The 41,335-nt window shown below is 42.2% G+C and carries 61 protein-coding genes and 2 pseudogenes; 54 read left to right on the top strand and 9 right to left on the bottom strand.

Features of this window, described 5'->3' with window-relative positions; genetic code table 11:
* Positions 1–225 precede the first annotated feature (225 nt).
* The 3 genes from ACSC97_RS09935 (at position 226) to ACSC97_RS09925 (ending at position 2,965) form a co-directional block, all read left to right on the top strand.
* On the top strand, positions 226–1,236 hold the full coding sequence (locus ACSC97_RS09935) for a tyrosine-type recombinase/integrase (RefSeq protein WP_436660734.1): 1,011 nt from the start codon (positions 226–228) through the stop codon (positions 1,234–1,236).
* Positions 1,237–1,452: 216 nt separating this feature from the next.
* Complete coding sequence (locus ACSC97_RS09930; RefSeq protein WP_120402422.1) at positions 1,453–1,971, top strand: Panacea domain-containing protein; 519 nt, start codon at positions 1,453–1,455, stop codon at positions 1,969–1,971.
* A 4-nt stretch (positions 1,972–1,975) separates the two neighbouring features.
* Positions 1,976–2,965, top strand: coding sequence for a hypothetical protein (locus ACSC97_RS09925; protein ID WP_120402423.1), 990 nt, complete (start codon positions 1,976–1,978; stop codon positions 2,963–2,965).
* Between the two features lie 34 nt (positions 2,966–2,999).
* On the opposite strand, the gene ACSC97_RS09920 is transcribed toward ACSC97_RS09925, so the two are convergent.
* The 8 genes from ACSC97_RS09920 to ACSC97_RS09885 all read right to left on the bottom strand — a co-directional run bounded on the left by ACSC97_RS09920 (position 3,000) and on the right by ACSC97_RS09885 (position 6,302).
* Entirely contained in the window at positions 3,000–3,281 is a 282-nt protein-coding gene (locus ACSC97_RS09920) for a hypothetical protein (protein WP_436660731.1), read from the bottom strand.
* Positions 3,282–3,446: a hypothetical protein gene (locus ACSC97_RS09915; protein WP_436660729.1), complete on the bottom strand. Its 165-nt coding sequence runs from the start codon at positions 3,444–3,446 to the stop codon at positions 3,282–3,284. It abuts the gene before it with no gap.
* A gap of 2 nt (positions 3,447–3,448) precedes the next feature.
* Positions 3,449–3,856: a hypothetical protein gene (locus ACSC97_RS09910; RefSeq protein ID WP_436660727.1), complete on the bottom strand. Its 408-nt coding sequence runs from the start codon at positions 3,854–3,856 to the stop codon at positions 3,449–3,451.
* A complete protein-coding gene (locus tag ACSC97_RS09905) occupies positions 3,856–4,239 on the bottom strand; it encodes a hypothetical protein (protein WP_436660725.1) in 384 nt (127 codons plus the stop codon). The genes ACSC97_RS09910 and ACSC97_RS09905 overlap by 1 nt, the downstream gene beginning before the upstream one ends.
* Positions 4,239–4,700: a hypothetical protein gene (locus tag ACSC97_RS09900; protein ID WP_436660723.1), complete on the bottom strand. Its 462-nt coding sequence runs from the start codon at positions 4,698–4,700 to the stop codon at positions 4,239–4,241. The genes ACSC97_RS09905 and ACSC97_RS09900 overlap by 1 nt, the downstream gene beginning before the upstream one ends.
* A 71-nt stretch (positions 4,701–4,771) precedes the next feature.
* Positions 4,772–5,032 (bottom strand): hypothetical protein, encoded by a 261-nt coding sequence (locus tag ACSC97_RS09895; RefSeq protein ID WP_436660721.1) that lies wholly within the window; start codon positions 5,030–5,032, stop codon positions 4,772–4,774.
* A gap of 260 nt (positions 5,033–5,292) precedes the next feature.
* Positions 5,293–5,601: a hypothetical protein gene (locus ACSC97_RS09890; protein ID WP_224466548.1), complete on the bottom strand. Its 309-nt coding sequence runs from the start codon at positions 5,599–5,601 to the stop codon at positions 5,293–5,295.
* Positions 5,602–5,612: 11 nt separating this feature from the next.
* Complete coding sequence (locus ACSC97_RS09885; protein ID WP_436660719.1) at positions 5,613–6,302, bottom strand: LexA family protein; 690 nt, start codon at positions 6,300–6,302, stop codon at positions 5,613–5,615.
* 116 nt (positions 6,303–6,418) lie between these two features.
* Between ACSC97_RS09885 and ACSC97_RS09880 the strand changes: the two genes are divergently transcribed.
* The 30 genes and pseudogenes from ACSC97_RS09880 (at position 6,419) to ACSC97_RS09735 (ending at position 22,611) form a co-directional block, all read left to right on the top strand.
* Positions 6,419–6,613 (top strand): helix-turn-helix domain-containing protein, encoded by a 195-nt coding sequence (locus ACSC97_RS09880; RefSeq protein WP_063454636.1) that lies wholly within the window; start codon positions 6,419–6,421, stop codon positions 6,611–6,613.
* Between the two features lie 58 nt (positions 6,614–6,671).
* The gene (locus tag ACSC97_RS09875) at positions 6,672–7,172 is read left to right on the top strand and encodes a phage regulatory CII family protein (RefSeq protein WP_062034564.1); all 501 of its coding nucleotides are present in this window, start codon (positions 6,672–6,674) and stop codon (positions 7,170–7,172) included.
* Between the two features lie 48 nt (positions 7,173–7,220).
* On the top strand, positions 7,221–7,958 hold the full coding sequence (locus ACSC97_RS09870) for a phage antirepressor KilAC domain-containing protein (protein WP_436660716.1): 738 nt from the start codon (positions 7,221–7,223) through the stop codon (positions 7,956–7,958).
* Complete coding sequence (locus tag ACSC97_RS09865; protein ID WP_436660714.1) at positions 7,955–8,833, top strand: hypothetical protein; 879 nt, start codon at positions 7,955–7,957, stop codon at positions 8,831–8,833. The genes ACSC97_RS09870 and ACSC97_RS09865 overlap by 4 nt, the downstream gene beginning before the upstream one ends.
* Entirely contained in the window at positions 8,830–9,438 is a 609-nt protein-coding gene (locus ACSC97_RS09860) for a restriction endonuclease (protein ID WP_436660712.1), read from the top strand. Before ACSC97_RS09865 ends, ACSC97_RS09860 begins: the two co-directional genes overlap by 4 nt.
* The gene (locus tag ACSC97_RS09855; protein WP_078388967.1) at positions 9,435–9,698 is read left to right on the top strand and encodes a hypothetical protein; all 264 of its coding nucleotides are present in this window, start codon (positions 9,435–9,437) and stop codon (positions 9,696–9,698) included. The genes ACSC97_RS09860 and ACSC97_RS09855 overlap by 4 nt, the downstream gene beginning before the upstream one ends.
* The gene (locus tag ACSC97_RS09850) at positions 9,695–10,057 is read left to right on the top strand and encodes a hypothetical protein (RefSeq protein WP_436660709.1); all 363 of its coding nucleotides are present in this window, start codon (positions 9,695–9,697) and stop codon (positions 10,055–10,057) included. Before ACSC97_RS09855 ends, ACSC97_RS09850 begins: the two co-directional genes overlap by 4 nt.
* On the top strand, positions 10,050–10,484 hold the full coding sequence (locus ACSC97_RS09845; protein ID WP_436660707.1) for a hypothetical protein: 435 nt from the start codon (positions 10,050–10,052) through the stop codon (positions 10,482–10,484). The genes ACSC97_RS09850 and ACSC97_RS09845 overlap by 8 nt, the downstream gene beginning before the upstream one ends.
* Before the next feature lie 10 nt (positions 10,485–10,494).
* Positions 10,495–10,908: an antiterminator Q family protein gene (locus ACSC97_RS09840; protein WP_078390420.1), complete on the top strand. Its 414-nt coding sequence runs from the start codon at positions 10,495–10,497 to the stop codon at positions 10,906–10,908.
* Positions 10,909–11,113: 205 nt separating this feature from the next.
* Positions 11,114–11,224 (top strand): annotated as a pseudogene (locus ACSC97_RS09835).
* A gap of 215 nt (positions 11,225–11,439) precedes the next feature.
* Positions 11,440–11,829, top strand: coding sequence for a hypothetical protein (locus ACSC97_RS09830; protein WP_436660705.1), 390 nt, complete (start codon positions 11,440–11,442; stop codon positions 11,827–11,829).
* A 115-nt stretch (positions 11,830–11,944) separates the two neighbouring features.
* Positions 11,945–12,343, top strand: coding sequence for a hypothetical protein (locus ACSC97_RS09825; protein ID WP_436660703.1), 399 nt, complete (start codon positions 11,945–11,947; stop codon positions 12,341–12,343).
* 58 nt (positions 12,344–12,401) lie between these two features.
* Positions 12,402–12,575 carry a hypothetical protein gene (locus ACSC97_RS09820; protein ID WP_436660701.1) on the top strand — a complete coding sequence of 58 codons (174 nt, stop codon included), beginning with the start codon at positions 12,402–12,404 and terminating at the stop codon, positions 12,573–12,575.
* A gap of 34 nt (positions 12,576–12,609) precedes the next feature.
* On the top strand, positions 12,610–12,807 hold the full coding sequence (locus ACSC97_RS09815) for a hypothetical protein (RefSeq protein ID WP_436660740.1): 198 nt from the start codon (positions 12,610–12,612) through the stop codon (positions 12,805–12,807).
* A gap of 5 nt (positions 12,808–12,812) precedes the next feature.
* Positions 12,813–13,172, top strand: coding sequence for an HNH endonuclease (locus tag ACSC97_RS09810; protein WP_436660699.1), 360 nt, complete (start codon positions 12,813–12,815; stop codon positions 13,170–13,172).
* A complete protein-coding gene (locus tag ACSC97_RS09805) occupies positions 13,165–13,467 on the top strand; it encodes an Acb2/Tad1 domain-containing protein (RefSeq protein WP_436660697.1) in 303 nt (100 codons plus the stop codon). Before ACSC97_RS09810 ends, ACSC97_RS09805 begins: the two co-directional genes overlap by 8 nt.
* A 100-nt stretch (positions 13,468–13,567) precedes the next feature.
* Complete coding sequence (locus tag ACSC97_RS09800) at positions 13,568–14,014, top strand: phage terminase small subunit P27 family (RefSeq protein WP_436660695.1); 447 nt, start codon at positions 13,568–13,570, stop codon at positions 14,012–14,014.
* Positions 14,015–14,026: 12 nt separating this feature from the next.
* Positions 14,027–15,748, top strand: coding sequence for a terminase large subunit (locus ACSC97_RS09795; RefSeq protein WP_436660693.1), 1,722 nt, complete (start codon positions 14,027–14,029; stop codon positions 15,746–15,748).
* Positions 15,748–16,977 (top strand): phage portal protein, encoded by a 1,230-nt coding sequence (locus ACSC97_RS09790; protein ID WP_436660691.1) that lies wholly within the window; start codon positions 15,748–15,750, stop codon positions 16,975–16,977. Before ACSC97_RS09795 ends, ACSC97_RS09790 begins: the two co-directional genes overlap by 1 nt.
* Positions 16,955–17,620: an HK97 family phage prohead protease gene (locus ACSC97_RS09785; protein WP_171509107.1), complete on the top strand. Its 666-nt coding sequence runs from the start codon at positions 16,955–16,957 to the stop codon at positions 17,618–17,620. The genes ACSC97_RS09790 and ACSC97_RS09785 overlap by 23 nt, the downstream gene beginning before the upstream one ends.
* A 6-nt stretch (positions 17,621–17,626) precedes the next feature.
* Positions 17,627–18,823 (top strand): phage major capsid protein, encoded by a 1,197-nt coding sequence (locus ACSC97_RS09780; RefSeq protein ID WP_436660689.1) that lies wholly within the window; start codon positions 17,627–17,629, stop codon positions 18,821–18,823.
* A gap of 58 nt (positions 18,824–18,881) precedes the next feature.
* Positions 18,882–19,184, top strand: a complete 303-nt coding sequence (locus ACSC97_RS09775) for a hypothetical protein (protein ID WP_436660687.1) — start codon at positions 18,882–18,884, stop codon at positions 19,182–19,184.
* A complete protein-coding gene (locus ACSC97_RS09770; RefSeq protein ID WP_436660685.1) occupies positions 19,135–19,452 on the top strand; it encodes a head-tail connector protein in 318 nt (105 codons plus the stop codon). The genes ACSC97_RS09775 and ACSC97_RS09770 overlap by 50 nt, the downstream gene beginning before the upstream one ends.
* Entirely contained in the window at positions 19,449–19,778 is a 330-nt protein-coding gene (locus ACSC97_RS09765; protein WP_436660683.1) for a phage head closure protein, read from the top strand. The genes ACSC97_RS09770 and ACSC97_RS09765 overlap by 4 nt, the downstream gene beginning before the upstream one ends.
* 3 nt (positions 19,779–19,781) lie before the next feature.
* The gene (locus ACSC97_RS09760) at positions 19,782–20,240 is read left to right on the top strand and encodes an HK97-gp10 family putative phage morphogenesis protein (RefSeq protein ID WP_436660681.1); all 459 of its coding nucleotides are present in this window, start codon (positions 19,782–19,784) and stop codon (positions 20,238–20,240) included.
* Positions 20,237–20,605, top strand: a pseudogene (gene gp17 / locus ACSC97_RS09755) (tail completion protein gp17); the annotation flags it as partial. The gene ACSC97_RS09760 and the pseudogene gp17, both read left to right, overlap by 4 nt.
* A 254-nt stretch (positions 20,606–20,859) precedes the next feature.
* The gene (locus ACSC97_RS09750; protein WP_436660680.1) at positions 20,860–21,384 is read left to right on the top strand and encodes a Rha family transcriptional regulator; all 525 of its coding nucleotides are present in this window, start codon (positions 20,860–20,862) and stop codon (positions 21,382–21,384) included.
* A 78-nt stretch (positions 21,385–21,462) separates the two neighbouring features.
* Complete coding sequence (locus tag ACSC97_RS09745) at positions 21,463–21,948, top strand: phage tail tube protein (RefSeq protein WP_436660678.1); 486 nt, start codon at positions 21,463–21,465, stop codon at positions 21,946–21,948.
* Positions 21,941–22,363, top strand: a complete 423-nt coding sequence (locus ACSC97_RS09740; protein ID WP_436660676.1) for a phage tail assembly chaperone family protein, TAC — start codon at positions 21,941–21,943, stop codon at positions 22,361–22,363. The genes ACSC97_RS09745 and ACSC97_RS09740 overlap by 8 nt, the downstream gene beginning before the upstream one ends.
* Before the next feature lie 35 nt (positions 22,364–22,398).
* Positions 22,399–22,611 (top strand): hypothetical protein, encoded by a 213-nt coding sequence (locus ACSC97_RS09735; protein WP_436660674.1) that lies wholly within the window; start codon positions 22,399–22,401, stop codon positions 22,609–22,611.
* Here the strand turns inward: ACSC97_RS09735 and ACSC97_RS09730 are convergent.
* On the bottom strand, positions 22,608–22,916 hold the full coding sequence (locus tag ACSC97_RS09730) for an Arc family DNA-binding protein (protein ID WP_436660672.1): 309 nt from the start codon (positions 22,914–22,916) through the stop codon (positions 22,608–22,610). The genes ACSC97_RS09735 and ACSC97_RS09730 overlap by 4 nt on opposite strands.
* A gap of 134 nt (positions 22,917–23,050) precedes the next feature.
* On the opposite strand from ACSC97_RS09730, the gene ACSC97_RS09725 reads away from it, so the two are divergent.
* The 21 genes from ACSC97_RS09725 to ACSC97_RS09625 all read left to right on the top strand — a co-directional run bounded on the left by ACSC97_RS09725 (position 23,051) and on the right by ACSC97_RS09625 (position 40,966).
* Entirely contained in the window at positions 23,051–23,230 is a 180-nt protein-coding gene (locus ACSC97_RS09725) for a hypothetical protein (protein ID WP_004784370.1), read from the top strand.
* Between the two features lie 79 nt (positions 23,231–23,309).
* Positions 23,310–24,143 carry a BRO-N domain-containing protein gene (locus ACSC97_RS09720; protein WP_436660670.1) on the top strand — a complete coding sequence of 278 codons (834 nt, stop codon included), beginning with the start codon at positions 23,310–23,312 and terminating at the stop codon, positions 24,141–24,143.
* A gap of 74 nt (positions 24,144–24,217) precedes the next feature.
* Positions 24,218–24,613 (top strand): hypothetical protein, encoded by a 396-nt coding sequence (locus ACSC97_RS09715; protein ID WP_436660668.1) that lies wholly within the window; start codon positions 24,218–24,220, stop codon positions 24,611–24,613.
* A 58-nt stretch (positions 24,614–24,671) separates the two neighbouring features.
* Entirely contained in the window at positions 24,672–27,305 is a 2,634-nt protein-coding gene (locus ACSC97_RS09710; RefSeq protein WP_436660666.1) for a hypothetical protein, read from the top strand.
* Between the two features lie 2 nt (positions 27,306–27,307).
* Complete coding sequence (locus ACSC97_RS09705; RefSeq protein WP_436660664.1) at positions 27,308–27,517, top strand: hypothetical protein; 210 nt, start codon at positions 27,308–27,310, stop codon at positions 27,515–27,517.
* 51 nt (positions 27,518–27,568) lie between these two features.
* Positions 27,569–27,910 carry a phage tail protein gene (locus ACSC97_RS09700; RefSeq protein ID WP_436660662.1) on the top strand — a complete coding sequence of 114 codons (342 nt, stop codon included), beginning with the start codon at positions 27,569–27,571 and terminating at the stop codon, positions 27,908–27,910.
* A gap of 121 nt (positions 27,911–28,031) precedes the next feature.
* A complete protein-coding gene (locus ACSC97_RS09695) occupies positions 28,032–28,196 on the top strand; it encodes a hypothetical protein (protein ID WP_436660660.1) in 165 nt (54 codons plus the stop codon).
* A 13-nt stretch (positions 28,197–28,209) separates the two neighbouring features.
* Complete coding sequence (locus ACSC97_RS09690) at positions 28,210–28,374, top strand: hypothetical protein (RefSeq protein WP_436660658.1); 165 nt, start codon at positions 28,210–28,212, stop codon at positions 28,372–28,374.
* Positions 28,375–28,394: 20 nt separating this feature from the next.
* Positions 28,395–29,645: an SUMF1/EgtB/PvdO family nonheme iron enzyme gene (locus ACSC97_RS09685; protein ID WP_436660655.1), complete on the top strand. Its 1,251-nt coding sequence runs from the start codon at positions 28,395–28,397 to the stop codon at positions 29,643–29,645.
* 70 nt (positions 29,646–29,715) lie between these two features.
* Positions 29,716–30,063 carry a diversity-generating retroelement protein Avd gene (gene avd / locus ACSC97_RS09680; protein ID WP_166166834.1) on the top strand — a complete coding sequence of 116 codons (348 nt, stop codon included), beginning with the start codon at positions 29,716–29,718 and terminating at the stop codon, positions 30,061–30,063.
* Between the two features lie 283 nt (positions 30,064–30,346).
* Positions 30,347–31,441: a reverse transcriptase domain-containing protein gene (locus tag ACSC97_RS09675; RefSeq protein WP_436660653.1), complete on the top strand. Its 1,095-nt coding sequence runs from the start codon at positions 30,347–30,349 to the stop codon at positions 31,439–31,441.
* Positions 31,435–31,875, top strand: a complete 441-nt coding sequence (locus ACSC97_RS09670; protein WP_436660651.1) for a hypothetical protein — start codon at positions 31,435–31,437, stop codon at positions 31,873–31,875. The genes ACSC97_RS09675 and ACSC97_RS09670 overlap by 7 nt, the downstream gene beginning before the upstream one ends.
* 14 nt (positions 31,876–31,889) lie before the next feature.
* Positions 31,890–32,687, top strand: coding sequence for a phage minor tail protein L (locus ACSC97_RS09665; RefSeq protein WP_436660649.1), 798 nt, complete (start codon positions 31,890–31,892; stop codon positions 32,685–32,687).
* Positions 32,687–33,436, top strand: coding sequence for a C40 family peptidase (locus ACSC97_RS09660; RefSeq protein ID WP_436660738.1), 750 nt, complete (start codon positions 32,687–32,689; stop codon positions 33,434–33,436). The genes ACSC97_RS09665 and ACSC97_RS09660 overlap by 1 nt, the downstream gene beginning before the upstream one ends.
* The gene (locus ACSC97_RS09655; RefSeq protein WP_436660736.1) at positions 33,420–34,001 is read left to right on the top strand and encodes a tail assembly protein; all 582 of its coding nucleotides are present in this window, start codon (positions 33,420–33,422) and stop codon (positions 33,999–34,001) included. Before ACSC97_RS09660 ends, ACSC97_RS09655 begins: the two co-directional genes overlap by 17 nt.
* A gap of 54 nt (positions 34,002–34,055) precedes the next feature.
* A complete protein-coding gene (gene gpJ, locus ACSC97_RS09650) occupies positions 34,056–38,801 on the top strand; it encodes a TipJ family phage tail tip protein (protein ID WP_436660647.1) in 4,746 nt (1,581 codons plus the stop codon).
* Complete coding sequence (locus ACSC97_RS09645; RefSeq protein WP_436660645.1) at positions 38,798–39,340, top strand: DUF4376 domain-containing protein; 543 nt, start codon at positions 38,798–38,800, stop codon at positions 39,338–39,340. The genes gpJ and ACSC97_RS09645 overlap by 4 nt, the downstream gene beginning before the upstream one ends.
* 42 nt (positions 39,341–39,382) lie before the next feature.
* Entirely contained in the window at positions 39,383–39,664 is a 282-nt protein-coding gene (locus tag ACSC97_RS09640; RefSeq protein WP_058869409.1) for a holin, read from the top strand.
* Positions 39,654–40,160 carry a glycoside hydrolase family protein gene (locus ACSC97_RS09635; RefSeq protein ID WP_317455369.1) on the top strand — a complete coding sequence of 169 codons (507 nt, stop codon included), beginning with the start codon at positions 39,654–39,656 and terminating at the stop codon, positions 40,158–40,160. Before ACSC97_RS09640 ends, ACSC97_RS09635 begins: the two co-directional genes overlap by 11 nt.
* Positions 40,161–40,457, top strand: a complete 297-nt coding sequence (locus ACSC97_RS09630; protein ID WP_063454743.1) for a DUF6527 family protein — start codon at positions 40,161–40,163, stop codon at positions 40,455–40,457.
* Complete coding sequence (locus ACSC97_RS09625; protein WP_436660642.1) at positions 40,457–40,966, top strand: hypothetical protein; 510 nt, start codon at positions 40,457–40,459, stop codon at positions 40,964–40,966. The genes ACSC97_RS09630 and ACSC97_RS09625 overlap by 1 nt, the downstream gene beginning before the upstream one ends.
* Positions 40,967–41,335: the final 369 nt, after the last annotated feature.

The raw sequence follows: 41,335 nt of genomic DNA, 5'->3' as shown, positions 1-41,335 counted from the left end.
CTACGTTGACATCGTAGAGGTCAGCAGTTCGAGTCTGCTTATACCTACCAATATTCTAAACGTTATGTTATAAGGGTTTTAAGCGAAAACAGTAGCTTAAAGCCCTTTTTTGTTGTCTTAAATAAAGTCTACCATTAACAGCACTATCTTTATAATCGCTACTTTTTGCCGATAATGCAGTTTAATTTAGACCAAGATTAGACCAAGATTTTTGAGTTTAGACCAATGAAATTACCTAAGCCGATCAAGCGCGGTGAAAGCTATCGAATAAAAATTATGATTGCGGGGAAAACATATTCTGCAACCAGAGATACCGTAAAAGAATGTGAGCAGTGGGCGGCACAAAAATTACTTGAATCAAAGGCAAATCAGCTGGCTGAAGATCAGGGCATAAAACAACACTACCCATTCAAAACACTTTTTCATAAATACTATGATGAGCAGGGCCGGAAGCTTCGCGGATCCAAATACGTCAAAGAACAGTTAGGTCCGTTTGATGAGAAATTTGGTGCGCTTGCAGAAATGTCCATCCATGACATTACACCGAAGCATTTAACAGCCTGGCGTAATAAGCGATTAAAAGAAGTTGGTGCAAATACAGTGCTGCGTGAAATTGCGCTGTACTCATCAGTTTTTAGCTATGCAGTCAAAGAGCTATTTCTATTGGATAACAATCCATGGATGGGGATTAAGAAGCCTGCCAAGCCTAAGGCACGTAATCGCCGTATCCGGGATGATGAGATTGATTTAATTATTGAAGGGTTAGGGTATAGGCATGGCCAGGTGCCCACACTTCCCGAACATTATGTTGCCTGGGCATTTTTATTTGCATTGGAAACAGCGATGCGCCGTGGTGAAATCCTTGGCATTAAAATGTCTGAAATTTATGATCGGCATGTGCATTTACCAAAAACCAAAAACGGTGATGCTCGTAATGTGCCATTGACGAAAAAGGCTTTAGCTTTACTGGATCTGATCGATCATGAAGGTGATAAGTTGATTCCACAGTCTGAGAATGCCTTTCGGTTAATGTGGGAGCGTAGAAAGGAGAGGGTAGGGTTGGCAGATATTCATTTCCATGACACACGCCATGAAGCCATTACTCGCTTTGTGAATAACCAGAAATTACCGGTAGAAGTTCTGGCCAAGGTGACAGGTCATAAAAATATTAAAGTCCTGGTGAATACTTACTACAACCCGGATGTTGAAGATATTGCAGATATGATGGATGCGTAATAAAAAATAAGCTCAAGTGTGGAACTTTTATGTTTCACGCTATTGTTTAATTATAGCAAATGCTATAATTTGGCTATGGGCAAGGTTGATCTTGTCTTTTGCTGTACCCGAAATAAGGAATTTAAAATGCATACCGCCACTGATTTTCGACAATGTTAATCCTTAGTTTTTTCCTGCTAAGTTCTGTTGAGTTAAGTATTTTATGTGAGGTGTGATATGGATAATAAAAAATATATAGCGATGGATATTGCTAACTATATTATTTGGTATGTTAACAAAGATCAGGAATCCCCATTAGGAGGATTAACTCCTCTAAAACTTCAAAAAATTTTATACTATGTTGCTGCTAATTATTTAAAAAAGCACGAAGTATTGTTGTTTGATGAGCCATTTCAAAAATGGCAATATGGACCAGTGGTTAAAGAAGTGTATAGAGAGTTCAAATCGGCAAATATTTATCATATAAGTAAACCTAAGTCTCTTATTGAAGAGTCATCAGATGCTCCGTTTGGTATACATAAACGAGATTTTAAAGAGGGGTTATTTTTATCTGATAAAAAATTTGTTGAAATTGCAGACCCTATAATTGAAAAATTAATTTCTAGAAAGGCTTTTGATCTAGTTGAAATGACTCATGAGGAAAATGCCTGGAGTAGATATGAGCCTGAAATTAATTCAGGAACTCAAAACCTAACTTATTCAATGTCTGAGCTAAAACAAGCGAAGGATATTTGAATAAATGAACTTTGAACAAGCTAAGATTATACTAATAGATTTGCACTTGGATTCTGCCTCATTCCATAAGAATGATATCGTTGATAAAGCTGCATATCTATTTAGTTTATTTGAAGCAGACTTTGTTCAAAAAACAAATCGTGAAACATTTTATAATCTACCTTATAAAGAAATATCAGTAAGAATATTTGAAAGTAATATTAATGAAATTCAGTCTAATACCTTAGATAGCTTCGCTAACACGGTTAAAGAGGTATTAGTTGATAAATACAAGAACAGTAGTAATGATTTCGAACATCTTCTTAAATGCTACGAAAAATTCACACATCATATTGAATTAGCATTTATACAAAAGCAATTTATTCAAAAAGCTTCAAAAGATGCTTTAGATATTGCTAAAAAAGCCGAAGATTTAGCAAATGAAGCAGATGCACAAGCCAAATCAACGATTGCAAACTATATTTCTATTCTAGGTATCTTTGCTTCGATCATTTTTACTTTATTTGGTGGTGTAAACTTAATAGGGTCTACAGTAAAACTCTTAGAAGTTAACTCCAGGTGGCCATACTTAACCTTTATCATTGCTCTCCTAATGATTTGTCTGCTGACACTATTAAATATGATGGTGAAGTGGATTAACTCGATGAGTAATTTAAAAAGGGTTTTAGAGAAGCATAATAAAGAAGACAATGTGACTGCTGTAGAATGCTATTGGTATAAGCCTTGGACATGGGACTTTTATACAAAAGCAGTGTCTTTCTTTCTCTTAATTTTACTTATTAGTATGTGTGGTATGTACAGCGTTAATAAGGAAAGCTTATTTACTATTACGAAGGAAACCACCACTAAAAATCTACCAATGGCTGCAGAAAATAATAAACCAGCCGATAAATCAAAGCTTGAAAGCCAAAACAAAGAAGTTACTGTTGTAGAAAAAATTACTGTATCTAATCATGCAAATGATAAAAATGCAGATAAAGATAAAAGTGAATAAAGTTAAAGCCCCAATAGGGGCTTAGTTATCAATATCAGTTCTTCCTTGCTCGCCCACGTTTGGCCACAGGCTTAGCAGTCAAAATCAAGTTTGCCTGCTCTGGATCATAAAGACATTTACCGCGAGTACCTTTGTTGATCTCAGCACAGCGGTCACGGACGGCATCCACACTAACGCCATAATATTGAGCCAGTTCAGCAGCTGATACCAGTTTTGGGCTTACATCCTTGATCGATACGATCTTTGCACCGCCAACCTCAGAACCTACAAATAATTGAGGTGCTTCACCTTGTACGGTGATTTGAAAAATTCCCATTTAAGACACCTCCTTTAAGCTTTGGACTACTGATTCAGGTAACCCGAAAAAATCATTTAGAGTTTTATTGAATTCACCGCTTTCAATGAATTGGTCCATCAGGTTTACTTGCTGATCGATATCGCCGTCTTCATAAGGCTCAAGTGGTTTTTGAATATCACTCAATTTTATTCTCCCGATTCACTTACCATAGCTTGATAAACTTGAAGAGCAGGGTGTCGGAATAATCTCTCTCCCAGTGGTGCATTTTCATTAAGGCATTCAGAATTGGCTTTAGTGCCTCTTTGGATCATTGCCTCAGTTGGTTCTTTCGGTACTAAAACAAAACCTTCCGGTACCGCTTGGGCTTTGGCATCACGTTTTGCACGTAACCACATAACCCAACCAGTATTTAAAGCTTCGTAAGCAACTTTTCGATCCTCATCATCAGTGTTGTTTACACACTCACTTTTGATTTCATAATCACCCGTATTTTCATTAAAGTTGAAAAACGGGAGAAGGTGAGAGTGAATGAACTCAGCTTCAAATAAAGTTTTTTGTTCACGCCATACAGCTTGTTTTTCTGAAATATCCATCACGCCACCTCATAGAAGCGCTTAGCTTCATCAAAATCAGAAGTAATTAACTCAACACCATCTTTGTAGCAGTGCACGATTTCACCGTACTTGAATGCTTGTTCAGCCTGCTGCATGTTTTTGCACTGGTACATCGGTTCTTTAAACCAGTCTTCTGTATAAAACATTTGTTTCTGGTGTTCTTCGGCTGTACCTTCCCACTCTTGAACCTGAAAATACTCATCAAATGACTCAATCATGAACTCATTACCTTCAGCTTTAGTCATTGCTCTGTAGCGAGCCAAAGCACGTTCAGCAATTTCTTTTGATGCAGCAGGTGATTGCTCATGAGTACTATCATCTTCAGGACAGATTCCTATGCACCACAATTTATTATTTTCCATCAGATCGCCTCCGCCAATTTATTCTTTTCAATGTATGCAGCTAGTTGAGCATTGATGTTTCGATGATCATCGTAGATCGTGAAGTCTTTATAGTTGTTGCCATTGGCATCAGTGATTTGACCAATTTCAAGATTGATTATTTCAACTGCGGTGAATTCCGAACCAGGTACGTCGTAGCTATCAGGATGTTTATCAAATACGAATTTCACTGGTACACGAAAGCCGTCAAGATTGATAACAGCTTCACCAGTAATGTCAGATGTAAGTTTGAGTGTCATAACGCCGTAGTAGCTTGGAGTTACGTTCGCAATTGAAGGTTGGCTTGAGTGAGCTGTTTGGTAATCACAAGATGAAACTGCCCATGCTATTCCAACAACTAAAAGGCTAGCTGCTGTCCATGATGCAAAAACAACTTTGCCGAAATGCAGAGCTGAATTGCTTTGAATTGTGTTTTGTTCCATAATCTACCTCATGTAAGTGAGAAGCCCTGATCGCCGTGCAAAGTAATCAGGGCTTTTTAATGTCTGTGGATTTAATTAAATTTCACGCCACCTTCCTCGATAGCTTTGCGCATACAACAAATAAAACAGCCGCAATCTTCATCACGATTGCCTTCATTTGCTTCTACAGTATGCGTTTCAGCATGAACGGTTGATTCGCCTAATACGTAGTTTTCCATTTCTTTCGCGGCTTTTACATTGCCATTAGCGATGTGGAGAAGTTGAAGGCGTAAGTTTTGGATTTCCATTTTTGGTTTACTCACATTGGGTTGGTGTGTGAATAAATTATGCATATTTGCATTATTTAATGCAATACCAAATTATGCAAATGTGCATTATTTTTTTAATCATGGTTTAATAGACAAAAGAAAACCCCGCGCATGCGAGGTTAGTATGGCTCTACTTTGTTATTACAGGCCATCCTTCGATGTGACCTTGATTCAATAGTAATAAAGGTATGTTACAGAAATGAGAAACCCACCGCAGGGGTGGAAGTAGGTACACAATGAACAAATTTCTAACGTTAATGCTAGTTATTCAATCTGGCATATTTCTATTGATTTACAGGTTTGTTGATTGGGGCACTAGCCTCTCTATTTTCAGTCTTTGGATATGTGGAATATTGTTCGGAATCAGTGTGGGTGAAATACTTCAAAATCATAAAAATAAAAGTGATAAATGCCAATGCTGCCAAGAAGGCTGATCTTCTTTCTGGATTGGTAAAAAGAGAAACAATCCAGTGAAGCAAGGATGATGTCCAGTGTTTTTTATTACTCCAACCAATAAAAATTACAGGATCACTGGGTTTATTTTCATGAAAAATATCTTTCCCATTCCACCACTTTTTTATCTTTTCAATCATTTGTAACCCAATTAGATTTTTCTATATAAACCAACAACCTTACCAACCAATCGGCAGTCTTCACTGAGTTTAATAATCTGCTCTGGCCAATTAGGGTTTAATGGCTGTAAGTACTTGTTATCACCTTCAATAATTAATTTCTTAAAAGTTGCTTCAGTTTCTCCATAGCAAGCAATGATGACTAGATCGCCAGTTTGCAAATCAAAAGTTTGTACCTCTGGATTCACATAAATACGGTCATCTGGAAGAAAGTAAGGTGACATTGACATGCCAGTAACTTTTAAGCCGTAACCACTTTTTCCACAGTCTTTATTTGGTGGAAGCCATTCATCAATTTCAGTGTCTTTTAAAACGGTCTCAATTGAAGAAAGTGAGCCTGCCGCAACCCATGAAATAACAGGAATAGGGCGACCTTCTAATGGGATTTTTTGCGATAGATCAACATTGTTATCAAATCCTGTGGAGCTACCTAATTGACGAAAATCTTTTTCAAATAGGTCGCTTACAGAAACTCCTGCCCACTCAGCAAATGGTTCAAGCGTAGACCTGCGCGGATCTTTTGTAGCCCCGCTTTGAATTCGGAAAAGCGTAGATTGTTTAATCCTTGGATTCTTTTGCTCAAGATCATTTGGATTTGTTCTGTGCTTATCAAGGAAGTAATCGATATTGGATCTTATATAGCTCATAGCAATGTCAACCATCATTTAACCCCTATTTTATGCGGAAAAGCATAATTAAAAAGAAATAACTCACTTATGCATTGACAGTTATGCAAACATGCATAAAATAATGAAAATGAAGTTACAGGTAATTAGTAATGACTCTTAAAGAGAAAATTCAGTTTCTACACGCGCACGGCTACACACAGCAAAAAATTAGTGATGAAACTGGAATCAATCAAAGTTCAGTTTCACGAATTTTAAAAGACACCCAGCAAAGTGTGCAGTACGAAAAAGGCAAGGCTCTCGACTTGGTGATTGAGAAACTTTCTGCACAGCCATTAGCACAATAACCTCATTTTCACGAATTCCAACAAATAGGTAAACGTGAATAAATTCAAGGATTCACATATGAGCGAACTAACGCTAAGCCGTGAAGCAAAAAATGCTTTACACACAATGATTCATAACACAGCAGGCATCGAGCCTAAAGACATTGCTCAGGTGCTCGGGGTTTCTCATAAAACTGTTCTGAATTATGCAAACACGAATATGGATCAGCATTTACCAACAGTGAAAGCCATCGAATCAATGATGACATTTACTCGCAATCCAGCATTAGTGAAAGCATGGGCGCATAAATTGGGATTGATGTGTGTACCGGCAAACCAAGCTGAAGAAAAAGAACATCAGGTGAGTGTTTTAGAGCGTCTTCTTCAAATCAATATCAATAACGGTCATGTGAATCAGCATATTGCAGATGTTATGGCGGATGGTGTTGTAACGCCGTCGGAATTGGCAGACACAGTTCAAATCTTGGAAGAGATGGAAGCAAACCTGCGCGGTTTACGTGTGGCTTTAGAAAAAGAGGCTGGAAAATATTTGTCAGCTTTAAAAAGAGAAAAAGCCTGAGAGTTGAGATCAGGCTTTTTCAGTATTCAATTCAGAGGGTAAATCTTTATGAATATGCCAATTATACCACATACGATTGCTGGTTCAATCAATCACATTGAAATTGCTCAGATTGTTCATACAGAACCTCGCAATGTGAAGCTTTCTATTGAGCGATTAGCCAATAAGGATGTAATTCAACTACCGCCAATGGCGAAAGTTGAAAACAAACAGTCACTTAGCCCTAACCGCTTCTCTGATGCATACGTTTTTAGCGGTGAGCAAGGGAAATTAGACAGCATTACCGTGGTTGCACAGCTTTGCCCTCAATTCACGGCGCTCCTGGTAAAGCGTTGGTATGAGTTGGAAAGCCAAGCTGCAAAGCCTGTCGAACTCAGTCGAATGGAACTAATCCAGTTGGCCTTGGCTGCTGAACAAGAAAACCAAGCGCTTAAGGACCATGTCGCCGTGTTAGCACCTAAAGCGCAGGCTTTAGACACGATTGCTGATACAAGCAATACATATTGCATTCGTGAATGTGCAAAAACGATTGGCATTAAGGAATCAGAGCTTATTCAGTTGCTCATTGATAAGAAATGGGTGTACCGAGATGCATCCAAAAAATTACAGCCAATGGCTCAGTACGCGTTAAATGGTGTGTTTTCAAATCGCACATCACCAGTTATCAAAAATCATCACGACGGCCAAGAGCGCGTGTTTTTGCATATGCGTGTTACTGCTTTTGGTTTAACACGAATCACAGGTCTTGTAGAGAAATCACGCATGAAGGGAGATTTTGTAGCATGAGTCACTATTCAACACTAAAAGGGCTGGGTAGAGCGATTGCATACTTCCCGCAGCTCGGCATTTACCTGGGTAATCCGTTGGCGGGTATATTCCTAAGCCAGCTTGTATATTGGCACGACAAAACCGATTGTGAATTGGGTGTATATAAGACATCTGAAGAATGGCATAAAGAAACTGGTCTTACTTACAGTCACCAAAAAACTGCCCGTAAATTGCTTAAAGATTTGGGTATTTTGAGCGAAACAGAGAAGCGCTTAGAGCATAAGCTGTACTTCAAATTAAACATTGATGCATTCGATGAATGGTTTGAAAAGTGTATTAATTCTGACCAAAACAGCGAAAGTGAAACAGCAAATTCCCGAACTCGAAATCCTACATTCGGGGGTGAAGTAAAACAACATTCTGGGGTGGAGGAATCATTTACCCGCGGTGAAGCTAAAAGCACATCCGTTATACACAATATTACTTCAGAGATTACAACAGAGATTACTTCAAAAGATTTAAGTACTGGTGCAAGCAAGAAACCAAACAAATTTGATTTCAAATCTACGTTGATCGAAAACGGTGTATCTGAAAAAACTGCAACTGAATTTATGCAGGTTCGTAAGGCAAAAGGCGGGGTGAATACCGAACGTGCATTCAAACTTCTTGAAAGCCAAATTGCAAAAGCAAATTTAACGTTTGCTCAAGGCATCGAGTATTGCTTAAACCGTCAAAAACCTTGGGCAGCATTTGAGGCACAGTGGTATTTCAACGATCAAAACCGCACTTCGCAACCACAAGCACCAGCTCAACAACCTTTGGAGCGCCGTCGTTTTGGCAGCCAAGCAAATCAACCAGCGCCAATGCGTGATGTTCAAGGAGAGTGCGCATGAGCAATATCCAATTATTTGAGCAAGCATTTGCGATTGATTTCCCAGTTGAAGTAGCGGACATGGTTCTTCAGCGCATGAGTGATCTTTACGGATCAGCATTCACGAAAAACTTTGAAGTTTATGCGGATGAAGAACTTCGCCAATTGGCATGCACAGTCCTAAATGGCCTAACCCCAGCAGATATCGCACGCGGTTTGACGCGGATGAACTCTGAAGAGTGGTGCCCGAAGAATTTACCGACATTCCGCAGCTGGTGTGAACAGGGCGGTGATTGGTGGACTGCTGATATGGCGTGGGCAAAGGCCATGCAGTTTGAATCAGATCCACAAACGAAGATCACAACGCTGACCAAGCGTGTACTTGATGAGGTTCGCCATGTACTGACAGCAGAAGGGCAAAAATCAGCTCATTTCGCTTTCAAAGATATTTATATGGATTACCTACGCCGTGCTAAGGCGAGTGGCAAGACTCAAGAAATGTGGGTGAAGCCTAAGGCTCCAAAGCAGCTCGATAACCATGATCGAAATCGTAGTTGTGTTCCTTGCCCACCTGAATTATTGGCGACATTGGGGAAGACTTATAATCGTGTTGGGGGTGAAGTGTGAATCAAGCATTTTCAAAGCTCAATAGCGCCGCCGTGCTAGAGCGTGGAATCGATGTTCTTTTAGTTGTTAAAAACACATCAGTAGCAACAGCATCAGAAATACAGCTACAGGTAATGCCGCAGGTGACGAAACGTGCTGTACAGCGCTATTTAAAAAATTTGGTTCAGATGGGGCTTCTGTATGCAAAACACAGTGAAGGCCTAGAAAATCGATATTACCTGAGTGGTAAAGCTAAACAGTTATTTGAGGTGAAGGGATGAATAAAGGCGATCGCGTAAAAGTAGATTTCGTAAGTGAATCAGCAACAATTTATTCAGGCAAACGCTTCACTGGGTACGGTGTATTGGATCGTGTTGAAGATGGTCGTGTATATGGGCGTTTGGATGATGGAACGCCTTTTAGTTGCTTTACTGGTGATGTGGAGGTTATCCAACTAGTAGATCGTACTGAAGAGTTTGAAGCATTTTTTACAGCACAACCATTCTTTAAAAACTTGAGATTTATACACGGCGATAAGCTTTTTGATTTTGACAAAGGCATCGGGTACCGCAATTTAACTGTTCAAGTTGGCTATGTTTGTTTTTGCAAGGGTGATGGGGAGTTTGTATTGAATGACTAAGTATCTCATTGGCATCGACACAGGTGTAAACACAGGCTACGCCGTGGCAGAAGACAAAGGCAATGGCGGTGAATTATTTGAAGTTAGATCCTTAACGATTACTCAAGCCATGAGTCGAACGCTTGAGTTTGTTGTGCACTATGGAAAAGAAAACGTCTGTTTATTTATTGAAGATGCTCGGCAGCGCACCTGGTTCACTGGTGGACGTGAGAAAGCCCAAGGTGTTGGATCAGTAAAGCGTGATGCACAGATTTGGGAAGATTGGTGTAAGGAGCAAGGGTTGAATTACTTAATGATTCATCCAGCAGCCAATGCAACCAAAACAAAGGCCGATTTATTTAAAAAGCGCACCGGCTGGATTGAATGTACGAATGAGCATGCGCGTGATGCAGCAATGTTGGTTTTTAAAAGATTTTGGAAGGTTTAAGGGAAATAGGATGAATGCAGTAGTGAAAACGAAACTAATGGATTGGTCGAAGCGTTCAGCCTATCAGTGGCTTGAACAATATGGACTTTGGGTGAGATCCACTAAATCAGATGTTTCAGCGAATCCGTTGGCCATACTCATTGATAAAAACGACAAACAGCGGATTAGATCAAGCAAAACCTCAATGCCATGTGAAATTAACGATATTGAGGCGGTAGAGGTCAGTCAGCTATTAGCAAAGATGCATAACGACTCTCGTGAATATTTAGCTGAACGCGCATGGTTCTTAATCCTAAAATTTGAGAATGATTGGTCCGATCAAACAATTGCAAATGCGCATAGATGTAGTCGCGCCAAGGTCAGAGCGGAAGTGGAAAAGGGTTTAGCGTATTTGGATGGAAAAATCGAAGTGCTAAGCGATTGACTTGGCAGCCATGTTTGTTTAGATTTGGTGTATGGTGGCAAGTTGTTATGTACTCACCAATAATTTAAAAGCTCATTCAAACATGGGCTTTTTTAATGCCTTGAGAAATGTTCCGTGAAAGCAATATCAAGGCACCCAATGGCGGCTTAACTTTATTCGTAGTGGTTTAAAATTTAATGCCGCCACCCAGATTCTAAAGAGGGGTGAATAGCGTAGCTCAGTTGGTTAGAGCGGCTTTCTAATACGAGATAGCAGTCGTATGTATGAGATCACGGTTAAGACACTCTTCGCGCGGGTTCAACTCCTGCCGTATTCACCCCATCTTTAAAATCAAAGGAGATCCGCATGCTCCAATTTATATTCTGTTTATTCGGCCTGCATGGTGCGACTGAGATCGATTACACAGTTGATGATGAAGAAATCAAAGTGTGTCGGGATTGTTTGAAAGAAGTTGAATAATACAAAATCAAAAATATAAGCCTGCTCATTAATTTGATCGGGCTTTTTTAATGCCCGGAGAAAAGTGAAGCAATGAAAATTAAATTATTAGCAGCCGGTTTGATGTGCGCAACAGCACTCGTTGGTTGTTCGCGTGATGCTCAAGTTGCTTCACGCAACCTATCCCATGCAGCAGACAACTTCCAATTAGATCGACGAATCGTTTTTTATAACGGTGTTACTGGTGACTATGTTCTAACGATTGAAGGAAAGTGTGCCTTTGAAGCTGTTAGTGATCGAAAGGTTGATGTGACCTGCAAGACCAGCGATACGGAATTTAAAAAGCATTCACTAGGCATTTCTGACAATGTGACTTACTTTTCCGAGCAGCTAAATAGCAAAGGTGTCAGTACCTACCAGTACAAAGTTGATTTCAGACCAAGCGTTATCATTCCTGATGTTGATTTGAAGTTACCTAAATAATTCGCCGGACGTATTACGGCAAACAAAGCCCCTCGCATTCTAGATGTTGAGGGGTTTTTCTTTTCTTATTTAATCGCTTATTATCGTTAAATATAAATACTAATTGGGCGCAGCAGTGGACTTAAGACAAAAATTAAACCAAGCGAGAAATGCATATATCGATAAATACAGAAGAGATCCTAATGTTATTTTTATAAGCAATAGCTTTTACGGCGAATTGGATGAGATGGCCGGTGGTTTAAATTTATATGATGCAGCCCCAAGGCATTTATGGGGAGCTAATGTAATTGTGGTTTTAACTCCAGATTACATTAAATTTGCTGAAGACTCCGATGTCAGAAAAGCTGCGCAAAGATTCCATAGTGATGGATCTTGGGATAGCTACAAGGTTCCAAAAACCAGAACAACAATTGGTAGTGTAAATAATGGTGTGCATATGCCATCTGAAATAATTGAGCTCGAGCCAATTGAATTCAGTAAAGAAGAGATAGAAATCTACTTAATGCAAAATTAATTTTACTGATATGAAAACCCCGTCATTTGATGGGGTTTTTTGTTTTTAGGTGGTGCGTATGGATGTTAAAGAAGCCCAAAAGAATCTAAATGAATTGCATGATGAACTGGTGAAGTACCAGAACCTAAGTCGAGCATTCATGAATAGCAAACAGATGATGGTTATTGATGAAGTAATGGCAAACATCCGTACTCGCATGAAGAACATTCAAATCAATTTAAGTCGGAGATAGCGCCGTGGGTACAAGTGATCAAGAGCGACTCGATATGAGCGATCAAAAGAAAGAATGCGTTTGTGTATCGAACGACTTACTCCTCGAGCTAATCGAGCAGAACAACCAACTGATTCAGCAAAACAATCAACTCATTCAGATCAACAATGAACAGAATGCTCAGATCAATGAGCTATTGATTCAATTGGAAGGTGGTGAGGATGAGCAACCTAAGTCGCCTTACTTGGATTGATGGATATGAGTAGACCATGCCGTGAGTTTTGCTGTCCACACCTAACCAAGTCGCCCAAGCAGCAAGGCTATTGTGATGAGCATTCGCATAAGCGCAGTGGCTGGGGTCGACGTGTAGACCGAACAGGATCAACTACTGAGCGTGGCTATGGCCATGCATGGCGTAAGTTGCGTGAAAGCATATTGAAGCGTGATAACTATCTCTGTGTGAAATGCGCCGTTGATGGCCGCGTTGTTGCTGCTACCGATGTCGATCACATCAAGGCTAAGGCTCATGGTGGTACAGATGACCCAGACAACCTGCAGTCGCTGTGTGTGTCATGTCATAGAGAGAAGACAGCAAACGAAGGAAAACAAAATGGATAACCAACATCAAAAAATCAAAGGCTATCGCGATTTATCTCAAGAAGAAATCAACTTGATGAATGAAATCAAAGCGATTGGCCCGCAAGTTCAAGCTGTGATTGAAAAGGTTCAAAAGCACATTGCGACCCAACGATATAACTGTCGATGCGATGCAAATATGCAGGTGCTAGATGTAGAGGAAGATCGTCGCCTTGATGCTGCAACACCAGAGCGCTTCGCTGCTATGGCAAAGACAGACTTTCAAACTGGTTTGATGTACTTAGTTCGCGCCGTTGCCCAGCCTACAAGCTTTTAAATAGGGAGGGGGTGGGTAAAAAGTTCAGGGCTTTTGCCTAAATGACCGCCCTGTTAGTCACATTTTTACGTGAGCGAAATTAAAAATTTAGGGTGTTGACATGGGTGGTGTGAATGCAGTAGCTGGCGCGGGTCGAAAACCAAAAGTAAAAGTCACTGGCGATACTGATTTTGAGAAAGTTTACGACATCGATGTACCTACTTATATGGAAGAGATGAGTTATGCCCCATCCATGTGGCGAACAATTGTTAAGGAATTACTCTCAAGAAAAATTTTAAAAATTACTGATCTGCACAACATCGAAATGTTTTGTATTGCTTACAACAATCTACGGGAAGCCCAGCAGGAAGTGGTTTTGAACGGTGTAACAATTGAAACAGCAATGGGTCGATCAAAGAATCCAGCCATAACTGTAGTAAATGAAGCATCAAAACAAATGGCTCAATTCGGGGCAATGTTAGGGCTTGATCCAGCATCACGCCAACGGCTGACAGGTGGTGGCGGGAAACCTAAGAAAAATTCATTTGCAGAGGTGTTGAATATGTAGAGAGGTTACTGAATGGCGGCTTTCCCGAATGTAGACATTGCAAATAAGTGGGCCAAGCAAGTCGTTACAGGTAAGATTCCTGCATGTAAATGGGTAAAATTAGCCTGTGAAAAGCATTTAAATGACCTAAAAAACCAGAAAAAGAAAGAATTTTTATACAAATTTGACCCTAAATTAGCTGAAAAGAAGATCGCCTTTATTGAGCTGCTACCCCATACCAAGGGTGAGTGGGCAATGAAGCGCATGAAAATATCGCTTGAGCCTTGGCAGAAGTTTGGAATCGCCTGCACGTTCGGGTGGGTTCGTAAAAAAGACGGATACCGCCGATTTCGCGAAAGCTATTGGGAGGTGCCACGTAAAAATGGCAAGTCTGCGATTGCAGCTGGTGTTGCTCTCAACATGTTTGCCAATGATGGTGAGTTTGGCTCAGAGGTTTATGCCGGTGCTACTACTGAGAAGCAAGCCTGGGAGGTATTTAAACCTGCCAGACTCATGGCTATCCGATCCCCAGAGTTTATTGAGGCTGCGGGTATTCTTGTTAATGCCGGTAGTCTGGAAATTCCTGAAGATGGATCTCTGTTTGAACCAATTATTGGTGATCCACCAGATGGCCAGTCACCACATTGCGCTGTGGTTGATGAATACCATGAGCATGCAACGTCAGCACTATATGACACGATGCAGACTGGTATGGGGGCACGCAGACAGCCTTTAATTTTTACAATTACAACGGCCGGATTCAATATTGAAGGCCCATGTTATGACCTGCGCATACGTGTTCAAGAAATGCTGCTCGGTACGGTACCAGATGATGAGCTATTTGGTTTCATCTGGACCATTGATGAGGGTGATGACTGGACGGATCCCAAGGTATTAGCCAAGGCAAACCCCAATTACAACGTTTCTGTTTATGGTGACTACCTTGAGTCGCAACAAAAAAGAGCGATTCAGAGTGCATCAAAGCAAAACACTTTTAAGACAAAGCACTTAAATGTATGGGTGTCTGCAAAATCTGCTTTCTTCAATATGGAGCAGTGGAGTAAATGCAAAGACACCACCTTAGATATTGATGATTTTAGAAATGATCCCTGCATGATCTGCGTGGATTTATCCTCAAAGATTGATATCGCAGCACGCATTAATCTGTTTTATCGAATCATTGAGGGGAAGATTCACTATTACAGCATCGCACCAAGGTTTTATCTGCCGTACGACACTGTTTATAACGGCGAGGAAAAGCAGGTAACAGAGCGCTATCAAAAGTGGCTTAATCAGGACCTATTAACGGTTTGTGATGGATTCGAGAATGATTTAAATGAAATTGCCGACGACATTACAGCTGATGCTGAAAACTTAAAAGTGAAAGAGGTCCCTTATGATGAGTGGGGCGGCTTCCAGATCGCAAAAACAATTGATGATGCCGGGTACACATCTATAAAAATCCCAAAAATTACCAAAACCTTTTCACCTGCTATGAAGGAAGTGGAAGCAGCAATTGCAGCTGGCCGTTTTCATCATGACGGTAATCCAATTTTGTCCTGGATGGTGGGTAATGTGGTTTCTAAAAAGGGTGCAAATGATACCGACTTTCCCCACAAGGAGAAGTCATTTAAGAAAATCGATGGCGCTGTTGCAGCCTTGATGGGCGTAAGTCGAATTCTAACCTTAAACAGCAATCCTGAAGAGCAAACACTGTCAAACCATCTTGAAAGACACGGGATTAGGAAATTGTAATGAACTTAAAAACAAAAATTGGGGAGCTGCTTGGATTCAAGTCAGCTCCCCAAGTTATTTCTAGCCCTGATGATTTGGCGCGAATATTTGGTGCTGAGCATGTGACAGGCGTTGGTTGCCCGGTAACTCCATTCACTGCTATGCAACTAACAACGGTTTTTACTTGTGTTCGCGTGCTGTCTGAGTCAATGGGTATGTTGCCGTGCCGTTTGTATAAAAAAGATGGGCGCAACAAAAACCCGGCAGAGAATCACAGATTGCATGATCTGCTTTATGTAGCACCAAACGACTACATGACTGCTCAGGAGTTTTGGGAGTTGCTCATGGTATGCCTTTGTTTGCGAGGAAACTTCTATGCTTACAAGGTTTATGCACTAGGCGAAGTGGTGGAGTTGCTGCCAATTGACCCGGGGGCAGTTACACCAAAACTGAATGACGACTGGACTATTGAATATCATGTCAATTTTAAAAGTGGTGGCACAAGAATCTTGTCGCAAGACGATATCTGGCATGTACGTCTGTTCACTCTGGATGGTATGCACGGATTAAATCCAATCGCATATGCCAGAAAGTGTATTGGTCTTGGATTGGATACCGAGGACCATGGCTCAAGATTATTTAAAAATGGCGCTGTAACGTCAGGCGTGCTGGAGACAGAAGAAACGCTCACGGATGATGCTTTCATGCGACTCAAGACAGAGTTTACAGAAAACCATACTGGCCTTGCGAATACCTATAAGCCGATGATTCTTGAGCAGGGTTTAAAGTGGAAGCCTACTGCTCTGAATTTGGAAGACTCTCAATTTTTGCAAACCAGACAATATCAGGCTACTGAGATTTGCGGTCTGTTCCGGGTGCCGCCGCACTTGGTGGCTAATCTGGAAAAAATGACACTCAATAATATTGAGCACATGGGCATGAGTTTTGTGAATTACTCACTAGTGCCATATATGACTCGTATTGAGTCGCGGATCAAGGTCGGCTTGCTGAATGAGCAGGACCGCAAAGCCTACTATGCGAAATTTAACGCCGGCGCATTGCTTCGTGGCGACCTGAAAGGCCGATACGAATCTTATGGAAAGGGTATTCAGTGGGGTATTTTAAGCCCAAATGACTGCCGCGAACTGGAAGATTTAAACCCGCGTGAAGGTGGTGACATTTACTTGACACCGATGAATATGACAACAAATCCTGAAGGGGAAAATGATGCAGACAAAGCAGCGCCTTGATGTCCCACTAAAGATTAAATCTCTATCTGAAACGGGTGAATTTGAAGGCTATGGCTCGGTTTTTGGTGTCGAGGACAGTTATTCGGATGTGGTGGTAAAAGGGGCTTTTGAGAAGTCCCTTTCTTTATGGGCTGAAAAAGGCCGGCTGCCCTCGATGCTATGGCAGCACAAAATGTCAGAGCCTATCGGTATCTATACAGAAATCAAAGAAGATGAGCACGGGCTTTATGTGAAAGGTCGTTTGCTGATTAACGATGATCCGCTGGCCAAGCGTGCTTATGCTCATGCAAAGGCTGGAAGTCTAGGCGGATTGTCGATTGGATTCATTCTGAAAGATTGGGAATATGACTCTGCTAAAGGGGTCTATTTATTAAAAGAAATTGATTTGTGGGAGGTGTCACTGGTGACTATGCCCGCAAATGATGATGCACGTATTTCGGATGTGAAATCGATGCTACAGAAGGGTGAAACCCCTTCACCAAGTAAGGTAGAGCGTACCCTGCGCGATGTTGGGTTTTCTCGTTCACAAGCCAAGGCTTTTATGGCTAAAGGCTATGGTGCGGTTGATTCTCAGCGAGATGCTGAAAGCCAAAGCGAAGCACTGCAATCACTCAAAGACTTAACAGCATTTTTAAGAGGTTAAATACTCATGGCTATTGATGAAAAAGATATTGGCGAAGTTGCCAAGGAATTAAAGGGTGCGTTTGAAGAGTTCAAAAAATCAAACGATAAAGAACTTGAGGCAATTAAAGCTGAAAAAGGCAAGCTTGAAGAAAAAACCAACCAGCTAAATGAAAAGCTAGGTGAAATTGACAAGTTGAAGGCTGATCTTGAGAAAGAGATTAAATCTTCAAAACGCCCTGGTGCACCAAAAGGTGAAGTTGAAGCGCACAAAAAAGCGTTTTTACAGTTCTTACGCAAAGGCACTGATGATGGTCTTGCTGATCTGCAACAAAAAGCAGTTCAGGTTGCAGTCGATGCGGATGGTGGTTATGCGGTACCAGAAGAACTTGATCGCACATTAATTGAATTGATGCGCAACGAAAGCCCAATGCGCCGTGTGTGTAACTCTATCACTATTGGTACATCAGACTATAAAAAACTGGTGAATCTTGGTGGTGCTGGCTCTGGTTGGGTGGGTGAAACTAATGCTCGTCCTGCTACCGGCACACCGACCATGGTGCAGATCGCTGCAACCATGGGTGAGATTTATGCCAATCCACAAGCAACACAGCAATCGCTTGATGATGTTTTCTTTAATGTCGAGCAGTGGTTGGCTGATGAAGTGGCGCGTGAGTTTGCTGAAAAAGAAGGCGAATCCTTTCTGACCGGTAACGGCACAAACAAACCAAAAGGCATTCTAGCGGCAACACTGGCAACCGCTGGCGATAAAACACGAACTTTCGGTCAGTTACAAAAATTGGTTTCAGGCGTGGCTGGTGGGTTTACGAGCGACAACCTGATCGATCTTATTTACTCGCTCAAGAGTGGATATCGTCAAAATGCGGCATTCATGATGAATGGCTTGACCGTTTCAAAAGCTCGAAAGCTAAAAGACTCGGATGGCAATTACTTGTGGCAGCCCGGCTTGCAACAAGGACAACCTTCGGCTTTGCTTGGTTATGGCATTGAAGAAAATGAAGACATGCCAGATGCAGCTGCTGATGCAAATGCAATCCTGTTCGGTGATTTCAAGCGCGGTTATACCATCGTGGATCGCATGGGCACTCGTACTTTGCGCGACCCGTTCACCAATAAGCCGTATGTTGGTTTCTACACAACCAAGCGCGTCGGCGGCATGTTGACGGATTCAAATGCGATTAAAGTGCTGACTTTATCGCTGTAATCGGTTTTTAAATATAAGGCCCTCAATGTGAGGGTCTTATTTTTTTGGAGTAATAGAAATGCCACCAATTATTGATGTTAAAGAATCATTTAAGGTTGCTGTGGATAACGGCAATCAGGTAATTGAGATTGAACCTGGTGAACATGAAGTGGACGATCGCATCGCAGATGTTGCTGTAAATCAGTTAGGTGTTGCAGAGATGGTCCAGACAAATACCCTTCCTGAGCCCGAGCCTGAGCCTGAGCCTGAGCCTGAGCCTGAGCCTGAGCCTGAGCCAACCAAGTTGAAGCCGCGCACAAAAGGTAAAGTAAATGACACAGTTTCTAACACTGGCACAAGTGAAGTTAAATCTGCGGATTGATCATGATGATGAAGATTCGCTGATTGAATCATTGATTGGAGCGGCTTTTGATGCATTTGAGCAATCAACAAACCGAAAACTGTATGCTGCCGGTTCGACCATTCCAGATGATGTTTTGAATGGGATTTATGTTTCTGACTCAATCACTCAAGGGGCTTATCTCCTGATTGGGCATTGGTATAAAAATCGGGAAACGGTCGGTACTGGAACTGAATTACCAATGGCCACAGACTGGCTCTGGAAAAGACATCGATGGGTGAATGTATGACGTTAGCAGCAGGCGAACTATGCCATCGTGTGACGATTCAGCAAAAAACCATAGTCTATGATGAATACAACTATGAAACCGAAGCTTGGGCTGAGTTTAAAAAGCTATGGGGGAAGATTGACTTCCTTTCAGTGAAAGACTCTCTAACAGCGAAAGTCGCAGGATCAGAAACCTCAGCACGGCTAAAACTGCGCAAGCGTAAAGATATTGATACCGGCATGCGTGTTTTATTTGATGGTCAGACATTCCAGATTGTTTCGCCACCCAAGCCAGACAATGAAAACAGTCGTATTTATATGACGCTGGAGTTGTCTTTAGTGGAGTAAGCCATGTCGGTAGAATTCAATATTGAAGGATTGGATGAGGTTCAGGGAAAGCTGAAAAGACTTGGCAATCCTCGCTTGATGAAGAATGCTGCAAGGCGATCTGCCCGCAAAGCCATGGCGATTGTGCGAGATAGTGCTCGCAATGCAGCAAAAGGGATTGATGACCCGCAAACAAGCGAAAAGATTTGGAAAAATATTGCAATTGCCGCAGGGAAAACACGAAACCAGAATGAAGTGGTGATGCGTGTCGGTGTGCGCGGTGGTGCTTCATTTTCCAATCCAAATCCACCCAATACAAGCGGTGGTGATACGCGTCACTGGCGTTGGTTAGAATTTGGCTCTGTGCACAATCCACCAACTCCATTTTTACGCCCAGCACTGCAAAACAACATTCAAGCCGTGACCAATAGCTTTGCTGAAAATTTCAATAAAGAAATTGACAAGGAACTCGCAAAATTATGAACATTTTACCTGTAGTTCCGGTGCTCAATGCCAGTATTGATGTGAAAGAATTGCTCGGCACCAATCCTTTAAGAGTATTTGAAGACATTGCACCACACAAAACACCACACCCCTATGCAGTCTGGTCGGTAGTCACGGCAAATCCTGAAAACCACTTGGATTGCCCAGCCAATACCGATCATGTTTCATTCCAAATCGTGGTTTACGACACCGATCAGAAAAGAGCATCGGATATTCGGGCAGCAATCAGAATGGCTTTAGAGCCGCACTGTTATATCACCAACTTTCACCCAAACCATTTTGAGCGCAGAGCTGACACTAATATTTTTGGTCGCGGCTTTGATGCGAATTGGTTTTTAGATCGAATAGACAGATCTGCGAAAATTTATAGTTACATTGAAAAATCAAGGCTCTTTATTGGCTCGCAAGAAGTGATGATTGGTAAAGATTTTGATTTAGTTTAAATGGAAATTTCCACATAGCACCCAACCGGGTGCTTTTTTTATGCCTGTTTTCAGGCAAACCACTGGCTAGAACGACGGTTCGAAAAGCGCGTTTCCATGTTCAACGTGCCTGCCAGTTTCTTTTTTTTGAACATGAGCATATAAGAGGAAATCTTATGAACATGATGACAACATTAAATTTACGCGCCATGGTCTCAAATGAAAATGGTGAACCAAAGACAACCAGTTATGCAGTAGCGGAAGCATTCAAAAAAAGACACTCTGATGTGCTTCGAGCAATTAAAAATATGAAGTGCTCACAGAAATTCCGTGAACGCAATTTTGCGCTTTGCTTTGAAAACAACAAGTTACAGAACGGAAAGCCTAGAAAATTTTATCAAATGACTAAAGATGGGTGGATGTTTCTGGTGATGGGCTTTAATGGCGAGAAGGCTGATGCAGTAAAAGAGCAATTTATTGATGCCTTCAACTGGATGGCAAGCCAATTAACCCAAGTCTTTCAGTCTAAGTGGGCGCGATATAACCATATTGTCGGTTATCGCAATAGTCGAAAGCAGCAAGTCAGTTGTTCAGCCAGAGATATGAATGTGTGGAAACAAGAAAAGCATCCGCTTGATGATGAAATAGCGCAATTAGAAAGTGAATTGCAGCCATCACTGCCATTCTTCCAATCATCTTGATCAGATTTTAAATCTAACCAAAACCAATGCCACCACTCGGTGGCTTTTTTTATGCCTAAAATTGAGGAGTAGCTACTCATGGCGAAGAAAGGTGTTTTATCTCAGGGTACGCATGTATGGATTTTACATGGCGATACTCCAACACTCACAAAGATGGATTGCGTCAAAGCCTTTGTAATGGGCGATGACAGCACCACCGAAATCAGCACAACCTGTCTGGAAGAGCCAAAAACAGCAACATCGGTTTGGGGTTTAACTACACCGGGTGAAGGTTCAATCCAGATTGATACCGATCCTAAAAACCTTTCACACATGAAATTACTTGAGCTTGCAGCAGATCGCGCTGAAGTTGGTGTATATGTAGGCTGGTCTGATGGTGATGTTCCGCCAACAATTAGTGGTAGCGATGTCACATTGCCGACTACTCGCACATGGTCATCTTTCCGCGCAATTCTGCGTAAAGGTTCACCAGTATTTGATGCTGATGCTCTGGTAAACCATACCGTGCCAATGAAGCGCCAAACCGAAGTAACTGATGAGTTTAAGGTGGTGACAGGTGGCTAAAACAAAGGCTAAAAAATTTGATATTAAATCTATTGGATCAGGCGCTCTTGTTGGTGAAGTCCGTAATGCAGTCGTAAAGTTTTATCATAATGGGCAGATAGAATCTGTAGAGGTTCGTATTAAGCAACTTCCCTTTGCTAAAACAGAAGACTTGCATCGTCGATTGAATAGCCGCGATAAGGGAGTTATTGCTGATTGGATATCTCTTGCGCTGGTTGATGAAAAGGATGAATTGATTTTTACGCCAGAACAGATTGAGGAAAACTTTACGCAGTCTCTTGCGAATGAAATCTTTGCCGAGGTTTCTGGGCTTAAAGCATTGCAGGAGTATGCAGAAAAACTGGGAAAGGAATCAGCCATGAAGAAGAGCTCTGGGCAGAACTCGTCCTTAATGGGGTCGGCGGAAGAACAATAGCTGAAGCTAAAAGAAATATGACTTACAAGGAGTTTATGTTTTGGAGTCACTATCGCAATAAATACGGCTCATTTAATATGGGTCGTCGCATAGAACAGGGTGCGGGTAATCTATACGCGCTTTATTTCAATGGCAAGGTTGAAGAAGACAAGCGTGTTGATGCTCGTATCTTTATGCCGCATGAAACAATTCCAGAGCTAACTTTTGAAGAGCAGCGTATGCAAGCTATTAAGAAAAAAGCACCTTAGGGTGCTTTGTTTTTGCTTATAAACTCAACTGTGTCTTTCTCAGCATTATTGTCGACCACATATTTGGTAGATACTTTTGGATTATTCAGCAGGCTTGGATCATCTTTTACAGCCTTGAGTGTAAGCATTACTGCCTCTTCAAGTAAAGACTGTGTAGTTTCAGGTGCTGAGAAACTCTGCTCTAGGCGAGCAACAATATCCGCATTCATAGAGCGATTGTGCTCTTTGGCTGATTGAGCAATTTTTTCTTTTAATTCATCGGGCCAGCGCAAATTGTATTGTGCATTTAAGTGCTTGCTACTCATTATGACCATATACCGCAAATAAAAAACATAATAATAGTAGCCAGTGCATATTGACAATCCTAGCCAATGGGTATTATTATCCAGATATAGCCAGTGGCTATTATTGTTAAGATCACCCATCATAGGAGTTTGAGATGGAATTACCCACAAAACCAAAAGGTGAGCGAACCAAGATTCAGTACAATCTTCGAATTGAACCTGAATTAATGGATTGGCTTAAAGAGCTCGGTCAGGAGTATGAAAGACCAGTGAATTATTTGATTAACCATGCGGTTAAGCAAATGAAAAATGAAATAGAGAGTGCGAAAGCATGAAATCAACAGGCACAAAAAAACCTTGCTCCACTACCACATTTCGCAAGGTTCAGTTGCCATCACAAAGGATGTAAAACACATGTCTAGTTTAGCATTAAGTTTTAACGATGTAAATTTCACACCTGTTCAGCAGGACAATCAAGCATGGATTACTTCACGTGAGCTTGGTCAAGCTCTAGGTTATTCGCGTGAAGATGCAGTCAATAAGATTTTTGAGCGCAACTCAGATGAATTCACAGGAAGTATGACCCGTAACGTCAAATTGACGTTGCAGGGTCAAGCTCGTGAGGTTCGAGTGTTTTCTTTGCGCGGCTGTCATTTAATAGCAATGCTTTCAAGAACGGCAATCGCCAAACAATTCCGCAAATGGGTTTTGGATGTGCTGGATCGTGAAGTCGTTACTAAACAGCTTGAAAGTCGCCAATCCATTTCACCAGAACAACAAGCCTTGCTTCATGAAATTGTGGCTCGTCGATCACAGGGTGAACGTAAAATCTTTGCTGAAATGTGGGCGCGTCATAATCGATACTTTAAAATTCCACGTTATGCAGAGCTTTTGGCAATTCATTTTTCCGAGGCGGTGCATTATCTAGAGACAATGGAATTAAAGGCTAAGGTTTCAACCAAGCAAGATAATTTAATCCAAATAGATAAAAATTATCACAATAATGTTCAAGGTTTAGCATGGCATATGCTTTGGATTCGAGAGTGGTGGAGGCAGTTTGGTGAGCCACTTAGAGCACTTAGCCCCAATATGGCTGCGGCTGTACATGATCATTTTACTGATGGGGCAATGTTTGCATTCCACTTTATAGATAAAGATGATTTAAAAAGACAGCGTGAGCGATCTGAATATTATCAATGGCATCTAAGTTGCACTGAGCGCATGGCATTAGATTACAAGCGCAAATAAAACAAGACCACTCTTCGGAGTGGTTTTTTTGTGCCGGAATTAGTATCTTGTCCTAAATATTGAAGGGATTAGATATGAAGAAAATTATTTTATTGGCTTTGATTGTAATGGGAACTTTTGCCCATGGGCAGGATACAAGCTTTCAGCACGAAATAATTCTTGCGGATGGTTCTTTTACAAGCATTCAAAAGCAAGCAAAGCTAAAAAAACAAGTAGACCCTTCTGTTGAACAAGAGTTTTGCGAAGCTGCATCTCGATTTGCAAAAAGCACATTTAATGCTCGACAGCGTGGGGCTCCTGCCGCACAAATGTATAAAACAATCGATGCTAAAGACGAGAATGTTAGAAAAGCAATGCAGCATATTATAAATGATGCATTTCAATACCCTATGGGATTGAATGGCAAAGATTTAGATAAGGCATCCGTGGAATATGCTAATAAGTACTTTTTAGCATGCATGGCCTCTTAAGAGTATAGTTACAAACATAACCGCCTTCTGGCGGTTTTTTATTGCCTGAGGAAAAGTTATGGCAGCAGCATCCCTTGGTCGATTGACCCTTGATTTATTGGTAAAGCTTGGCTCCTTTGAGCAAGGTATGACCAAAGCTGAGCGCAAAACCAAACAAACCACCGACAATATGAATAAGGCTTTTGCAGGGTTTAAGCAACAGGTTGTGGATGCACTGGGCGGCACCCAAATTGGTTCAGTAATAGATAATTTTACCGGGAAGCTAGGGTCGGTGAGGGGCGGAGTCTTATTGGCAGGAGCTGCGCTTGCAGGGATGGCTGTTGGTGGTACTGTTATCGCTATGGGTGCTCTTTCTAAAATGGCAATAGAAATAGCCAAGACAGACGCTCAACTTCAAATATTGGCTAATCGTGCAAATACAAGTGTTAGGAGCTTTCAAACCCTTGAACATGCAGCATTACAGTTTGGTGTGTCTCAAGATCAGTTAGCCTCTATACTTGCGGATACACAAGAAAAACTAGGAGAATTCTCTGCAACGGAAGGCGGGGGTGCTGCTGATTTTTTTGATGCATTAAAAAACAACACCAAAATGACTGAAGACCAAATACGGTCTTTTGCTAAAACGCTACAGGGCAAAGATGGTATTGAGGCGATTCAAGCCATTAGTGACAAACTGGATACTTTGGATGTATCAAAACAAGAGCGAAGATTTGTCTTTGAAAGCCTGGCTAGTGATTTGGGTAATCTTGCTCCGGTTTTTGCTGAAAGTGGTCAGTTGCTCAAAGAGTATGATGAAGCCTTGGAGCAGGCCGGCGTATTGAGATCTAAAGAGGCTATGGAGCAATCTAGGGTGCTTGCTGCGCAAACCCAATCACTACAAACACGTTTTGAAGGATTTAAATCCCAGCTAGCAACCCAAGTGATGCCAGTGCTAAGCATTTTGCTTTCCCACTTTCTAGAAGGTAGTAAAAATGGCGCTCAATTCAATACCACACTAGCTGCGGTAGGCACAATTGCAAAAGGTGTTGGTGCTGTGGTTATTGGGGTGGCTGGTGCAATTGAAATCATCATTAATCAAATTAAAACCTTTTTGGCTCAATCAAAAAATATTGGTAGAACCGCCATGGCTGTCTGGAATGCAGACGGTTTTATTGGGAAGAGTATGGCGCTTGTGGGTGGTATTACGGGTTCTGTAGGTATTGCTCAGCAGAGCATCACAAGTTCTTTTGCTGTCCTAGATAAAACAGTTCGCGGTGCAGCGAGTATGTTTGATTCAGCAGCCCCTAAGATGGATAATCTGGCCGAGGTTTACTATAAGGCCGGAGCGGCGGCTAATGAAGCTTCTAGTGGTTTAAAAACTAACACCAAGCAGGCTGAAGAAAATGCCAAGGCATCTGAAAAGGCGGCAAGTGCAGCGGAAAAGCATGCAAAAGAGTTGGAGCGAGTTAGGCAGCAGCAAGCGCGCGAACGAGATCAAATTACCACAACCTACTCGACTGAATTTGAAAATATAAACTCGACAGAGAATGATGAGTTACTGCGTATTCTAAATGCCGGTTTTACGTCTGCGGATCAATCTAAGTTTACCAATTTAGCAAAAATGCGATTTGATGCTGAACGTGCAGAATACTTTAAATCCCTTAGTCTTGAATTAAACGAATATAAGTGGAGCGAACTGAAAAAGCTCGAATATGCGTACCAGCAAGACCGTGAGATTGCAGAAAACAGTACAAAATTTAGCGGTGTGGTTAAGGAGGCAAAGCTTAAATTTCTCGATGAACAGTATGCTTATCAGAAAAAACAGCTTGAAATTAATCAGGCCAAAGAGTTGCTTCAAACAAAACAACTTTGGATGTCTGCATCTGAATACGCTGAACAGTATTACGCATTAGTGCGGGAGGAAATTCTCAATACTGCAAGCTATTCCCCTGAAACTAAAGACGCAATGATCAAGCAGGCAAACATGCAGCAAGGCATGGAGCAAAATGCGGAGCGTGAAAATGTTTGGGCGGATTATCAATATCGTTTTGAGCCCGAGTCTCAGTACCAGCGAGATATTGATCTTTTAAAAGAGGCTCGTGATCAAATGTTGATAACTGAGGAAGAATATCAGCGTGATCGTATTGCCCTACAAGCTGGCTATGGTGGTGAATATCTTAATTCTTTAAGTGGTTTTTTTGGCTCAATGCTGGGTAAATCGTCTAGTGCGTATCAGGCATTATTCTTTGCTCAGAAGTCTTTTTATCTTGCTCAAGCGGGCATGAATGTCTGGAAGTCTGCCTCTGATGCATATGCCAATGAGCCAGGTACTGTATGGCAAAAGATGGGAGCTGCTGCACTCGCAACTCTTGAGTCGGGATCTTTCTTATCACTAATCGAAGCTGCAACACCTATGGGCATGGCCCACGACGGTATCGACAACATCCCGAAAGAAGGTACATGGTTGCTAGATAAAGGTGAACGTGTTGTTGATAGTCGGACGAATGCTGATTTGAAAAACTATCTTGCGAATGGCGGAGGTTCAGGTGGGGATGTGAAGATTTCACAATCCATTACTTTTGCTGATGGTGGTGCTAAAGTAGACACTGAAGGTCAAAAGGAAATCGCACAAAGCCTTAATAACATGATGGATGCTTGGGCTAGGCGTGAGAGCCGTCAGGGCGGTGTGCTTTATAAATTAGCGAGAGGTTAGACATGTCACCAGAAAATGAAGTGGTTATTTATGCAATTAGATCGGTTGTTCAGCACCTAATTCAGCAGGGTGTAATTGATGAGCAAGGGTTTAAGGAGTATATGGCTGAATCGGAATTTAAACTACGAAAGGGGTTAGGACCTGATGCGCAAGAAGCATCGGCGATTATTAATGGTGTATTTAGCGTCATAACAAGCAATCTGGATGATTAAAACCTAATAAGTGAAAGCCTCCTCTGGGAGGTTTTTTATTGGATGCAATTTATGAGCAATCAAAAATTCACATGGTGTAATGACTTAGACGGAAACTCCCAAACTTCAAGCTTTAAAGTCCTTCAATCCAGTTTTGGCGATGGATACACACAGCGAACGAGCATCGGGATTAACAACCGATCATCTACTTGGGTATACAAAAGGACTGGCAAAAAGGCTTTGATTTTAGAGATTAAAGCCTTTTTTGATGCGCACAAGGGATCTGACTCATTTCTATGGGATTCGCCATTGGATGGCGAGGTTCGTGTGGTGGCGGGAGATTATATGCCGATCAGTTTGGGGGGTGGCATGTGGTCCATCTCCACCACTTTCACCCAAGACTTTAAACCTTAACTTCAATCAATTTTATGCCCTCAATCGAGGGCTTTTTTTGTGAGTGTAAATCATGCCAACAGCAAGAATTAAGCTAACCAAGACACCGGTGCGAGTATCGGTCGCCAATCTCCCCGCATACGTGCAATCACACAATAATCACTTCCGTTTTGCATTTGGTGAAACTCAGCCAACGGACTTAACGGCCTATCACGAAGACAAGAAAGTTTATACAGATGGCGGATTGGGGGCCTTGTGGGCGTGGCTTGCGCATGAAGATGAGGCATACGTCTCTGTGTCTACATAACATAGGTGAAGAAATGAATACATCAAGCACCACAACGCTTGCGGGTGGGTTTACTGCCAAAGGTGTTCAGCAGCTTGCGCAAGGAGCAAAGGATAAGGGTCTGCTGCTCGGATCAACAACTTACTTAATTGGCTCGACAGAAGGCTTTATTGGAAATCGCCTACCTGTAGCAACTTAATTTAACTATCGAGAATCGTTATGGCTAAACAAACAATTAATCAAGGCACAGCACCTACTGGCGCAGGTGGGGATACGTTCCGCTCAGGCTCGGCAAAACTACAAGCGAATGACAATGAGCTTTATACGCATCTTGGGGCGGCCGACGGCACTCTCACTATAGACAAAACCCGAACCGCATTGGGAATCGATACAGACAAAACCAATCTTACAATTCTGGTTAAGGATTCATTACGTCAGTCTGTCGAACTCGCCTCCGGAGGCGAGCAGACCGTACTGTATACCGCAAAAGGTCAACCGACTTATATGAATATTATTCAAAAGTACGATATGAGTACGATTGATGCTTCATTAAGTGGTACACACCCAGCGTTTATCGTGGACGGTGTAGAAAAGCCTGAAATCTTTGTGGGCACGTATCAAGGGCGATTGGTAAATGGTGAGTTGCTAAGTCTGCCAAATGTAGACCCAAGCCATAGCACTAACTATGACAACTTTTTAACATACGCCCGCGCCTGCGGTGCAGGTCATCACTTGATAACAAATGCAGAATGGTCAGCTATTGCCTTATCTTGCTATAAAAACGATACGCAACCGTTTGGCAACACGTATTACGGACGCAGTTCTGAAAATCCGTTATTGATTGGACGCAGACAAGACGGACTTGATCTAGGCAATACAGCAGGCGCAGCGCGAACGCTTACAGGTTCAGGTCCAGTCGAATGGCGACATAACCGCAAGCCAAGCGGCATTGCAGACTTGTCTGGTAACGTATGGGAATGGAATTCCGGAATGCGTATTTTTAACGGTGAAATTCAGGTTATTGCAGACAATAACGCAGCACTACATACAATTGATATGTCAGCAACGTCAGCGCAATGGAAAGCAATAGATGCTGTAACAGGCAATCTGGTTACACCGGATGGCAACGGAACTACAGTCGGGACAGTGAAATATGCGAATGGTGGTACAGCAGATTACACAATCAATGGTGCTAGCTTTGGTGCGATCCGCAACTTGTCTACAACTAATCCAGTGAGCGCAGCTGCATTGGCTCGACTGAAAGCATTGTGCTTATATCCGCATACTGAAAATACCGCTTCATACAACAGTGATTACTTCGGTAAATCCATGACAGGTGAAACCCTTCCCATCCGTGGCGGCGGTTGGAACAACGCAGCCAGTGCTGGCGTGTTCGCCTTGGGCTTGAGTTACGTCCGTACGGGCGCGAATACGATCTTCGGGGCGCGTCCAGCTTTCGTAAGTCTGTAATCCGGTCCGTGTGATCTGTTTACGTGCGTGATAACGCACGTTATTAATTTTATTTTTGTAGAGGCCTATTGTGTCAACCGATTTATTGATCAGACAAAAATGTGAAGAAATGATTAGCTACGGTTATGTTGCATTACGTCAATTTCCAAAATCTGAAAAGCATGTCCTTTCTGCTGAAATCAGGCATGTAATGTGGGAAATATTACGGCTCATTGTTGTTTGCAATAAACGCTACCACAAGAAAACCACCCTGCAGGAATTAGATGCAGAACTGGACCTACTTCGTGCCCAGGTGCGTATTTCAAAAGAATTAGGTTATATCGATTTTAAGAAATATGAACACTGGGCAAGATTAAATAACGAGATCGGCTGCATGATTGGTGGCTGGATCAAAGCATTTGCTGGCAACAGTAAATAGGGGTGTGCGTTACAACGACGTGCCCATCCGTGGCGGCAATTGGAACAACGCAGCCAATGCTGGCGTGTTCGCCTTGAACTTGAATAACGTCCGTACGAACACGAATACGAACATCGGGGCGCGTCCAGCTCTTAGAGCGTGTCAGAAACTTGGCTCTCAAGGGAGTCATGGCAGAACACTTTAAAAGGATGCGCACTCCTTAGATGAAAATCTAAAAAACTGAACTGACGGCATGATTAAGTAGCAATAGCGAAAAACCATGCCGTTTCCTTTTGAGGTACACATGGCCATCACTTACAACAATTTATTCAGTCAGATTTATGACTTTGAAAACCTGCATCGTGCCTACATGAAAGCCAGACGCGGAAAGCGCAATAGAAGTGAGGTGCTGAAGTTTGAGCTAAATATGGAAGAGAACCTAATCCAGCTGCAGAATGAATTGATCTGGAATATGTACAAAACAGGCCAGTACCGAACTTTTAAAGTCTATGAACCCAAGGAAAGAGATGTTGCTGCTCTGCCATTTCGTGATCGTGTTGTTCAGCACGCCATATTGCTGGTGATCGAACCGATCTGGGAAAAACGGTTTATTCACCATAGCTATGCCTGCAGGGCGGCAAAAGGTGTACATATTGGTGCAGATCAGGCTCAGAAAATGATGCGGTCTGTATTGCGAACTCACGGCAAGCTATATGTGTTTAAAGCAGATGTCTCCAAGTTTTTTTACAACATCAACCATGATGTTATGAAAAATCTGATCAGAAAGAAAATCTCATGCAAGCCCACTTTAAAGCTATTGAATGAAATTATTGATTCATCAGGAGGCGGTGTTGGGTTGCCAATTGGCAACCTGACATCACAACTGTTTGCAAATATTTATTTACATGAGCTGGATGACTACGCAAAGCATCGCCTAAATGAAAAATATTACATCCGCTATATGGATGATTTTTGCTTTTTTCACCATGACAAGGATCATCTCAGGCATTTGAGAATTGATATTGAGCGATTTCTCTTTGAAAAGCTGAAATTAAAAACCAATGCTAAAACCCAGATTTTTCCGGTCTCCGCAACAAATGGCCGGGCACTAGACTTCCTGGGCTATCAAATGTGGCCAACACATCGGCGTGTGCGTAAAAGCTCTATTTCACGGATTCACCGAAAAATCAGATTTATGAAAAAGCAGTATAGCAAGGGGAAAATCAGTGCTGATCGGATTAGAGCATCCATCACATCCTGGTTGGCCCATGCCTCACATGCACAAAGTTATGGCCTACGAAAGTCAATCCTGGCCAAAGCAGTTTTTTATAGAAAAATAGACCGCAATATAACGAGCTATGTCTTACTACCCAAAGCAGAGGATTCAAGCAGATGCTAAAACTTATCTCAAATAAAGATGGTGTCGAGATACATACACTACAGATTGAAAACGGTGTTGTTACAATTGAGCCTGAATTTGATGGTGTTATTGATTTGTTAAATGGATTGAATGATAAGCAGCAAATTTTGAATGCACTTTCGGGGTTTAATCCCGAATATGTCTGGGCAGTGACTTATCAAGATCCACCGGTTCCGGCATTGACTCGCCGGCAATTCCGGCTTGCCCTGGTGCTGAATGGCTATAACCTGGCAGATATTGAACTGCTTATTAATCAAATCGCAGATCAAACACAGCGCCAAATCATTCAGGTTGAATGGCAGGATGCAGCCACGTTTGAACGGCATAGTAACAATTTGCTGGTTATGGCTGACTTGATGGGAATGGATAAGCCTACAGTAGATGCACTTTGGACTCAGGCTTTGGCACTTTAGTGCAGGAGGATTAAATGGCGCTGAACAGTGATTTTCAAAAACTGTATGTAGATGGTCTGATCACGCTATTTGAACTGGATGTTCGCTCCCTTGGGGCGGGCATTTTACGTTTTCATGGCCATATTTCCCATGCTGACTGGGAGCGAATTTATAGCTTCATTGGCTCAAGTGAACTGCTTGGGAATGAGTCGGAGTTGATTGGCGAGATCTATGGTGATGGCGAACAAAAAACCTGGTACAGAGATATCATCTGGCAAGGTGAGGTTTTTAGTCCAGTAGCACTTGAAGTCTCAGGCCTTGAAATGCGTAGCGATGGCAAAGCATCTGCACCAACACTCAGCATGTCAAATAATATCAATGGTATTCAGGGGGCTGTTTCTGCCTATTGTCTACAGCTCGGTGATTTTGCCGGCGCAAAGCTTAAAGTTATTACAACCCTGGCCAAGTATCTTGATGCTGAAAATTTTAGTGCCGGCAACTTGTCAGCATCAAATGAAGCCAAGGAACAGCTGTGGTATATCGAGCAAAAGACTTCAGAAAATGCCCAACAAGTCACTTTTGAGCTGTCTAACCCAATTGATTTTGAAGGCTTGAAAATACCGGTCCGACAGATATCGAATTATTGTCATTGGTGTGCGATGGGTAACTATCGAGGTGAAGAGTGCCAGTACATTGGCGCGGCCATGTTTACTGACAAGGATCAACCAACAGACAATCCTGCGTTTGATCGATGTTCTGGACGGCTATCTTCATGCCGTATCCGTAAAAATGAAGGCCGCTTTGGGGGCTATCCTGCGTCGAGTTTGCTATGATGAAATTAACTGAAATGCTGAAGGCGGGCATTCTTGCACATGCTGAAGAATGTTTCCCATCTGAATCTTGTGGGGTAATTATTGATGACTATTATGTGCCATGTCGCAATATTTCCTCAAATCAAGATCAATTCGAGATCCATCCTGAAGATCTGGCCAATGTAGAAGATCTTGGCCAGATTCAAGCTTATGTACACTCACACCCGAATGCTACTGCTCGTGCTTCGGAGCTGGATATGCTGCAAATAGAATTGCATAAAAAACCCTGGGTGATTTGTGCGTGGCCAGAGATTGAATTCCAGGTATATGAGCCTTGTGGCTACAAAGCACCCTTAGTTGGCCGTAACTATATTCATGGTATTCAGGATTGCTATGCCATTGTTCGTGACTTTTATAAGCGTGAACTCGACATTCAGTTAATTGATTTTGAGCGTCAGGATCGCTGGTGGGAATCTAAAGAGAATAAATCACTATATCTGGAAGGCTTTGGCCAGGCAGGGTTTATTGAGGTAGATCAGCCACAATATGGTGATGTCTTGCTCTGCCGTGTTGGTCGCACTGAGCATGTTAATCATGCAGTGATTTGGCTTGGTAACAACGGCATGTTTAAGTCTGAGCAAACTGAATCATGCATTGGATCAGCTTTGATCTTACATCATCCATATGGTCGAAAATCGGTTCGTGAAGTCTTTGGTCAACAGTGGCAGGAACGAGTTGCAAAGGTGGTGCGCTATGCTAAAAACAATTAAGTTATACGGAATTTTGGCTAAAAAATTTGGTAAAGAATTCCAGCTTGATGTTGAGAATACCCGTGAAGCGATGCGTGCTTTATGTGTTCAGATTCCAGGCTTTGAGCATTTCATGCTACATGCACATGAGCAGAGCTTACGCTTTGCGGTATTTCAGGATAAGCAAAATATTAGCGAATCTGAACTTGATATGCATACTGATGCTAAGGTGATCAAGATTGTACCGCGAGTAGTTGGTGCCGGTGGTAATAACGGAATTCTACAAGTTATTTTAGGCGTGATAATGGTGGCAGTTGGCTATTTTACATTTGGTGCTACATCTGCATATGGTGCTGCATTAATTGGTGCTGGTATAGGTATGATGGTTGGTGGTGTAGCTCAAATGCTTATGCCGAAAATGGATGGTATCCAAGATCAAAACCAGGATGGCAACAAGGCGAACAAGGGGTTCGGTGGTGCTGTCACAACAGCAGCCCAGGGAAATCCAGTTCCGGTGCTATATGGTCAGCGTGAAGTCGGCGGGTTTATCGCCAGTGCTGGGCAATATCCTGAAGACTTAATTTAAGAAATTGAAATATACAGGCGCATATAGCGCCTTTTTTATTGTTTGAGAGAAAGTATGAATGCAGTAATTAAAGGCGCAAAAGCAGGAAGTGGCGAAGCCAGAAAAGCAGTCATTGCACCAGATTCGGCACAGTCTGTAACGAAGATTAAAATTTTATATGGTCTGTCTGAAGGTGAAGTAGAGGGCTTGGCCAATGGCCTGCAGTCAGTTTATCTTGAAGAAACCCCGCTACAAAACCCAGCAGGCGGGAGTAACTTTGAAGTAATTGCTGATTTTCGGCATGGTACGAATGACCAGTCCCATATTGAAGGATTTCCAGATATTTCATCTGAAAGCAGCATTAATGTTGAATTAAAATCAGATACACCATGGGTTCGCTCAATCTCAAATATGGATATTGATGCAGTTCGTATCCGCCTTAAATGGGGTCCATTACGTGAACAGAATGCAGATAATGGTGATGTAAACGGTATCACAATTAAATATGCCATCGATCTTCAAACCGATGGCAGCACATGGGCTGAAGTATTAAATACTCAGATTTCAGACAAAACATCAACAAACTATGAGCGATCACATCGCATTGATTTACCCAGATCCAGTACTGGCTGGACAATTCGTGTGCGTCGTTTAACACCCAATTCAGCTTCAGAATATATTAGCGACAAAATGTACGTTGATGCGATGACCGAGGTGATCGACTTAAAATTCAGCTATCCAAATACAGCATTACTTGGGCTGCAATATGATGCAGAAGCTTTTTCAAATGTAGCGAAAGTTGCAGTTGATTTAAAAGGCATCAAGCTGCAGGTCCCATCAAATTATGATCCAGTTTCCCGGACATATACCGGGATGTGGGATGGAACATTTAAACGTGCTTACACCAATAACCCAGCCTGGATTTATTATGATCTTTGTACAGCAAAACGCTATGCATTAGGCGGTCGATTAACATCTGCCATGCTGGATAAATGGTCCTTGTATCGATTGGCTCAGTACTGCGATCAAATGGTAGATGATGGTAAAGGTGGGCAAGAGCCTCGTTTTACCTGCAATGTATATTTACAGACCACTGAAGATGCTTATTCAATTCTAGGAAAATTAGCCGGCGTATTTCGGGCAATATCATACTGGGATGGCAACTCAATTGTTTGTGATGCAGATATTCCACAAGACACATATTTCACATATACCCGTGCCAATGTTGTTGATGGAATATTTGAATATTCAGGCACACGTGCACGTGACCGTCATACAGTTGCTAAAGTTGCCTGGGACAATCCCACCAACCATTATAAGACTGAGTATGTCTATGTACGGGATGAACCAGCAATCGCAAAACTGGGTGTGCGAATCGCAGAAATTGATGCCTGGGGCTGCACATCAGAGGGACAAGCGCAGCGAGCAGGTCTTTGGGCTTTAAAATCTGAGCAGCTTGAGACCCGAACCGTTTCTTTCAAGGTCGGTCTTGATGGCTACATCCCACAACCTGGCAAAGTTATCGAAATCGCAGATGAGTTGTTTTCTGGTCGTGCGAATGGCGGCCGTATTTCTGCAGTATCTGCAGATCGAAAGGTCATTACGATTGACCGTGATAACGTTGTCTGCCGTGCAGGTGATCGCCTGGTGGTGAACGGTGAAGATGGGAAAGCACAGGTACGAGTTGTATCATCTAAAATCGGGAGATTAATTACTGTTACAGTACCATTTGATTCTGTTGCTGCACAGAATGTTTGGGCTGTTGATGCACAAGATCTGAAGACTATGAAATTCCGTGTTATGAGTATTACTCAAGACGAGAAGCATCAGTTTTCAATTACAGCACTTCAGTACGAGTCGGCAAAATATGATGCGATTGACTATGGGGCTTTTGTTGATGAGCGTCCGATTTCAATCATTAACCCGACTATTCAGGCACCAGTAGCATCTGTAGCCATTACATCTGAAACTATGGTCCAGCAAGGCTTATCAGTTGAAACCATGATTATTGCCTGGCCACAGGCTCAAGGTGCCACAAAGTATCAAGTAGAGTGGCGCAAGGATGATGGTAGCTGGATTAAATTACCAGTTACTGGCAATAACTCTGTTGAGGTTGCGGGGATTTATGCTGGTAATTACCAGGCGCGTGTGACAGCAATCAATGCTTTTGATATTGCATCACTTCCAACTTATTCAATCCTGACTGCACTTGAGGGAAAAATCGGGCAGCCGCCTGCACTTGCAAGCCTGATTGCTACAGGAATTTTGTTCGGCTATCGTCTGGACTGGAATTTTCCAGCAACTGGTGCTCTCGATACGGCTTATACTGAAATTGAAATTGCAAGTACTGCTAATGGCGCAAATGCTGCACCACTTGGGCTATTTGCATATCCAACTGATACGCATGTAATCCAAGGTATGCAGCCAAATCTCACCCGATTTTTCCGTGGTCGTCTGATTGATCGAATCGGAAATATTGGACCATGGTCAGCATGGACGGGTGCAACAACATCTGCAGATGCAGCTGCAGTGCTTGAAATTTTATCTGGGAAAATTACCGAGACACAGCTTCACCAGGATCTGCAAACAAAAATCGATAAGATTGATACGATTGCTGGCCTGGATAGTGATATTGGTAATTTGATTGACAATGTTGCGGCAGTACAGACAGAAGTTGATCAGCTAAATACAGCCCTGGCACAAGAAACCCAGGCGCGTATTTTGGCAGTGAATGACCTGGATGATGGCTTAACACAGGAAATCACTGATCGTCAGTCTGGCGATACTGCCAATCTAAATGCTTTGAACAACTACAAAACCAGTAATGACGCTGCGCTTGCAAATGTTCAGCAGCAGGTAAATACAGCAGTGACTGCAACATCTGCAAATACGCAAGCAGTTCAGGCGCTAGATAGCCGTGTAACAGTTGCAGAAGGTAATGCCAACACAGCAAAAACCAACGCTGCAACCGCATTAACTAAAGCCGAAACCGCAACAACCGAGGCGGGATCAGCGGCATCACTTGCACAACAAGCCAGTGCTGTAGCAAATCAGGCGGCAGATACAGCAGACACAGCAAATCAAAATGCTGCAACTGCTTTATCTACTGCGAACACTGCTGCAAATCAATCAGGTGCTAATGCATCACAGATCAACGCTTTAACTGTTGAGCTTGGCACTAAAGCTAGTGCAGGCGCATTGGATCAAACCAATGCGAATGTTTCTGAAATTAACGGTCGAGTGACTGCAAACACAACCAAGATTGACGGTGTGTATGCACAGGTCAATCCGAAGTTAATCGGATCAACTGATGACTTTATTGGTAGCACAGAGGGCTTTGCGGGCACATGGACTTTGCAATCAGCAATGATTGAAAATGACATGGCTTTAAGTCAGCGCATTGACAATACCGTTGCGCAGATTGCAGATAACACTGCATCAATTCAGACTGAAGCAACTGCACGCGCTGATGCTGATTCTGCACTAACAACGCAGATCAACACTGCATTAAGTCAGGTTGATGATGCAAAAGCTCTGATTCGTGTAGAGCAGCAAACGCGCGCGGATGCGGATATTGCTCTGGGTAGTCGCATTGACACACTTCAAGCACAAGTTGGTGATGATTTACAGCAAAGCATTGCTACGATTCAGGAAGAGCTAGATGTTTTAGCTAATGCCGATTCGGCGATGTCTAGTCGCGTTGATACCGTTCAGGCAGCAACAACTGTTGCGCAAGATACAGCAACAGAGGCGCTTGGCAAAGCTGACACAGCGACACAGAATATCGCGACAGTGCAAAACCAAGTCAGCACTTTAACCACGCAGCAAAGTGCTACCGCAACTCAGGTTGGTACTCTGCAAACCACGGTTGGTCAAAACACCGCATCAATTCAGGAGATGAGCGAAAGTGTAGATGGTTTATATGCGCAAAAGTACATCAAGTTGGATGTAAACGGCAAAGTTGCAGGATGGGGTGGTGCTAACGATGGCATAGAGTCTAATTTCATTGTGAATTTTGATTCTTTCGCAATTGGTAGTGGCAACAATGCATCTTACCCTTTCATTTTCCGAACTACACCCTACACAGACCTAAACACAGATACAGTTTTCCCTGTAGGCGCTTATATGAAGTCTGCGTTTATAGACTATGCGTCTATAGATACGGCTCATATTAAGCAGTTGGCTGTGAAGTCTGCGCAGATTGATAATTTGGCGGTGACTACTGCGAAGATCGGTGATTTGCAAGTTGATACACTGAAGATTAAAGACAATGCTGTGACTGTTCCGATTGGTGCAGCATGGGGAGAGATTAGCAGGGTTCCTGATTTTAACGGCGATTTGCTAGATGAGGCGGCTATTCAGGCCTGGTTTAGCTGGTCAGCCAATAATGATTTCGCTTCTATCACGCTAAATCGTACAGGAGGAAAGGTGGCCGTAAGTGGTAGCCTTGTATTGGACGATTTTGGGGTTTTTGCTTACAAAGACGGGAAAACCAACCCTCAGATTGGTTCAATGGTAAGTTTAATTGTTGGCGTGTTTAGAAACGGCACAGAAGTAGCTCGGCATTTTTTGGCACCAACATCTGTTCAAACCTACTCCATGAGGTTCTCAGGCTCTTACACTATTCCCACTTTCATTGACGCTAGTTCTGCTACAGGAAATACAACCTACACACTCAAGGTAGCCATCGGGAGAAACCGAAACTCAATTACAGGTATTAAGGCTAGTTATCTTATAACATCTTCAGGAGATGGATCTAGTTTTACCAACCCTATGGTTTTTAGTTCAAGAAGCATGTTGGTTTTGGAGTTAAAAAAATGACAGTAATTGTAAGTAAGCACGGCGAAATTATAAAATCGATTAGTGCGCCCTCTGAAGTGATCGATCTGAATACACCCGATGATTGTATTGCCTTGGCAGATCCACCCAACCCAAATATGTATTTTAGTAAAGGGGATTGGGTTGATTTACCCCCACAACCCTCACCAAATCATATCTTTAGCTACGAAACAAAAGAATGGATTGACCCTCGCACCCTAAGTGAGATCAAAGCACAGAAATGGAATGAAATAAAGTATCAGCGTGATCAACTAGAGTTCGGCGGTTTTGAGTTTGAAGGTAATACTTATGACTCAGATCAGGTTTCACAAGGGCGTATCATGGGTGCTGCTGCTGCGGGGATAGATCAGATATGGACCCTTGCTAACAACACAACAGTTGAATTGACAGCGCAGCAACTTAAAGAGCTTTATGCAGCGTTACAGGTCCACATTGCAGGCGTTCACGAACGTGGGCGCATTGCAAGGCAGCTAATATTTGATGCCGAAACAAAAGAGCAAGTCGAAGCAATCCAACTCTAGCACCTTCGGGTGCTTTTTTATTACCAAAATTTAGGGGGCGAAATGTCTGAAACAACAGGGCAAGCAATTGCTGAAGCGAGTGCTGCAGTTACATCAATTTCAACCAAAACAGCAGTAGGGGGATCAATTGCTGGCTTGTCGGGGAAGTTATTGGGTTTAGATCCAATCACAGCGATTGGTTTGTTAGTAGCGATTGCAGGCTTATTAGTGAGCTTTATGAGCTTCTTGATTAATTGGTACTACAAGCGCCAAGAAAACAAACGTGCCGAACAACTACATCAGATTGCGCTGAGTAAAGCTAAGGGTGAATGCAATGTCGAATAAGACGAAATACTGGGCAATAGGATTAGCAGCTTCGGCTGCTTTTTTTTGGAATTTAGAAAGCAAAGAGGGAAATGTGTCGGTTCCTTACAAAGACACTGGTGGTGTTGTGACTCAAGGTATCGGATCAACAACCAAGCCTGATGGCACCAAGATTAAAATGTCTGATCCACCAATTTCACGCAAAACCGCATTGGAATGGGCAAAAGCACATGTGGCCAAAGACGAAATTCCATTTCGAAAGTCTCTCCAGAGCGTGAAGTTGTCTCAAGTCGAGTATGACGTATATCTCGACTTCACCTACAACTTTGGCCAAGCCAATTGGAATCAATCTTCCATGCTTCGCAATTTGAAAGCGGGGAAGTACAAGCAGGCATGTGATTCATTATTGAAATGGAAGTATGTGGCCAAACGTGATTGCTCTGTACGATCCAACAATTGCTATGGCGTTTGGACACGACAAGTTGAGCGTCACTCGAAATGTATGGGAGCACAGTAGATGAATGAATTTAAAAAAGTTAGCAATGTGCTTCTTGAGTCTAACGGTATTTATTTTATTGAATGCCCTGGTTGTAAAACCTTGCATCCATTCCATGTTGATCCAAAACACAAAATTCGCTGGGACTTCAATGGCGATTTAGAGAAACCAACATTTAGCCCAAGCTTAATGGTAAATCAAGGCCACCCTAGTCAATGCCATTCCTTTGTCACGGATGGAAAAATTCAATTCCTATCTGATTGCCATCACGGATTGGCGGGGCAAACAGTTGATTTGCTAGAAGTGGAGGAATTCTGATGCCGTTACTTTATTGGATTTGGAACAACAAGCGCTGGACATTAATCATTTTGCTTTTGATTTATGGATTTTTTCAAACATGGCAATCCAATTCACTGGCTGGTGATTTAAGCAAGGCTAAGGCCGATTGCAAAAGTAAGGTGCAGCAGGAGGTCGATAAGGCAGTTAAGCCCTATCAAGATGCAATCACGAATGCCAAAGTACAGAAGGCCATTATTGAAAAGGCTTGGTCGGATAAATATATTGAGGTAGAACAAAATGCGATTAAAAAAATACAAGATGCAAATGCTGCCGCTCGTAGCGCTGACATGGCTGCTAATGGGTTGTCAAAGCAACTCAGTGAAGCAAACAAACGTCTGTCCGCAGCTCCCCGCCAAACCATCATTGAGTACACCATTACCAACGGTGAGTTACTCGAAGCTTGCACAGCAGAATATCGAAGCATGGCAGAAAAAGCAGATGGCCACTCAATTGATGTCGAACGATTAAGCGAGGTATGGCCAGAATAAAATAACAAGCTGCGTATCCTGCTTTCAGGCTGCACAGCTCATTCGATTTCAACAAAGGTTAATATCATTGTTTGTGTGCAGTGTGTGAATTGAAAAAGCCCTTAGGTGAGGGTTAATTTAAAGCTCGATTATATTTTAATTTCAATGATTTTAATTTTGCAGCATTAAGCCTAATTATGGATTGCTTAATGGATACTTCTAATTTTTCATTTTCCACACTCACTTTTTTATTTCAAAATAGATGATATAATCAACTTACACAAGGATTCTAAGACTTGTGGATAAAGTCACGTTTAGACCAAGATTGTCCCATATTAAAATAAGCTATTGTTTTTACTAAAAAGACACTACGTTGACATCGTAGAGGTC

Source organism: Acinetobacter sp. P1(2025) (assembly GCF_051390655.1).
Lineage (GTDB): Bacteria > Pseudomonadota > Gammaproteobacteria > Pseudomonadales > Moraxellaceae > Acinetobacter > Acinetobacter junii.
The sequence above is the reverse complement of the archived record's forward strand: the minus strand, read 5'-3'. Positions and strand labels throughout refer to the sequence as shown.

Excerpts from the sequence above, each read along its gene's own strand:
- ACSC97_RS09935 (WP_436660734.1), top strand. The coding sequence starts at position 226 with ATGAAATTACCTAAGCCGATCAAGCGCGGTGAAAGCTATCGAATAAAA.
- ACSC97_RS09930 (WP_120402422.1), top strand. The coding sequence starts at position 1,453 with ATGGATAATAAAAAATATATAGCGATGGATATTGCTAACTATATTATT.
- ACSC97_RS09925 (WP_120402423.1), top strand. The coding sequence starts at position 1,976 with ATGAACTTTGAACAAGCTAAGATTATACTAATAGATTTGCACTTGGAT.
- ACSC97_RS09920 (WP_436660731.1), bottom strand. The coding sequence starts at position 3,281 with ATGGGAATTTTTCAAATCACCGTACAAGGTGAAGCACCTCAATTATTT.
- ACSC97_RS09910 (WP_436660727.1), bottom strand. The coding sequence starts at position 3,856 with ATGGATATTTCAGAAAAACAAGCTGTATGGCGTGAACAAAAAACTTTA.
- ACSC97_RS09905 (WP_436660725.1), bottom strand. The coding sequence starts at position 4,239 with ATGGAAAATAATAAATTGTGGTGCATAGGAATCTGTCCTGAAGATGAT.
- ACSC97_RS09900 (WP_436660723.1), bottom strand. The coding sequence starts at position 4,700 with ATGGAACAAAACACAATTCAAAGCAATTCAGCTCTGCATTTCGGCAAA.
- ACSC97_RS09895 (WP_436660721.1), bottom strand. The coding sequence starts at position 5,032 with ATGCATAATTTATTCACACACCAACCCAATGTGAGTAAACCAAAAATG.
- ACSC97_RS09890 (WP_224466548.1), bottom strand. The coding sequence starts at position 5,601 with ATGATTGAAAAGATAAAAAAGTGGTGGAATGGGAAAGATATTTTTCAT.
- ACSC97_RS09885 (WP_436660719.1), bottom strand. The coding sequence starts at position 6,302 with ATGGTTGACATTGCTATGAGCTATATAAGATCCAATATCGATTACTTC.
- ACSC97_RS09880 (WP_063454636.1), top strand. The coding sequence starts at position 6,419 with ATGACTCTTAAAGAGAAAATTCAGTTTCTACACGCGCACGGCTACACA.
- ACSC97_RS09875 (WP_062034564.1), top strand. The coding sequence starts at position 6,672 with ATGAGCGAACTAACGCTAAGCCGTGAAGCAAAAAATGCTTTACACACA.
- ACSC97_RS09870 (WP_436660716.1), top strand. The coding sequence starts at position 7,221 with ATGAATATGCCAATTATACCACATACGATTGCTGGTTCAATCAATCAC.
- ACSC97_RS09865 (WP_436660714.1), top strand. The coding sequence starts at position 7,955 with ATGAGTCACTATTCAACACTAAAAGGGCTGGGTAGAGCGATTGCATAC.
- ACSC97_RS09860 (WP_436660712.1), top strand. The coding sequence starts at position 8,830 with ATGAGCAATATCCAATTATTTGAGCAAGCATTTGCGATTGATTTCCCA.
- ACSC97_RS09850 (WP_436660709.1), top strand. The coding sequence starts at position 9,695 with ATGAATAAAGGCGATCGCGTAAAAGTAGATTTCGTAAGTGAATCAGCA.
- ACSC97_RS09845 (WP_436660707.1), top strand. The coding sequence starts at position 10,050 with ATGACTAAGTATCTCATTGGCATCGACACAGGTGTAAACACAGGCTAC.
- ACSC97_RS09840 (WP_078390420.1), top strand. The coding sequence starts at position 10,495 with ATGAATGCAGTAGTGAAAACGAAACTAATGGATTGGTCGAAGCGTTCA.
- ACSC97_RS09830 (WP_436660705.1), top strand. The coding sequence starts at position 11,440 with ATGAAAATTAAATTATTAGCAGCCGGTTTGATGTGCGCAACAGCACTC.
- ACSC97_RS09820 (WP_436660701.1), top strand. The coding sequence starts at position 12,402 with ATGGATGTTAAAGAAGCCCAAAAGAATCTAAATGAATTGCATGATGAA.
- ACSC97_RS09815 (WP_436660740.1), top strand. The coding sequence starts at position 12,610 with ATGAGCGATCAAAAGAAAGAATGCGTTTGTGTATCGAACGACTTACTC.
- ACSC97_RS09810 (WP_436660699.1), top strand. The coding sequence starts at position 12,813 with ATGAGTAGACCATGCCGTGAGTTTTGCTGTCCACACCTAACCAAGTCG.
- ACSC97_RS09805 (WP_436660697.1), top strand. The coding sequence starts at position 13,165 with ATGGATAACCAACATCAAAAAATCAAAGGCTATCGCGATTTATCTCAA.
- ACSC97_RS09800 (WP_436660695.1), top strand. The coding sequence starts at position 13,568 with ATGGGTGGTGTGAATGCAGTAGCTGGCGCGGGTCGAAAACCAAAAGTA.
- ACSC97_RS09795 (WP_436660693.1), top strand. The coding sequence starts at position 14,027 with ATGGCGGCTTTCCCGAATGTAGACATTGCAAATAAGTGGGCCAAGCAA.
- ACSC97_RS09790 (WP_436660691.1), top strand. The coding sequence starts at position 15,748 with ATGAACTTAAAAACAAAAATTGGGGAGCTGCTTGGATTCAAGTCAGCT.
- ACSC97_RS09785 (WP_171509107.1), top strand. The coding sequence starts at position 16,955 with ATGCAGACAAAGCAGCGCCTTGATGTCCCACTAAAGATTAAATCTCTA.
- ACSC97_RS09780 (WP_436660689.1), top strand. The coding sequence starts at position 17,627 with ATGGCTATTGATGAAAAAGATATTGGCGAAGTTGCCAAGGAATTAAAG.
- ACSC97_RS09775 (WP_436660687.1), top strand. The coding sequence starts at position 18,882 with ATGCCACCAATTATTGATGTTAAAGAATCATTTAAGGTTGCTGTGGAT.
- ACSC97_RS09770 (WP_436660685.1), top strand. The coding sequence starts at position 19,135 with ATGACACAGTTTCTAACACTGGCACAAGTGAAGTTAAATCTGCGGATT.
- ACSC97_RS09765 (WP_436660683.1), top strand. The coding sequence starts at position 19,449 with ATGACGTTAGCAGCAGGCGAACTATGCCATCGTGTGACGATTCAGCAA.
- ACSC97_RS09760 (WP_436660681.1), top strand. The coding sequence starts at position 19,782 with ATGTCGGTAGAATTCAATATTGAAGGATTGGATGAGGTTCAGGGAAAG.
- ACSC97_RS09750 (WP_436660680.1), top strand. The coding sequence starts at position 20,860 with ATGAACATGATGACAACATTAAATTTACGCGCCATGGTCTCAAATGAA.
- ACSC97_RS09745 (WP_436660678.1), top strand. The coding sequence starts at position 21,463 with ATGGCGAAGAAAGGTGTTTTATCTCAGGGTACGCATGTATGGATTTTA.
- ACSC97_RS09735 (WP_436660674.1), top strand. The coding sequence starts at position 22,399 with ATGTTTTGGAGTCACTATCGCAATAAATACGGCTCATTTAATATGGGT.
- ACSC97_RS09730 (WP_436660672.1), bottom strand. The coding sequence starts at position 22,916 with ATGAGTAGCAAGCACTTAAATGCACAATACAATTTGCGCTGGCCCGAT.
- ACSC97_RS09725 (WP_004784370.1), top strand. The coding sequence starts at position 23,051 with ATGGAATTACCCACAAAACCAAAAGGTGAGCGAACCAAGATTCAGTAC.
- ACSC97_RS09720 (WP_436660670.1), top strand. The coding sequence starts at position 23,310 with ATGTCTAGTTTAGCATTAAGTTTTAACGATGTAAATTTCACACCTGTT.
- ACSC97_RS09715 (WP_436660668.1), top strand. The coding sequence starts at position 24,218 with ATGAAGAAAATTATTTTATTGGCTTTGATTGTAATGGGAACTTTTGCC.
- ACSC97_RS09710 (WP_436660666.1), top strand. The coding sequence starts at position 24,672 with ATGGCAGCAGCATCCCTTGGTCGATTGACCCTTGATTTATTGGTAAAG.
- ACSC97_RS09705 (WP_436660664.1), top strand. The coding sequence starts at position 27,308 with ATGTCACCAGAAAATGAAGTGGTTATTTATGCAATTAGATCGGTTGTT.
- ACSC97_RS09700 (WP_436660662.1), top strand. The coding sequence starts at position 27,569 with ATGAGCAATCAAAAATTCACATGGTGTAATGACTTAGACGGAAACTCC.
- ACSC97_RS09690 (WP_436660658.1), top strand. The coding sequence starts at position 28,210 with ATGAATACATCAAGCACCACAACGCTTGCGGGTGGGTTTACTGCCAAA.
- ACSC97_RS09685 (WP_436660655.1), top strand. The coding sequence starts at position 28,395 with ATGGCTAAACAAACAATTAATCAAGGCACAGCACCTACTGGCGCAGGT.
- ACSC97_RS09675 (WP_436660653.1), top strand. The coding sequence starts at position 30,347 with ATGGCCATCACTTACAACAATTTATTCAGTCAGATTTATGACTTTGAA.
- ACSC97_RS09670 (WP_436660651.1), top strand. The coding sequence starts at position 31,435 with ATGCTAAAACTTATCTCAAATAAAGATGGTGTCGAGATACATACACTA.
- ACSC97_RS09665 (WP_436660649.1), top strand. The coding sequence starts at position 31,890 with ATGGCGCTGAACAGTGATTTTCAAAAACTGTATGTAGATGGTCTGATC.
- ACSC97_RS09660 (WP_436660738.1), top strand. The coding sequence starts at position 32,687 with ATGAAATTAACTGAAATGCTGAAGGCGGGCATTCTTGCACATGCTGAA.
- ACSC97_RS09655 (WP_436660736.1), top strand. The coding sequence starts at position 33,420 with ATGCTAAAAACAATTAAGTTATACGGAATTTTGGCTAAAAAATTTGGT.
- gpJ (WP_436660647.1), top strand. The coding sequence starts at position 34,056 with ATGAATGCAGTAATTAAAGGCGCAAAAGCAGGAAGTGGCGAAGCCAGA.
- ACSC97_RS09645 (WP_436660645.1), top strand. The coding sequence starts at position 38,798 with ATGACAGTAATTGTAAGTAAGCACGGCGAAATTATAAAATCGATTAGT.
- ACSC97_RS09640 (WP_058869409.1), top strand. The coding sequence starts at position 39,383 with ATGTCTGAAACAACAGGGCAAGCAATTGCTGAAGCGAGTGCTGCAGTT.
- ACSC97_RS09635 (WP_317455369.1), top strand. The coding sequence starts at position 39,654 with ATGTCGAATAAGACGAAATACTGGGCAATAGGATTAGCAGCTTCGGCT.
- ACSC97_RS09630 (WP_063454743.1), top strand. The coding sequence starts at position 40,161 with ATGAATGAATTTAAAAAAGTTAGCAATGTGCTTCTTGAGTCTAACGGT.
- ACSC97_RS09625 (WP_436660642.1), top strand. The coding sequence starts at position 40,457 with ATGCCGTTACTTTATTGGATTTGGAACAACAAGCGCTGGACATTAATC.